Origin of the sequence: Lentzea sp. NPDC003310, from assembly GCF_040610935.1 — a bacterium.
Lineage (GTDB): Bacteria > Actinomycetota > Actinomycetes > Mycobacteriales > Pseudonocardiaceae > Lentzea.
In genome coordinates this window covers 411,790-469,460 of sequence record NZ_JBEXNC010000001.1, presented here as the reverse complement: position 1 = coordinate 469,460, position 57,671 = coordinate 411,790, and the positions used below count along the sequence as shown (strand labels likewise).

Below are 57,671 nucleotides of genomic sequence, written 5' to 3'. Positions count from 1 at the left end.
GAACTGGTCCACGAGGTTGTAGAAGAACGCGCCGAACGCCGCGCCGGTGGCCTTGGTCGCGGCGTCCGTGGAGTCCTGGACCAGGGTGTCGAGGTCGAGCTGCGAGGTGAGCCGGTGCCCGACGACCTGGAGGGTGTCGACCAGCTCGGCCTCCGCCTGCAGGCGGTGGACGGTGCTCTCCAGGTTGCTCGCCTGCTCGTGGGAGGTCTCCTCCAGCACCCGGAGGTGGTCGAGCAACGCGTCGCGCTGCGCCGCGACGTCGACCTCACCGCGGCCGGTCAGCGGGTGGGCCAGCACCGCGCTGCGCACGCTGACCGCGACCGCCCGGAACAGCTCGGCGGCCCGGGAGGTGATCGGCACGCTCGCCGACAGCACCACGCAGAACAGTCCTCCGTCCAGCAGCGGACCGCCGAACGCCAGCGACGACCGGACTCCGCAGGCACGAACGAAGTCCTGGTCCGGGACGTGCTCGCTGCCGTTGGCGTCCGGCACGAGGAAGACACCGCACTGACGTCCGGCGTCGACGGCCGTCCCGTCCGCGTTCGGCACGCCGAGCGAGGTTGCCAGTGCGGAGGCGATCGGTGCGGCGGAGGCGGCTTCGGCCGAGGTCGGCGCGAACACGCCGCCGACACCGCGCACAACCGGCGCGGCTGCCGCACTGGAATCGGCCTCCAGCACCAGGCACCACGTGTCCGGGTCGATCTCGCCCGACGCGAACCGGTGTGCGGCGTGCTGCAGCGTTTCGGGCAGTGCGGCACAACGGTGGGTGCAGAAGAACCGTGCCGACGGCACAACGGACTTCCCGCGCTCGTCGGTGAACCAGCCGCGCAGTCGTTCCACGATCTCCACGGCGCCGGAGGCGAAGTCGCCCGCACCCTCGGCGGCGGCACGGAGTTCCGCGGTCAGCCGCACCATGTCCGACAGGCTGAACGAGGCGAAGTCTCCGCCGTGCCGCTCCGGCGGAGAAGGCGGTTCGCTCACCGCGCCGATCCGCCGAGCGCGTCGGACACCTGCGGGTGGATCGTCAACAGCTGGTCCAGCGAGGTGAGCATGATCGCGGACTTGACCTGGGGCCGCAGCGCGGCCAGGTGCAGCGCACCGCCGGCCGCGTGGGCGACCTTGTGCAACCTGACCAGCGCGCTGAGCGCGCTGGAGTCGCAGAAGTCGAGCTGCGAGAGGTCCAGCACCAACGTCCGGCCCTGGGCGGCGAGCGGCTCCACCACCTGCAGCATCCGCGGGGTCGTGCCGAAGTTGAGCTCTCCGACGATCGCGGCCACCGCGTCGGCACCGTGGTGGCGGACATCGACCTCCACGGACACAGCTTCGCTCATCTTCGCCTCTTCTCGGTCGCGACTGCTCAACCTACCCGCACGCGCATGACCGGAAGCCGTTCAGCCCGGTGCTGCCGAGCACGCTGAGCGGCGTGCTCGGCAGCTGGCCGAGATGGCGTGCCGACGTTCCCGTCAGCGCCCTCGCCGTACGACCTTCCACAGCACCAGCGCGACCGCCACCACGCCGGCCGCGGCCACCACGGGCCGTTGGCGGACCTGGCGGACACCCTGCTCCACGCGCTGCTGCACGGGTTCGGGCAGTGCCTCGACAGCCTCGATGACCTTCACACCGACCTGCGTGGCGACGACACCGGCCGCTTGGCCGACCTGCCCGGCGACGCGGGTCGCGTCCTCGCCCACCTTCTCGGCGACACCGCCGGCCTTCTCACCGACCTGGGTCGCCTTTTCACCCAATCGGGTCACCAGAACCGAAGTGGCGGGAAGGTTCTTGTCGTTCATCGGGTGTGCCCTTTCACTGGCGGTGGCGATTCCTGCAACTCGATCTACCTCTACCCAGGAGGACGGTGTTGTACGCCGGTGTTCGTGGACCTGTCGCAGTGACTCTTCGCCGACGTCCATGATGGGGAGCAACGCCGATGCCGGGAGGTCGTCTTGATGTTCGGGTCACGAACCGAGTTGGGCTTGGACTTCCACGTCGAACAGGACCCAGGACTGCTGTGCGTCGACATCTTCCTCGGCGGTCTGCACGTGAACGCCCGGGACAACGCGTTCTACCCGCCGCTGCTGGTCAAGAAGCTCAAGGACGAGCTCCACCGGTTCCGCACGCCGACCGTTCCGCCGCCTGGCTTCGAAGCCGCGTTCGAGGCAGGGCAGGACTTCGCGAGGTACGAGTTCCTGGAATGGGGCGAGTGCACCGACGACGTGCTCGCGTTCGCTTTCACCGAGGGAGATCAGGTCCATCTCGCCTGCCGAGTGCACGACGAACAGGAGGCGCACGTGCCGACGACGGTGTCGATGAGCCGCGCGTCGCTCGTCGAGACGCTCGAGCAGGGTCTTGTCGTCGCCGAACGGGAGTGGTCGGCTCGGCTCGCGGCCATGAACCGCGCCCGCGCGGCGGAGGCGTGAAGGTCCGGATGTAGACGTGGCCCTCCCGGCTCCGACGTCTCACGCGAGGATGGGCCGACCGGCCGCGTCCGCGCCGAAGACCGAGGAGCCGATGGTGAAGTACGTGATCATGATCCACTCCAACCCGCAGCCGTGGGGGCACCCGACCTCCGACTACCTGCCCGAGTACCAGGTCATGTCGAAGGAGCAGCTGGACCGGTTGAACGCCGACTTCGAGACGATGCTCGGGCAACTGCGGGAGAACGGCGAGCTGCTCGGGGGCGAGGCACTGGGGGCGCCCGAGTCGTCGCGGCTCTACCGCTGGGACGACGGGAAGCCGCTCGTCACCGACGGACCGTACTCGGAGGCCAAGGAGCACCTGGCCGGGTTCTTCCTCATCGACGTGGACGGCCAGGAGCGCGCGGAGGAGATCGCGGCGCGGTTCGCCGGTCCCGGTGAGACCGTCGAGTTGCGTCCCGCGATGTGGCCGGGCGGTTCCGACCAGTGACCGCGCAGGTGGTGGAGGACGTGTGGCGGCGGGAGTCCCCCCACGTCCTCGCCGCCCTGCTGCACCGGTACGGCGACCTGGGCGACTGCGAGGACGCGGCGCAGGAGGCGGCCGAGGCGGCGGCGCGGCAGTGGGACCGCGACGGTGTACCCGACAACCCCCGCGGGTGGCTGATCACGGTCGCGTCCCGGCGGCTGATCGACCGGCTGCGGGCCGACGGGGCGCGGACCGAGCGCGAGAACGTCGTGAGCGCCGCACTTCCCGCCGACGCCCACCTCTCCCCTGCCGCCGACCGGGCACCTCACGACGAAGGGGACGACACCCTGCGGTTGCTGCTGTTGTGCTGCCACCCGAGTTTGAGCCGTTCTTCGCAGGTGGCCCTGACGTTGCACGCCGTCGGCGGACTGAGCACCGCGCAGATCGCCGCGGCCTACCTGGTGCCCGAGCGCACGATGGCGCAACGCCTCACCAGGGCGCGGTCCACCCTGCGCGCGGCGGGCGCGGTGTTCGGGTTCCCGGCGCGGGCCGACCTGCCCGCGCGCATCGCCGCGGTGCTCGACGTCTGCCACCTCATGTTCACCGAGGGGCACACCCGTTCCACCGGTGACGCGCTGGTCGACAGCCCGCTCGCGGAGGAGGCCATCCGCCTCACCCGGCAGCTGCGCGCGGTCGTCCCCGACCACGACGAGGTCGCCGGCGCGCTGGCGTTGATGCTGCTGACGCACGCCCGCGCGGCCGCCCGGACGGAGAACGGCGACCTCGTGCCGCTGGCCGAGCAGGACCGGTCCCGGTGGGACCACGAGCGGATCGCGGAAGGCGTGCGCCTGCTGGAGCAGGTGTTGCCGCGCGGGCACGTCGGCAGGTTCCAGCTGCAGGCCGCGATCGCCGCCGTCCACGCGGAGGCCGAGAGCTGGGAGGCGACCGACTGGCGGCAGATCACCCTGCTCTACGCCATGCTCGCGCGGGTGGCGCCGAGTCCTGTCCTGACGCTCAACCAGGCGGTCGCCCTCGCGATGGCGTTCGGTCCCGAGCACGGGTTGGCGCTCATCGGACCGTTGCTCGACGATCCTGCGATGCGCCGGCACCACCGCACGCACGCCGTGCGCGCGCACTTGCTCGAGATGACCGGGGACCTTCCCGGCGCCCTCGACAGCTACCTCGCGGCCGCCCGGCTCACGGCGAGCCAGCCCGAGCAGCGCTACCTGAACGCCCGGATCCGCCGCCTCGACCCGAAGTGACCTGCCGCGAGGGCAGACACTCCTTTGGCCGCACCACTTCCAGCCCGGCGACTCGCGCTGATCGACCGGGCAGGTTCGCCGGTCTGCGCCATTCGCAGCACTGCGTAACGGACCTGCCGCACACCGCGACCCTGGGACGAAGCGTTGCGCGGTCACAGGAAGCAGGTGCCATGTACGAGAGATTCGCCGAATGGATTCGTGTGCACGGGGAGTTCACCAAGGCGGTGACGAAGCTGCTGCGCGACCCCGACGGCGCGTCCTTCCCCACCGCCTCGACTCCGGCTGACGACGAGCACACCCGGACTTTCCTGAAGCACCGCGCCGAGTACCTCGATCTGGGGCGTGAGTTCCTCGTGGCGGTCGGCGGCGCCGGGGTGGGCGTCGAAGACCGCCGGAAGCTGCTGGTCGCGTCCGAGGCCGACGCGCACCTGTTCCACAACGCGGCGGTGCTCTGGCTCGAGGTGAACCCGGGCAGCGTTCTGCGGGACGTCCTGGACTACGAGGAGTGCCTCAAGGCGCTGTGGTTCGACGAGGTGCTGCGTGCCGACACCACGCGCGGCAAGGTGGCGACCAATCGCGAGAAGGCGTTGCGGCTCTACTGCTTCGGTGCCGACCGCGAGACACCGCTGCCCATGGGCGACCAGCGACTCGCCGCGGCCCGGCTGGCCGCCCACGTCTCGCTCGGCAAGGTCATCGCGCGGGACGAGACCCGGTTCCACCAGGACGGCGCCATTCGCGCGCACCCCGGGTTCTGGGGCCTGTTCCTGTTCTCCCCGGTCAACAAGGACCACCGCGGCACCTTCCCGGTGCAGCCGGGCAGCGCCGAGGAGCGGTGGCTGAACGCGTTGCCCGCGCTCGAGATGAAGCCCGAGCTCGTGCACGACGCGCCGACCGGTCAGTTCCAGATCTACGAACGGGTGCCGCGGCCGTTCCTGGACACCGCGCTCGCCCCGCCCGGTGTGTTCCTGCACCGCTCCCGCGCGCACGGCCGCGACGACTTCCTCGTCCGCGTGACCGGCACGGACAAGGCCACCCGCAAGGTCATGGTCGCCTGCACCAAGGGCGTGGGCCTGCAACCGGACTGCCTTCCCAGGGACATCGCCCTGCGTGTCGCGGGCGTCACCGAGTTCAAGTCAGCCTACGAGAAGAACACCACGAAACTCCCCTTCACCTACCCCGTCTCCGGCCAGAACGCGGGCGACTCCAGCTGGCGCAACATGGGCTTCTGCCTGGTGCGCGGGGACGACAGCGACGAGATCGCCACCGTCGACTTCGCGCACTTCCGCCACCTCTACGAGAAGGCGGCCGTGCACAGGTTGCGCGCCAGCGCAGCGGGTTTCGTCGAGCCGTTCGTGTGCGTCGAGCTGAGTTGCCTGCCGCACAACGTGGAGCGGATGCCCGAGGTCGCCGCCGCCGTGCAGGAGAACGGGATCAGCTGGCCGGCACAAGTGGTCACGGTCTCCGAGCGCGAGACCAGTCTGCGGCTGGCCAAGCAGAACAACGACCAGGACTACGACTACGGCGCTCCCACGCTCGAACTGCTCGAGTGGGAGCGCGCGTACGCCGACTCGGCGATCCCGGCGAAGCTGCGGCAGCTCGTCCTCGCCGACGTCGAGGAGGTCGTCCTGGCGATGACGAAGGCCGTCGACAGGGTGTACCCCGCGGAGCAGGCGCTCACGTGGATGCAGGGGCTGCCCGCCCGGCGAGAGCTGCTGGAGCGGCGGATGGTCCTCGCGGCACGGGTCATCAGCTCGGTGCTGGCCAGCTGGACGGTGTTCGTCGACAACGGCTGGGCGTCGGACACCTACACCGGCTCGTTCTCCGGCCGCAACTTCAACACCGGTCCGCGCGACTCCAACGAGTGGGGTCCGTTCAGCCGCGGTTCGGTCCGCTCCGACCACCAGGCCTCGGCGGGGGAAGGCAAATACTGCGGTCACGTGGACCTCGGCAACCTCGCCGAGACCCTCGGCATGCCCGGCAGCAGGGTGTTCGCCGCCGTCGGCCTCCTCCGGGACACGGCTGCGCCTTCCCTGCGCGCGCTGGAGACGGCCGGCGCGGAGGACGAGGTGTTCAACGACCTGCTGGGCCTGGACACGGTGTGGAAGGAGTCGGTCCTCTGCCGCCTGGGCATGGAGATCGGCCAGTTCCTCCGCCAGGCCAAGGAGAAGCTGGACGAGATCGCGAAGGCCGGCGCCAAGGACGCGTGGGGGCCTCAGCTGCCGGTCGACGACCAGGTCGTCGTGAAGTTCCGCGACGCGCTGGAGAAGCTGCGGACGGCCGCCAGGGAGAAGGTCGTGCAGCCCGCTCCGGTGTTGCCGCTGCTCGACGACCTCCTGCCCCACGTCTGATGCACGGCGGCGGTCCGGCTCCGGGTGGAGCCGGACCGCCCGTGCCGTCAGCCGGGCGTGGCCTCGAACTCGGCCGCTTGGGCGGAGGTGTGGCGTCGCTGTCGCAGCTCGTCGCGTTCGCCCTCGCCCGAGGCTGAGCCACCGTTCGCCGGGTCGCACCGGCTTCGGCCGATCCGCCCGCTGAACACCGCCGCGTTTGAAAACGCCGCTCCCGTGGTATCGAGCAGGACCATTTCTGTCCCGTTCCGGAGGGTGCTCATGCAGATCCAGGTCAACACCGACCACAACGTCCACGGTGGCGAGAGGCTGGCCACCTATGTGACCACCGACCTGGAAGGCAGCCTGGCCCGGTTCAGCGGATGGCTGACCCGCGTGGAAGTGCACCTCAGCGAGGACGCGGGCGGCAAGCCGGAGGACAAGAAGTGCGTCATCGAGGCGCGGCCGGGCGGCAAGCAGCCGGTCGCGGTCACCCACCACGCGACCACTGTGGACGACGCCTACGCCGGGGCGGCGACCAAGTTGGGCAGGGTGCTGGATTCGCGGTACAGCCGCGCCCACGACCACAAGGGCAGTGACAGCATCCGGCACATGCCCGCTCCCGAGGAGCTGGAGCCGGTCGAGGACAAGCCTCAGGGCTGATCGAGGCGACGCGTCGGCGCCGGACCGAGGTCCGGCGCCGCCGCAGGGAACTGCCGCTATTACACCTGCCGTGTCATCCGAGTAGTTCTACCGACGTCGGTCCGGCCTGCCGCATATAACGTGCACCCAGGAGGTGCAGGAGTGGGTACACGGTTGGCCGGTGTCGCAGTGCATCTGCCCGAGACGCGGCTGAGCACGGAGCAGGTGGAGCGGCGGTTGGGGCCGTTCACGCCGCCGCCGGGGCTGATAGGGCGGTTGACCGGCATCCGGTCGCGGCACGTGATGCGCGACGACGAGCAGGCGTCCGATCTGGCTGTTGCGGCGGCGCGCAAGTTGTTGGCGGACACCGGGTTCGAGGCGGCGGACGTCGACCTGCTCCTGTTCGCCTCCGCCAGTCAGGACATGGTGGAGCCGGCGACCGCGCACATCGTCGCGGCGAAGCTCGAGCTGCGCTGTCCCGTGATGGACGTCAAGAACGCGTGCAACAGCGTGCTCAACGCGATCGAGGTCGCCGACGCGTTGATCTCGGCTGGTCGTTACCGGACCGTTCTGGTCGTGAGCGGTGAGTCACCGTCGCGGGCGGTGCGGTGGGAGGTGGCCGACGCGGCGCAGTTCCGGCGTGCCTTTCCCGGGTACACGTTGTCGGACGCGGGCGCGGCGGTGCTGCTCACCGCCGGTGACGACGGGGTGCTGGGCAGTGCGTTCACGGCGGACTCCCAGTGGTGGGACGTCGGCACGCTTCCGGCCGGTGGGTCCCGGCATCCGCGCGATCCGGAGTTCACCTACTTCGACATGGACGGTCCGCGGCTCAAGGACGCGTTCCTGCACCTGGGTCGCGACGTTCTCGACGACACGCTGCGCCGGCTCGATCTGACGTGGGACGACTTCGCGGTGGCCTGTGTGCACCAGGTGTCGTTGCCCTACCTGGACATCTTCGCCGACCGGGCGGGCGTGCCGCGCGACAAGCTGGTGGTGACGCTGGCCGAGCACGGCAACGTGGCGTCCGCGAGCCTGCCCCTGCAACTGGTCACCGCGCAGCGCATGGGCCGGTGCGGCCCCGGCGATCTCGTCGCGCTGGTGGGTCTGGCCGGTGGTGTGAGCCTCGGAATCGTGGTGGTGCGGCTGTGAGCCTGTGGGTGGTCGTGCCGGCCTACAACGAGGAACGCTCCGTCGTCGCTACCCTCGAAGCTCTTGCGGCGCAGGAGGACCAGGACTTCACGCTGGTCGTGGTGGACAACGGCTCGACCGACTCCACAGTGGACCTGGTGCGGCGGTTCCACGGGGAGAACCCCGGGCTGCGGCTGGAAGTCGTGCACGAACCGCAGAAGGGCACCGGCGCGGCGGCGGACACCGGGATGCGCCACGCGATCGCCCGCGGCGCGCGCTGGCTGGCCCGCACGGACGCCGACTGCCTGCCGGCGCCGGACTGGACGGCTCGGATCAAGGCCGCGCTGGGCAGCGGACTGCGACTGGTGTCGGGACAGCTCCTGCCGCGCAAGGACGAAGGGGTCGGAGCGGTCACGCGGTGGGTGCTCGTCGCCGCCGTCGAGGTCGCTTCGGTGTTCGGCAAGATGAGGTCCGGCAACCGGGATCCCCGTTACCTCGGGCCGTACGTGATGACGCCCGGCTGCAACATGGCGATCACGGCCGAGCTGTACGTGCTCGCGGGAGGGTTCCCGCGGTCGAAGATCGAGGACCTGCACGAGGACCGCGCCCTCGTCAACGCGGTTCGCCTGCACACCAAGGCTTACGGGTTGCGGCGGGACGTCGTCGTCCACGGATCGTCGCGGCGGGCGCGGGCGTGGGGGTTGCGCAAGACCCTCGCGTGGTACGCCGACCACCGCTACCGGCCGGACGTCGTGGACATCCGATGAGCTGGGAGTCGAGGCTCCACCTGGCCGCGCACCCGGTCGCCTACCCCCTGGTCCGCGCCGTCGGCCGGATGGCACCGGTGGTCCGCGTGCCGCGGGTGGGGGTCGTGGTCAGCGACGCCGCTCTCGCGAAGGAAGTGCTGAACGACCCGGCGCACTTCACCAAGACCGGACCCGGTTCACCCGCTGACCTGTGGACGCCTGTGGTGGGGCCGACCGTGCTGCTGAACATGGAGGGCGCGGCGCACGGCGAACTGCGGCGCAAGCTGTCCGGGTTGTTCACGCCGCGCAGCGTGTCCGAGCTGTGCGACACGGTCCTCCACGCGCCGGTGGAGGAGCTGCGGGAGGCTCTGAAAGCCGGGCGTCCGGTCGACCTGGTGGCCGTCGTGCGGCGGCTGGTGGGTGCGGTGATCTGCGAGCTGGTCGGGCTGGAGGCATCCGAGGCGGTGGCGGCGCACCTGGCGGGAACCGCGATCACGTCGTCAATCCGCCTGGGCCGCCGGTCGCTGACGCCCGCGCAGGTGCTGCGGTGCCGGGAGTCGCTGGGGGTGCTCACCCGGCCGGCCGCGCGGGCGTGGGCTGACGGCGACCCGGCCACGGTGCCCGGCCGGATGCGGCAGCTCGGGCTGACCGAGGAGGAGGCGCTCGGCGCGGTGGCGGCGTTCGTGCTCACGGGGACCGAGACGCTGGTCTCCTACATCCCGCGGCTCGTGGCGCTGCTGCACGACTTCGGCTGGCTGGACCGGCTGGCCGCGGACAGGAGCCGGGTCGACGACGCGATCGCCGAGGCGCTGCGGGTGACCGTGCCCTCGCCGGTGATGCTGCGCAGCGTCGCCGCGGACACCCGGATCGGCCGGGTGCGGGTCCGGGCCGGTGACCGGGTGGTGATCGCGACGATCTCGGCGGCGAACGCGCTGGGGTCCTTCGACCCGCAGCGCCGGCACCCGCCGGAGGTCAGGCAGCTGTGGTTCGGCGCGGGGCCGCACTTCTGCCTGGGCATGCCGTTGGCCCAGGCAGAGATCCGCGCGGTGCTCGGCGCCGTGCTCGACGCGGCACCGTTGTCCATTGTGGATCGAAGCGCCTCGCGGCGCGTGCTGATCCCCTGTTACTCGAGACTGGTGGTGCGCCGTGGCTGACGACCTGCTGATCGGGGTGTTGCAGGCGGCGCGGCGCCATGGCCCGCGCCCCGCGCTGACCGACGGACGCGGAAGGACGACGACCTACGCCGAGCTGGCCGACGGCGTGCTCGGCACCGCGCACCGGTTGCGGTCCAAGGGCTTCGAGCCGGGCAGCCGGATGCTGTTCTCGGTACGACCGGGGCCGGACGCGATCGTCCTGGCCCTCGGCGCCGTCGCGGCCGGCGGCACGGTGGTGTTCGTCGACCCCGGCGGCGGGCAGGAGCTCTTCTCGCGGCGCACCGAACTGGCCGGACCGGGCTGGGTGGCGGCCGAGTCCCTGCTCTACGCGGCGAGCGCTCCCGGACCAGTGCGCGCCCTGGCCCGTCGCCGGGGCGTGCTCCTGCCGGACTACACGTCGCTCCCGGTGCGGTACATCAGATCCGGGCCGTGGCTGCCCGGCGTGCCGCTGCGCGCGGTGTCCACCCGGAGCCTCGCGAAACCGGTCGCCGGCGCGCCGCTGCCCGACCCACGACCGGACCAGGACGCCGTCGTCGTCTTCACCTCGGGCACCACGGCGGACCCGAAAGCCGTCGTGCACACCAGGGGTTCGCTCGCGGCCGCGCTGACCGTGCTGGCGACGCGGTGCGAACTGAGGCAGGACTCCCGTGTGCACACCGACCAGATGATGCTGGGGCTGCCCGCGCTCATCGCGGGCGCGCACTGGTCCATGCCGCCCTACGGGTTCGCGCCCGCCGCCGAGCCCGCCGCGCTCGCGGCCGGCCTGGAGGGTGCCACCCACACGTTCCTGGTGCCTTCCGACCTGGCCGCGATCCTCGACAGCGGAGTGGCGCTGCCGCGATCGCTGCGCCAGGTGCTGCTGGGGTCCGCACCGGTCCTGCCCCCTCTGCTGCGACGGGCGCGAGCCGCGCTGCCGGGGGTCGAACTGCTCGCCGTGTACGGCATGACGGAGATCCTCCCGGTGGCGGTCGCGACCGCCGAGGAGAAGCTCGCGCACGACGGCGACCTGCTCGGCCGGCCGCTGCCCGGTGTGCGGGCACGCGTCGCCGAGGACGGGGAGCTGATGGTGTCCGGCCCCAACATGTGCCGCGGTTACCTGGGCTCGCCGCCGATGACCGAGCACGCCACCGGCGACCTGGCTCGGCTGGAGGGCGACCTGATCGTGCTCACCGGCCGCAAGAAGGACATGATCCTCCGCAAGGGGACCAACGTGTATCCCGGACTGTACGAACCGGCCATCACCCGCCTGCCGGGAGTCGCGGACGCCGTCATGGTCGGCGTGCCGGACGAGATCGGCGACGAGCGGATCGTGCTGGCGCTCGTGGCCGCCCCCGATGCCGGCCCCGACCTGGCCGCGCGGGTCCGTGCCGCGCTGCCCGACCTGATCGACGTCTACGCGCTGCCCGACGAGGTCGTGGTCCTGCCGGACCTGCCGCGGTCGGGCCGCACCAGGAAGGTCGACCGGTCCGCCCTCCGCGCCGGACTGGCTCGCTGATGCGGCTCGCGGTCACGGGGGCGACCGGCTTCGTCGGCGGGGCGGTGTGCCGTGCCGCCGAAGCGCGGGGGTGGCGGGTGCACGCCTACGGGTCGCGTTCGTGGGACATCGCGGCGGGGCCGCTGACCGATCCGCCGGTCGTCGACGCCGTGGTGCACTGCGCCGCCGCCGTCACCGACTGGGGTTCGGCCGCGGAGATCCGACGGGTGAACGTCGTGGGTACCCGCAACGTCCTGGAGACCTTCCCTGGGGCGCGGTTCGTGCACATGTCGTCGGCGAGCGTGTACGACCCGTTCAGGCCGACCGTCTCGGCGGTCGAGTCCGCAGCACCGGTAGGTCGCTACCTCACTGCCTACGGTGCGACGAAGGCCGAGGCCGAGGGGGTGGCGCTGACACACCCGGACAGCGTCGTCCTGCGCCCCCACGCCGTGTACGGTCCGGGCGATCCGACGCTGCTCCCCCGCGTCCTGAGCGCGATCCGCGGCCGGACCTTGTTCCTCGTGGGCGACGGGCAGGCGCTGCAGTCGCTCACGTCGATCGACAACCTCGCCCACGCCAGTCTGCTGGCGTGCACCGGACGGCCCGGCGTCTACAACGTGGCGGACGCCGCGCCGGTCGTGCTGGAGCAGGCGTTGCGGGACCTCCTGCGGGAACGCGGCCTGGACGTCCGGATCCGCTACCTCCCCCTGCGACTCGCGTGGTCCCTGGCGGCGGTGGCCGAACCGGTCTGGCGGCTGGCACGCCGAGCCGAGCCTCCCCGGCTGACCCGGTACGCGATCAGCCACCTGGCCGAGGAGCGCACTCTCGACATCACGGCCGCCCGGACGCACCTCGGGTACGAGCCCGCGCCGACGTCTTTCGCCGGTGCGGCAACGTGGTGAGCCCGCCGGGCTCTCGCGGCGCGCCTCGTGGCGGTTCATACTGGGTCTCTCTGATCGAGGCTGGTGGACCACATGCGGATTCCGGGACGTCGCCCGCGGCGAGGCGCGGCCGCGGCAGGTGCGACGGACTCCGCCGCCGCGCGTCTGGTCGCGTTGCGGTCGCTGCTGGAGGTGGCCACCCGGGCGGTCGCGCTCCAGCCCGCCGCCGAGCAGGTCATCGACGCCTGCGCGCAGCCCGGTGACGTGCCGGCCCAGGTGGCCCGCCGGGGTGGCCGGGTCGCGTCCGACTTCTGCCGGCTGCACGGGTGGGCGGTGGACCTCGCCGGCGCCGCCGACCGCGCGTCGCTGGAGTTCCGGGTGGCCGAGCTGCTGCACTACCACGCCCAGATGATCGACACGTGCCTCAAGCTCGCGTTCCCGAAGTTCCGGAGCCCCAGGCTCGAACAACGGCGGCTGGCGTTGTGCGGGCTGGGCGAGCCGGCCCGCACCTTGCGGGACGCACAGGCGGCACTTGCCCTGTGGATCGCCGACCTCGAGCGGACCGACGCTCCGTCATCCTGAGCCGCGTGCGCGCCTTGAACCAGTCTTGAGTCGTCGTCACCAGGCCCCAGCCGCAGCGGAGTCCATTGTGGACTCGACTGCGGACGACCCCGAATGGCGGACATCGACCCGCTCAACCCCTTGGCCGGACGGCGGATGCACCGCCGAGGCAGCTTCCACCATTCAGATCCGCCTCGTTCACAGCTCCCAAACCGTGAGATTCAGAGCACTGGAGTGGGCCCGCCAACGTAGGTTAGGCTACCCATATGACTCGAGTTGCTGTGTTGGGCGCCCGCGGGCGGATGGGTGTGGCGTCGGTCCACGCGATTGAGGCCAGTTCCGACATGACGGTGGTCGCCGAGATCGACGTCGACGACGACATCCAGGGCATCGTCGACAACAAGGCCGATGTCGTCCTCGTGTTCTCGCCGCCCGACGTCGCCCACGAGCAGGTCCAGTGGTGCATCAAGCAGGGGATCCACGTCGTGGTGGGGACGTCCGGCTTCGACGAGCCGGCCGTGGAGCAGATCCGCGCCGCGCTGGCCGGCCAGGACGACGTCAACGTGTTCGTCGTGCCGAACTTCTCCATCAGCGCCGTGCTGATGGCCCGGTTCGCCGCGAAGGCCGCGCCGTACTTCGAGTCTGTCGAGATCGTCGAGATGCACCACCCCGACAAGGTGGACGCGCCGTCGGGAACCGCGCTGCACACCGCGGAACTGATCGCCCGCGCCCGCGCCAACGCGGACTGCGCCCCGTCGCCCGACGCCACCTCGCTCGACCCGTACGGCGCTCGCGGCGGCCGGATCGAGGGCGTCTCCGTGCACTCGGTGCGGGTGCGCGGGTTCATGTCGTCGCAGGAGGTGCTCTTCGGTGTCGGCGGCGAGATCCTGAGGCTGCGGTACGACTCCGTGACGCGCGAGTCCCTCATGCCCGGAGTGCTCACCTCGCTGCGCGCCGTCTCCACCCTGCCCGGCGTGGCGGTCGGTCTCGACGCCGCGATGGACCTGGGCTGACGTCCAGCAGAACCAGGCAACACACGGACCTCGCGCCAGGTCCGACGCTGGTCGCCCCCGGACACCGGGTGGCGACCTTCGTGCCTTCAGGACCAGGCCGACACCTCGTCGACAGTGGTGAACCACCGTTAACGCCGACCGGCCCGCGAGCGCGTTGTGTGGCGAATCCGGCACCGCCGATCGCGAGGACGTTAGGGTAGCCTTTCCTTCACGGCTGGGAGCAGCTCCTGAAGGGAAACCAATGAGCATCGAACCGCTGGCGCTGGACGGGGTCGTCCCGTTTCCGCCGGAGACGGCAGCGAAGTACGTCGCCGAGGGACACTGGCGTGATCAGACGCTGCCGGAGCTGCTGTTCGCCACCGCGGAGCGCTTCCCCGACAAGCTCGCCGTCATCGACCGCAAGGCCGAGCTGACCTACGCGCAGCTCACGGACGAGGTCCTGCGCCTCGCGGCCGGCCTGCGGGAGCTGGGGCTGAACCGGGGCGACCGGGTGGTCGTGCACCTGCCCAACATCTACGAGTACATCGCGTTCGTCTTCGCCCTGTGGGAACTCGGAGTGGTTCCCATCGTGGCTCCCGTCGCGCACCGTCGTGCGGAGATCGAGCACTTCATCCAGATCGGCGAGGCCCGTGCCTACATCACGGTCGCCTCGGACGCCGGCACCGACCTCGCCGCGATGGCCGCCGACCTGAAGGAGCGGTGGCCGCACCTGGAGCACACCGTCGTGCTCGACCCCGAGGGCGGCGGAGCCGAGTACAAGGCGTTGCAGTCCAAGGGATCGCTCGAGCACGCGCGGCGGTGCAACCCGCAGGACGTCGCCCTGCTGCAGATGTCCGGTGGCACGACGGGTGTTCCGAAGCTGATGCCGCACACGCACCAGACGTACGGCTACGCCCTGCGTCGCAGCGTCGGGGAACGCGGCATCACCGAGCGCACCGTGCACCTGCTGGTCATCCCGATCTGCCACAGCATGTCGACGCGGTCGCCCGGGTTCCTCGGCGCGTTCAGCGTGGGCGCCACCATCGTGATCGCGCCGAACGGCAGCCCCGACACGGCGTTCCCGCTGATCGAGAAGCACGGCGTGACCCGCGTGTCGCTGGTGCCGCCGATCCTGCTGGCGTGGCTGAACTCCTCGCTGCGCAAGCGGTACGACCTCTCCAGCCTGAAGATCCTCATGTGCGGTGGCGCGAAGCTGACCGAGTCGGTGGCGAGCCGGGTCGAGCCGGAGTTCGGCGTGCAGCTGTCGCAGAGCTTCGGGATGGGCGAGGGCCTCGTCGTCAGCAACCCCGCCGACGTCGATCGCGCCACCAGCGTGCGGTACCAGGGCAAGCCGGCCTCCGAAGCCGACGAGTGCATCGTCATCGACGACGAGGGCAACGACGTGCCGCCCGGCGCGCCCGGTCACCTGCTGACGCGCGGACCGTCGGTGATCCGCGGGTACTACCGCAACCCCGAGCAGAACGCGCTGGCGTTCACCAGCGACGGCTTCTACCGCACCGGTGACATCGTCGAACGGGACGAGCGCGGGTTCATCAGGGTCGTGGGCCGGTCGAAGGACCAGATCAACCGGGGCGGCGAGAAGATCGCGCCGGAGGAGCTGGAGAACGCGCTGCTGACCCACGGTGGCGTCCACAACGTCTCCGTGGTCGGCATCGACGACGACGTTCTCGGCGAACGGATCAAGGCCTACCTGATCCCCCGCACGCCGGAGAGCGCGACCGAACTCACCCTCGGCAAGCTGCGGCAGTTCCTGCGCGACAAGGGTCTTGCGACGTTCAAGCTCCCCGACGTCGTGGAGGTCGTCGACGAGTTCCCGTACACCGCGGTCGGCAAGGTCAGCAAGCGCCTGCAGCGGGAGCTGAGCTAGCCGCATGCCGAACAAGACCACACGTGTCCTCGTCGTGGGCGCGGGTCCCGTCGGGATGGTCTGCGCGCTGGCGCTGAACCGCCTCGGCATCCCGGTGACCGTTCTCGAGTCCGAGGCGGCACCGGTGCGGGACCAGCGCGCGGCGACCATCCACCCGAGCACCCTGGAGATGCTCGACGAGCTGGGCGTCACGGAGAAGATCCGGGAACACAGCCTGCTCTCGAGCACCTACCGCTTCCACGACAGGCCGACCGGGGAGGTCGTGGCGGAGTTCGACCTCGGCCGGCTCAAGGACGAGATCCGGTTTCCCTATGTGCTGCAGTACGAGCAGTACAAGCTGACCGCGGTCATCGCCGAGCGCTACGCCGACGAGTCCGACTTCGACGTGCGGTTCTCCCACACGCTGACGGGTCTGACCGAGACCGCGGACGGTGTCGAGGTGGAGTACTCCTCCCCCGCCGGCCCGGAACGCATGTCGGTGGCGTACGTGGTCGGCTGCGACGGCGGCCGGTCGACGGTGCGCAAGCTCGCCGGGATCGAGTTCGAGGGCTTCACCTACCCCGAGCGGTTCATCAAGATCGCGACGAGCTTCGACCTGCAGACCGTCAAGCCGGATCTGGTGTTCCGCAACTACTTCTCCGATCCGCACGAGTGGGCCAACGTGTTCAAGGTGCGGGGAGAGTCGCCCTCGGGACTGTGGAGGGTGATCCTGCCGATCGGCCACGAGGAGGACGACGCCACCGCGTTGTCCCCGGCGCGCGTCGAGCAGCGGTTGCAGAAGTTCCTGCCGAAGACCGGGTCGTACGACGTGGAGTACCGCAACGTCTACCCGGTCAACCAGCGCGTGGCCGCGACCTTCCGCAAGGGGCGCCTGCTGCTCGCCGGGGACAGCGCGCACGTGAACAACCCGATCGGCGGCATGGGGATGAACGGCGGCATCCACGACGCCGTCAACCTGACGGAGAAGCTCGCGAAGGTGATCGCCGGTGAGGCCGACGACGCCCTGCTCGACCTGTACAGCCGTCAGCGTCGCCACGCCGCGGTGAACTACGTGCAGGCCCAGACGATCGCCAACAAGCGGTTGCTGGAGGAACGCGATCCCGAGGTGCGCCGGCAGAAGCTCGACGACATGCGCCGCACCGCGGAGAAGTTCGAGACCGCGCGCGCCTACATGCGGCGCGCGGCCCTGTTCGACAGCCTGCAGGACGCTGCCGCCATCACCTGACCGACGCGGGTGGTGGTGCCCGGGGTCTGGTGCGGTTCTCCGCACCAGACCCCGTTTCCGTTCAGCCGTCCAGCAGGTTCGTCAGCAGCGGTCCCCACTTCGGCAGACCCGAGTCGGGTTCGAGGATCGACTGGTGGTCCTCGTCCTCGGCGACGAAGAAGGCGAAGTCGGTCAGGTGACCACTCCACCCCAGCGCGTCTTCACGGCCCAGCTCCGCCACTCGGGGCGTGTGCGTCGCGGACGATGCGATCACCAGAGCCTTGACGTCGAGAACCCCGCGCGTCGGCGTGGAAGTCAGGACGTCGCAACGCCGGCCGGCCGTCTCGACGGCCTTCAGCTGCTTCGCGTCGGCGAGCAGCTCGGTGAACGCCTCCTCGCCGAACGCCTTCCGCATCTCGTCCCGCATCGACTCGGCGCCTCCCGGTCGTTCGAGGAGCTCCGTCGAGTTCTCCGAACCGGCGGGCATGGCGTCCACGATCACCAGGGGGCGGACGCGTTCGCCGCGCGACAGCAGGTGCCGCGCCACGGCGAACATGATGTGCGCGCCGTACGACCAGCCCAGCAGTTCGTACGGCCCGGCCGGCTGCAGCCCTTGGACGACGTCGGCGTAGGTCGAGGCGAGGTCGTCGATGTCGTCGAACTCGACGTCCAGGCCGATGATCGCCGGATCGTCGAGCCCGACCAGCCCGACCCCGGCCGGCAGGTACGCCGCCAGTTCCGAGTACATGGACGAGGCGCCGAACTTGGGGTGCGCGCAGAACAGCGTGCGCCCGTTGCGCGACGGGACGAACCGGGTCGCGATCGCGGCGATGCCGACCTCGGGATCGGCGTCCGGATGCATCTTCCCGTCCACCACCGCGCTCAGCTCGCCGATCGTCGACGCGGTGATCACGTCGCGCATCGCGATGGTCACGGGGAACGCGCGGTTCATCTGCGACGCGAGCCGCATCGCCGCGAGCGAGTGCCCGCCGAGCCGGAAGAAGTCGTCCGCGGCGCCCAGTGCCAGTCCCTCGTCGAGGTCGAGCACGGCGCGGAAGATCGCGGCCACCGCGAGCTCCGTCTCCGACTCGAGCGGCCTGCCCGACCCGGCTCCGGACGCGGCCACGTCCGCCGCGGGCAACGCCCGGCGGTCGAGCTTCCCGGTCGGGGTCAGGGGGAACGACTCCACCGGGACGAGCGCTGCCGGAACCATGTAGTCGGGCAGGAACTTGGCCAGGTGGGTGCGCAACGACTCGCTGATGTCGTGGTCCGCGGTCGTGCTGTAGTAGGCGGCCAGCTGCAGCCCGGTGGCGTGCTCGAAGGCGACCACCTCGGCGCGCGTCACCTCCGGGAACTCCTGCACGACGTCCCGGATCTCGTCCGGTTCGATGCGGTAGCCCCGGATCTTGATCTGCTCGTCGGCGCGCCCGAGGTAGTCGATCATGCCGGCGTCGTTCCACCGGGCGAGGTCTCCGGTGCGGTACATGCGTTCCGCGGGTTCCCACGGGCAGGCGACGAACCGTTCGGCGGTCAGCGCGGACTGGCCCCAGTACCCGCGCGCGGTTCCTTCCCCCGCCAGGTAGAGCTCGCCCGCGACACCGGGGAGCGCCGGCTGCAGGTTCTCGTCGAGGATGTACGCCCTGGTGTTGAAGATCGGCGTCCCGACACTGGAGTCGGTGCTGTCGGCCAGGTCGGCGCCGAGGGCGTTGATCGTGTATTCCGTTGGCCCGTAGAGGTTGTACGACTCGACGCCGGGGGCGCCGCGCAGCTGTTGCCACAGCCGGTCCGGCACGGCTTCACCGCCGAGGGACACGAAGACGACACCCGGTGCGTCGGAGGCGACGGACCGGCCGGCCGGGCGGTCTCGTTCGAGCAGGCCTTCCTCGACGAGCAGCTGCCCGTACGACGGGGTCACGTCGAATCCGTCCATGCAGACCTCGTCGTAGTGGGCCAGCAGCCGCTGGTGGTCGCGGCGCATCTCCTCGTCGATGACGTGCACCTCGTGCCCGTTCAGCAGCCAGAACAGCTGCTCCCACGAGGCGTCGAACGAGAACGACGTGGTGTGCGCGATCTTCATCCGGCGTCCGCGCTGGTGGTCCACCACCCGGTCGAAGATCTTCTCGACGTGGTTGAAGTACATGTTCGTCAGGCCGCGGTAGCCGACGGCGACGCCCTTGGGCCGCCCGGTGGTCCCCGACGTGAAGATGATGTACGCGAGGTTGTCGAGCGAGACCGGCGCGCCGCGGTCCGCGTCCGTGACCGGCTCTGCGGAGATCCGCGCCAGGCGGTCCAGCGTCGCCGCGGCGTCCAGGTTGACCACCTTGCCGGCGGGGCCGGTCAGCCGGTGCGCGTCGCGGTCGGTCACCAGCGTGACGGTCGGGTCGGCGACCTCGACCATGTAGCCGATCCGTTCGTCCGGCAGTTCGCAGTCCACCGGGACGTACGCGGCGCCGACGGCGAACACCGCGAACATCGCGATGACCATGCGCTCGTCGCGCGGCAGCGGCAACGCCACGCGGTGCTCCGGACGCACCCCCTCCTCGAGGAGCAGGTGCGCGTAGCGGTTCACCTCGGCGGAGAACTCCGCGAACGTGTACACCCGATCCCCGGCGACCAGCGCGGTCTCCGCCGCGGACAGCCGCACCTGCCGGTCCAGCAGCTCGGCGACCGTGACCGGTTCGACGGCGCGGACGAGGTCGGCGGCGACACCCGTGTGCGGGTCGGTCTCGTGCGGCAGCAAAGCGGACAGCATCCCGACGGGCTCGTCGAGCCGGCGGGTGAGGGCGACGAGCACCTGCACGTAGCGCTGGAGCAGTTGCTCCGCGGCCTGGGCCGCGAAGACGTCCTGGCGGTAGGAGAGGCGCACGTGCACGGTCGCCGAACCGTCGCGTTCCTCCGGGTCGACCGCGAACGTCACCGGGTAGTGCGTCGCGTCGTCGACCTTGGCGCCGACGACCCGCAGCCCACCCAGGTCCTCGCCGTCGGTCGTGCCCAGCGGCATGTTCTGCACCACGAACAAGGTGTCGAACAGGACGGGGACGCCCGCGTTGGTCTGGATCTGCGTGAGAGTGGCCTGCGGGTGGTCGATGACGAGCAGCAGGTCGGACTGGACCTGGGCGAGCAGCTCCCGGTTCGTGGCGAACGGCGGGAGGTTCACCCGCATCGGAACGGTGTTGAACAGCAGACCGATGATCCGGTCGGCGTCGGGCAACGCGGGCGGGCGGCCGGAGACCGTGTTGCCGAACACGACGTCGTTGCTGCCGACGAGCCGGCTGAGCGTGATCCCCCAGGCGGTCTGCAGCAGGGTGCCCGCGGTGACCTTCGCCTCGCGCGCGGCGCGGAACACCTGCTTGGCTTCCTCCGGGCTGAGATCGACGGCGAGCTCACCGGTCTCGCCCTGCGCGTCGCCGCGGTCGACGAAGTCGGGGCACAGCAACGTCGGGCCGGTCAGTTCCGCGAGGTAGTGGTCCCAGGCGCGGTAGGCGGCGCCGGGGTCCTGCTCGTCGACCCAGTCCAGGTAGGAGCGGAACGACGCCGGGCGCACCCGGTCGACGTAGCCGGCGTCGGCGTAGATGCCGAGGATCTCGGCCAGCACCGAGTTGATGGACCAGCCGTCCAGCAGGATGTGCTCGAAGCTCATGACCAGCGTCCACGTCTCGTGGCCGTGTTCGAGCAACGTGAACCGGATCAGCGGCGGGACCTCGAAGTCGAACGGCTCGCCCCGCTCGGCGTTCAGGAACTGCTCGACGTCGACCCCGAGGCCGTCCCACTCGTCGCGCCGGACGACCCGCACCGGGACCTCGACGCCGGACGGGATCACCTGCACGTCGCCGGGTGGCACGAACGCCGCCCGGAGGTTGGGGTACCGCTCCATCGCACTGGCGATGGCCGCCGTCATCCGCCCGGGATCGAGATCTCCCCTGAGCTGCCGGGTGATCTGCGAGACGTAGGTGTTGTGGTCGTCGGACTCCTGGGACCGCAGCAGGTGGTAGAACAACCCGCGTTGCAACGGGGCGAGCGGGAGGATCTGGGCGTCGCGCCCGTAGCGGGCCCGGATGGACTCCTCTTCGCCGGGTGTCAGCACGACGCGGTCGGCGCGGCGCAGGGTGAACGCGTCGCCGCCTTCGCGGCCGGCGGCGGGAACGCGCGCCCCGGAGAGCTCCTCGGTGATGGCGGCGGCCAGCGCCTCCGTGTCGACGTCGACGGTGTCCGCCGACTCGACCAGGACGGCGTGGCTATCGGACTCCCGGCCTCCGACGAGCACGAGGACGTCGAGTCCGTCCTCCGGCACTCCGGCGGGTGCGCCGATCGACTCCGCGCGGGTGCGGAACACGCCCACCCGGATCCGCGGAAGCGGGACGTCGTCGAAGAACCGGCTGAACCGGGGGTGCGTGGACAGTGCGGCGTACTGGGCCGCGCGCTCCGGGCTCAGTCCGACGACGTCGCCGTCGTCGAGCAGCACGGGGAACTGACGAGTCCTCAATGGACCGTCGGACTCGACCAGCTCCACGACCTGGTCGTCCTCGCCGGCCGCGGCCAACGCCTTGGCCACGACCGCCAGCACGACCGACCGCAGGGAGGTCTCGTCCTCGGCCGCTCGCCCAGGTTCAGCGGTGCCGTCGGCGAGCTGGTCCACCCAGTCCTCCCAGAACGGGTCGTCGAGGGCGGCCGTCAGCTCCTCGTCGTCGTACACGGTCGCGGCCCCGGCGGGCGTGACGACCATCGGGATGTTCGCCCGGTAGGCGGCGACCAGCTCGGTGAGCTTCTCCCCCACCGCGTCCAGCAGCTCGGGGTTGCCGGTGTCGGCGACCAGCTCGCCGGTGCCGTCGTCGCGGACCGCCAGTCGCAGGCCGAGTGCCGCGCCCGGCAGCGCGTGACCGACGTGGTCGATCGCCACCCGCCAGGACGGAGCCTCACCGATGTCGAAGTCGTCGAGCGGCAACCGGAAGCGGCGGACGTCGCCGGTGGGCTCCGTGCGGCCCTCCTCGCCGGCGCGGACGACCTGGGCGAGCTGCCTGACCGTCACCTCCGGGTGCCGGGAGCCGAGCACGAGGAAGCGCGCCGTGTTCCGCAGCACCCGTGCCGTGGTGTCGGCCGAGAACAGCTCGCGGGCCGCGTTCAGGTTCAGCCCGAACGCGCCGTCGCCCAGCCTTTCGATGCTCGACACGAGGTCGAACAGCGCGGGCTGGGCTGCCAGCGGACCGTCCGCCGTGGTCGAGACGTAGTTGGTGAGCGGTGCCGCCGAGTCCCCGCCGCGGTCCACGTACGCGGCCATGACCTGGAAGAGCGGGCTGATCCCGAACTGCCGCGGCGGGTTCACCGCCTCGACCACGTTCTCGAACGGCACGAGCTTGTGGTCGGCGGCTTCGAGCATGCGGTCGCGGCACCGGAGCAACGTCCGGGCGAAGCCCGCGTCGGCGTCGACGTCGGCGCGCACCACGACGGTGTTCACGAAGTAGCCGATCAGGTCCTGCAGGTCGGGGTGGTCGCGCAGGCTGGCCGGGGTGCCGACCGGCACCACGTCGCCCGCGCCTTCGGCCCACAGCGCCAGGGAGAACGCCGCGATCAGCGCCTGCAGCGGCGTTGCCCTGTGTTCGAACAGCAGCTCGTCGACCGCGGCTGTCTCCGCGCTCGTGAGGGACGTCGTCGCCGGTCGGATGGTGCGTTCCTCGGACGCGTCGCGCGGGTGGTCGAGGGGCAGGACCGTCTCGGCCGGGAGCCCGGACAGCACGTCCTGCCAGTACCGCAGGTCCTGCTGGTAGCGGGACTCGGGGTCCGTGCGGTTGCCGAGCACGTGCCGTTGCCAGACCGCGAAGTCGGCGTACTGGGTCGGCAGGGGCGCGACCTCGGCGGGGGTGCCGGTCGTCGCTTCGAGGTAGAACTCGTTCAGCTCGCGGACGAGCGTGCCGAAGGAGTCGGCGTCGGTGACGATGTGGTGCCCGTAGGCGACGAGCACGTCGCCGTCGGAATGGCGCAGCAGGTGGAACTTCAGCCCGAACTCGGAGGTGAAGTCCAGCGGCAGTGCCGCGACCTCGGCGATCTTGTCGCCGAGCGGCTCGGTGCCGAGTTCCTCGACCTCCAGGACCACGGCGTCCGCGGCGGGCTCCGGGCGGATGACCTGGCGCAGCGAGGAGGACTCCTCGTCCGGCACGAGGATCGTGCGCAGGATCTCGTGCCGGGCGACGACCCGGCGCACCGCCGTCGTCACCGCGTCCAGGTCGAGCCGGTCACGCGCCTGCAGCACGATCTCGGTCCGGTAGATGGACCGTCCGGCGATCTGCTCCGTGAACCAGAGCGCCTGCTGGCCGTAGGAGACCGGCAGGACGTCCGGGCGGGGCAGCTCGCCGACTCGCGGGCCGGCCGTCCCGGTGGTGCCGGTGGCGGTGTCGGCGACGCGGGCGAGGTCGCTGATGCGGGGGTGGTCGAAGACGTCGCGGAGGGTGAGTGCGGTGCCGAGCAGCGCGTTGGCGCGGGCGACGACCCGTGCCGCCAGCAACGAGTGCCCGCCGAGGCGGAAGAAGTCGTTGTCCACGCTCAAATCGGCGTCGAGCTGCAGCACATCGCGGAAGATGCCGGCGAGGGCGATCTCGGTGGCGGTCTCCGGCGTCCGGCCGTCGGCCGCACCGGCGGCGAGGTCCGGCTGCGGCAACGCGCGGCGATCGAGCTTTCCGTTGGGGGTCAACGGGAAGCGGTCGAGCAGGGTGAACGTGGCGGGGACCATGTACTCCGGCAGCGACCGCGCCAGGTGTTCGCGCAGCGCGTCGAACGGCACCTCGCCCGTCGTCGTGATGTAGGCGGCGAGGTACTTCCCGCCCGCCGGGTGGTCGAGCGCGACGACGGCCGCACCGGACACCACCGGGTGCTGTTCGAGCGCCGCGCGGACCTCGCCGGGTTCGACCCGGAATCCGCGGATCTTCACCTGGTCGTCACTTCGACCGAGATACTCCAACTGTCCCAAGGAGTTCCACCGCACGACATCGCCGGTGCGGTACAGCCGTGCGCCGTCGTCACCGAACGGATCGGCCACGAACCTGCTCGCTGTCAGGCCGGGCTGACCGACGTAGCCGTCGGCGAGTTGCACCCCGCCCAGGTAGAGCTCCCCCGCCACGCCCACCGGCACCGGGCGCAACCAGGCGTCGAGGACACGGGCCGTCGTGTTCGCGACCGGCACTCCGATCGGGACGGTCTCGGCGTCGGTCGCGGTGGCCGTCGTGCCGTCGCCGGTGACCTCGGTCGAGCCGTAGAAGTTGTGCAGAACCGCCTGCGGCGCAACGGTGCGCATGATGGTCGCGGTGCCCGCGGTGAGTGCTTCACCGGACGACACCCATGACCGGAGCGAGGCCAGCGCCGCGGGGGCGTCGTCTTGGCGCACGAGGACGTCGGCCAGGCTCGGCACGGTGAGCAGGTGCGTGACGCCGTGCCGGGCGATCGTGCCGAGCAGGCCGGCCGGGTCCTGCGCGGTCTCCGCCGGGACCACCACGATCCGGGCACCGGCGATCAGCGGCCCGAACAACTCGGTCACCGCGTCGACGAAACCCAAGCCGCTCTTCGACAACGCCACGTCGCCCGGCTCGTAGCCCAGCACCCGCTGCCCCCACGCGAGCCGGTTGACGAGCGCGCGGTGCGACAGAGCCACGCCCTTCGGCTTGCCCGTCGTGCCCGACGTGAAGATCATCACGGCGGCATCGTGCCCGGCCACCGGCCGCACGAGGTCAGGAGCGGTTTCCCGGCCGGTGGCCAGGTGCCGCCGCACTTCCTGGTCGTCGATCTGCAGGACAGGAGCGGCACTCAGCACGTCGTGATGCGTGCCCGCGGTGTGCCGGTCCGTGATGACCAGTGCGGGTGCGGAGTTGTCGAGGACGTGTCCGACGCGTTCGGCGGGATAGCCCGGATCGATCGGCACGTAAGCCGCTCCCGCGCGCAGCACCGCGGTGAGTGCCACGACGAGGTCCACCGACCGCGTCATCGCGACCGCGACGCGGTCCCCGACCCGCACGCCCTGGTCGACCAGGAGCTGGGCGAGGGCGTTGACCTGTGCGTCAAGCGCGCCGCGGGTGAGGTCGACGCCGTCGGCGACGATCGCCACCGCGTCCGGGTCGGCCGCGATCCGGTTGCGCACCAACGCGTCCACGGTCGTCGGGGCGACGTCGAGGCTCTCGCCGCGCGCCCACGACGGGTCCGGAACGTCGGCCTCGGACGTGAAGCCGGCGCTCAGGTCGTGCAGGGTCCGGTCCGGCGCCCCGTCGAGGACGGCGCCGAGGAAGCGGCCGAACCGCTCGACGTGGACGAGCGGGTCGCTCGTGGCGGCGCCCGTGGACAGCTCCAGCCGGATCCCGGTGTCGGGACTGCGGTAGATCGCGAGGTCGAGCGACCCGACCGGGCCGGTGCTGATCGTCTCGGAGACCGCCTCGGCGGCGCCCAGCCGGGGCGTCGCGTCGAAGAGCCTGATGTTGATCGTCGGCAGCGACAGGTACGAGGCCTGACCGCCCGGCCACAGGCGAGCGATCTGGTGGTCCTCGACCCCGGTGTGCCGCCGGGAGGTCCTCAGCTGGTCCGCGACGACACCGACGAGCCGGTCGAACGTCTGATGTGGACCGATCTCGGCCACGACCGGGACCGCCCGCGAGATCGCGCCCGGCGTCCTCAGCGACGCGCGGTCGTCCCGCAGCATCAGCGGAACCCGGACCGCCACGCAGTCCCGACCCTCGGCCAGAGCCGTGTAGACGCCCCACAACGCGATGAGGGCATCGGTCCACGACACCCGCGCCGCACGGGCGAACGCCTGCACCTTCGCGTCGGTGTCGTCGGGAACCGGCACGACGACCGGCCGGCTCGAGGACACGAAGACCCCGGTCAGGTCCTCCACGTCCGCGCGGCCGCCCTGCTCGACGCCGAGGACGCCACCCCAGTACGCGACACCCTCCTCGAGGCCGGAGCCACCGGCATCCCCGGCGTCCACGACGTTCTTCAGGGCGCCGAACCAGCGGTCCGGGACCGCGTCACCGGACTGGAGCGCGGAGTAGACCTCGGCCACGCGGCGGACGAACAGGGAGATGCTGTAGCCGTCGACCAGCAGGATGTTGGTGACCAGGATCCACGCCCACGTGCCGTTCTCGCGGCGGATCAGGGTCGAGGTCGTCATCGGTTCGCCGCCGGCGGTGGCCGGTGCCGCGGTGAGCTGGTCGCGGGCCCGCGCCCGAATCCGGTCATCGTCGTGCCCGGCGTCGACGATCTCCGTTGGGAGCGCCGTGGCGTCGTCGACGTACTGGAAGGGGACGCCGTCCTCGTCGCCGAACCGCACCCGCAACGCGTCGGTCTCCGCGAACACGGCACCGACCGACGACGCGAACACGGCCGGGTCGACCGGTCCGTCCAGCCAGATCAGCTGACCCGCGCAGAACACCGAGGACTCGGGAGCGAGCCTCCTGGCCACCCAGTTGCCCCGCTGACTCGCAGTCAACTCCACACGATCAAAAGCCGTCAACGGAAGCACACCCACTTCTCTTGATGCCAGTTCGAGCCGACCGAGGCGACGATCACTACTCCGCCAAAGAAGGCTAGGCTAACCTTGCGCCGTGCCACCACCCTTCCCGCCGTCCGACCGGACCGCGACGACGATCCGCCGGTGTTCGGTCCCGGACCGGTCGTTCCCGGACGACGCGCACTTCGCAGCCCTGCAACGGGTGCGGGTGACCGCGGCGCACGTCCTGCCGCGGCACGCGGACGGGGGCCGGTCATGAGGAACGCCTCACACTCCGACCCGTCGGGGCTGGAGCGCGGGCCGTTGACCCGCCGGTTGCCCGTGCTGTGGCAGGCACCCTCCGACCCGCCCGAGGTCCGGCCGTTCGAGGCCGGCGCGGAGACCACGGCCGGCCGGTTCCTGGTGCGCGTGATCCTGTCCGTGAGGCGGATCACGGTTCCCGCGACGCTGGCGGCGATCGTGTGGCAGGTCGGCGAAGCGGCCGTGCCGGTGGTGATGGGACTCGCGATCGACCGGGCGCTCGCCACCGGGAACGCGGCGCAACTGCTGCTGTGGCTCGGTGTTCTCGTGGCGTTGTACGTCGTGTTGACGGTGGCGGCGAAGTTCGCCGTGCAGCTGACCGCGTACGCGATCCAGCTGCTGCAGCACCGCCTGCGGAGCACCCTCTCGACCGGCGTGCTGCACCCGGCCGCCGGCGGCGCCCACGCGCCGGACGGTGGCGTGGTCTCGTTGATGACCAACGACGTCGCCCGCATGGCCAACGGCGTCCAGCTCGTGATCATGCCGATCGCGCGGGTCATGACCATCGGGTTCATCGCCGTGTCGCTGCTGGGGACGCACTGGGTGCTCGGGCTCGCGGTGCTGGTGGGCGCGCCGGTGGCGGTGTGGCTGATGGGCGTGCTCAGCGAGCGGCTCTCCCGCGACACCCGCGAGTACCAGGGACTGCTGGCCACCACGGTCGGACTGGCCACGGACGTCGTGGCGGGCTACCGCGTCGTCAAGGGGATGCGCGCCGAGACCGAGGCGACCAGGCGGTACCGGCGGGCGAGCCAGGAGACGCTCGTCGGCGCCAAGCGCAACGCGGGACTGCTGGGGCGGTTCCTGATGGGCTCCGGTGTGGTCACCGGCGTGTTCGTCGCGGCCGTGATGGGGCTCGCGGGCTGGTTCGCCGTGGACGGGCAGCTGAGCGTCGGCGAGCTGATCGCCGCCGTCGGCCTCGCCCAGGCGCTGCTGCCGCAGATCCAGTCGATCGCGAACGACTCCATCCCCAACCTCGCCGGGTCCCGCGCCTCGGCCGCGCGCATCCTCGACGTGCTGAAGGCCGACACCCCGTCGCAGGAGTCCGACGACGACGCACGGCCGGTCGTCGGCCCGCTGCCGGTGCTGGAGGTGTCGACGCCCGCCGCGACGGTCCGGGTGGAGCCCGGCGAGCTCGTGGGGGTGCGCGCCGACGACCTGACCGCCGCCCGCGTCGCGGAAGCGTTGCTGGATCCCCGTGATCCCGGCAGCGAGATGGCGGTGCGGCTCGACGGGATCTCCGCGCGGGAGCTGACCGCGGCCGAGTACCGCTCGCGGGTCGCGTTCACGCCGCACCGGGTCACGTTGTTCAGCGGGACGATCCGCGACAACCTCGCCGCCACCGCGGCCGCGCCCGAGCGGGTGGCAGCCGCGGTGAGCGCCGCCGCGTGCGGTGACTTCGCCGCCGATCTCGACCTCCCGGTCGGCGAGGACGGCAACCGCTTCTCCGGCGGCCAACTCCAGCGACTCGCACTCGCCCGCGCTCTCGCGGGCGACGCGCCGGTGCTCGTGCTGCACGACCCGACCACCGCGGTCGACCCGGTCACCGAGCACACGATCGCGCAGCGGCTGCGCGAGGTGCGCGCGGGCCGCTCGACCCTGCTGATCACCTCCTCCCCCGCGTTGCTGGGCAGCTGCGACCGCGTCGTCGAGCTGCTCGCGGACGCGCCGACGACCACGAGGACGACGTCATGAGCGGGGCAACCGGGCACGCGCTGCCGGTCGCGGGCGGCAGGGAGACGGCGAGGCAGGTGTGGCGGCTCAGCCGCGGGCACCGGCTCCGGCTCGTCACCGTCGCGGCGCTGGGGATCGTCAGCACCGGCGTCAACCTGATCCCGCCCGTGGTCATCGGGTTCCTCGTCGACCGGGTGCGGGCCGGCACCGCCGACCTCGGCACCGTGCTGACGGTCACGGCCGTCATGGCGCTCTCGGCCGTGCTCGGCGCGATCGGCACGGCGGTGACGGTCGTGCTCGCCACCCGCGTCTACCACACCGTTCTCGCCGCGCTGCGCGAACAGCTCGTGGCCCGCGCCATGACGCTCCCCCAGCACCTCGTCGAACGCGCCGGGACCGGCGACCTGATCTCCCGCACCAGTGACGACGTCACCGCCGTCGCCGACGCCGCCCCCGCCGTGATCCCCGCGCTCACCGTCAGCGGGTTCACGATCGTCGTGTCACTGGGCGGGCTCGCGGCACTGGAGTGGCCGTACGCCGCCGCGTTCGCCGTCGTGCTGCCCGTCTATGTGCTCGTCATGCGCTGGTACCTCCGGGTCGGCCCCAGGGTGTACGGCGCCGAGCGCGCGGCGATGAGCGCGCGGGCGCAGCAGATCCTCGAGTCCCAGCGCGGCTACGCCACCGTGCTCGGCCTCGGGCTCACCGAACGACGGCACGACACCGTGATGGCCGCGTCCTGGGGCGTCGCCGTGCACACGCTGCGCGCGCGGACCGTGATGGCCATGCTCAGCCTCCGCCTGAACCTCGGCGAGTGCCTGAGCCTCGCCACCGTCCTCGTCGTCGGCTTCGTCCTGATCGAGGCGGACATGTCCACCGTCGGTGGCGCCACCGCCGCGACGCTGATCGTGCTGCGCGTGCTCGGACCGATCAACGAGCTGCTGTACGTCGTCGACGACGTGCAGTCGGCGCTCGCCTCGCTCAGCCGCATGATCGGGGTCGCCACCATCCCGGAGGAGGCGGACGAGCGGCCGGCTCCGGCGGACGCGGGCATCGCCGTGCGGCTGCACGAGGTCGCGTTCGGCTACGGCGACGGCCCCCGCCTGTTCGACGACCTCACCCTCGACATCCCCAGCGGTCAGCGCGTCGCCGTGGTCGGCGCCTCCGGGGCGGGCAAGACGACGCTCGCCGCCGTCATCGCGGGCATCCACCTGCCCGACGCGGGAACGGTGGCGCAGCCCGGCCGGACCACGTTGATCACCCAGGAGACGCACGTGTTCGCCGGCACCGTGCGGGACAACCTCACGCTGGCCGCCCCCGGCGCGACCGACCACGACATCCACGCGGCGCTCGACGCCACCGGCGCGGCCGGCCTGCTCGACCTGCTGCCGGACGGTCTCGACACCGTGATCGGCACCGGCGGGCACCCGCTCACCGACGCGCAGGCCCAGCAGGTCGCCCTCGCCCGGCTGCTGCTCGCCGACCCGGATCTCGCGATCCTCGACGAGGCGACCGCCGAGGCCGGTTCCACCCACGCGGGGTTGCTGGACCGCGCCGCCGACGCGGCACTGCGCGGGCGCACCGGGCTGGTGATCGCGCACCGCCTCTCCCAGGCCGCGACCTGCGACCGCATCGTCGTCATGGAGCACGGCCGCATCATCGAGACCGGAACCCACGAAGAGCTGGTCGCCGCCGGTGGCGTGTACGGCGGGCTGTGGAGCGCGTGGGAAGCCGGACGAAGCACGAACACCGAGTTGGGAAGGAATGGCTCATGACGGGAAACGCTGTCGGCACGCCGGACAACACGGCGGTACGGACCGCGTTGTGGCGCGCCCTGCACACCCAGGTGGACGAGCAGCCGCACGTCCTCGACGACGTGCTGGGCGCCCGGCTGGCGCAGGACGACGACGGGTGGCGTGAGCGCGGGGACATGGTTCCCGAAGCCTCACGGGGCAAGCGCGCCACGATCGTCGGCCGGGCGCGGCTGACCGAGGACCTGGTGGCGCAGGCCGCGAGCCGCGGTGTCGACCAGTACGTGATCCTCGGCGCGGGCCTCGACACGTACGCGCAGCGTCATCCCGACGCGGGCTCGTCCATGACCGTCTTCGAGATCGACCAGCCGGAGACGCAGAACTGGAAGCGCGCCCGGCTGGTCGAGCTCGGCTACGGCATCCCCGAGTGGTTGCGCCTGGTGCCGGTCGACTTCGAGGACAACGACGACTGGTGGGAACGCCTGCAGGCGGCCGGGTTCGACCCCTCGCGCCCCGCGGTGGTGTCCTGGCTGGGCGTCACGATGTACCTGACCGAGCAGGCCACGTCGGCGACGCTCGAGCGGGTGGCGAGCCTGCCGTCCGGCTCCTCGCTGATCGTCACGTACTTCCGCCACCTCGAGGACCTCCTGCCCGAGGACGTGCAGATCCGGCGCGCTTCCCGGGAAGGCGCCCGGCGCTCCGGCACGCCGTTCATCGGTTTCTACACCCCCGACCAGATCGCCGAACTGGCGCGCAAGGCCGGTTTCACCGGCACCGAGCACGTCTCGGCGGCCGGTCTGGCCGAGCGCTACTTCGCGGGCCGCACCGACGGCCTGCGTCCGTACAGCGGCGAAGAAGTGCTGATCGCCACCGTGTGACACGGCTCGAACCGTCAAGAATTTCCGGGCAAGCATTGTGAACGAGGAGTACTGATGAGCCTGACCACCGAGCAGTTGATCGCCGACGTCGCCGACGTGTTGTTCATCGAGCCGGCGGAGATCGACTACGAGCTGAGCCTCCGCGACCAGGGGATGGACTCGGTGCGTCTCATGGACCTGGTGGAGCGCTGGCGGACCGCGGGGGTGGACCGGATCGACTTCATCACCCTGGCCGAGGACTCGCGCCTGGGCCACTGGATCGAGGTCATCGAGAAGCTCCAGGCGGGCGAGGAAGTGGCTTCCTGACCCAGCGGTGCGGCCGTGGCCGGGTTCGTCGTGGACGACCCGGCCCGCCCGGCGGCTCAGCTCACGGTGCCAGCACCCGAAGGGTGTTGCCCCACCCCACGAGCGACGTCTCGACCACCTTCAGACCGGCGGAGGCGATGACCGCCTCGAGCTCGTCCTCGGTGCGGTAGCCGGACCCGTGCAGCGTCAACTGCAGGAGGTCGCGCTCCGCGTCGTGCTCGTCCAGCTCGTCGAGGTCGAACGTGTCCTCCACCAGCAACACCCGGCCACCGGGCTTCAGGCTCGCCGCGGCCCGCTGGAGGATCAGCCTCGCCTCCGCGTCCCGGTGCTGCCCGAGCGTGTAGACGACCAGCACGGCGTCCGCGGGGTCGGTCTTCTCGAACACCGACTGCTCGACGATCCGGATGCGGTCGCGGCGCGCCGCGTCCTCGATGCTCGTGGGGATGTCCCCGCGGAACCAGTCCGCCGCGGTGGGGAGCGCCACGATGGTCACCGTCGCCTCCGGAAGCCCCGCGGTGAGGTGGTCGGCGTGCACCACCGCACCGGCCGCGTGGACGACCACGGTGCGCGCGCCCGCGAGCACGGGTGACTTCGCGAGCGGTTCGGCGAGCACCTGCGCGAACCGCGACCTCTCCTCCAGCAGCGGGTGCTCGAAGGACGCGTCGCCGCGAAGGGCGTCCCAGTCCTGGCCCGTCACCGACTCCAGCACCGGGCGGTCGTCGCGAACCGCTGCCTCCAGGCCGAAGAAGGCTTGCGTCATGCGGGACTCGACCCCGCCGGAGACCAGGTGGTCGAGCACGGACTCGTTGGTCAGGAACTCGCCGGTCTCCGTGAGCCGGTACTCGTCGCCGTCGCGTGCCAGGAGCTCGATCGCCTGCAGGTAGCGCAGGAACTTCGCCAGGGAGCGTTCGCTCGCGCCGGTGTGCCGCGCGAGCGCCGGGACGGTGCGCGCTCCGCGGCTGATGCCGTCGGCGACGCCGAGGTTCGCGGCCACCCGGATCGCCAGCGGCGGCAACAGCTCGGACATCTCGTGGAACTTCTCGAACGCCTCGTCGTTGCGCTCGGGGTCCGGCAGCGAAGGGTCCTCCTCCAGCGCCACGACCTCCGTGCGCCGCCAGTAGCCGGTGAAGTCGATGTCGGCCTTGTCGACACCGCGCTCCTCCACGAGGTACCGCCGCAGGTCGCGCACCACGGACTGCTCCCCGGCGAGCCAGGCGAACATCGACCCCTCGCGCCGGCCGGCGTCGTGGATCGCCTGCAGCAGCAGGGACTTGGTGCCCGACGGTGCCCCGTCGCGCACGACCCAGGTCACCTCGACGCCGGGGCGTTGCGGGAAGTCGACGCGGTGCGAGTCCTCGGCCACCTCGACGTAGACCTCGGCCTGGACGCCGTCGGGCAGTTCCCGGAGCATCCGGTCGATCGCCGGGACGGCCGTGTCGTCCCCGACGACGAGGAACCAGTCGTACCCCTCGGGCCAGCCGCTCGAGGCCGACGGTCCCCCGACGTGCAGCCGGTCGCCCGGCTTCGCCCGGTACGCCCACGTCGTGGCGACGCCCACCCCGTGCTTCACGAAGTCGATGTCGAGCTCACGCGCCTGCTCGTCGTAGCGCCGGACCGTGTAGACCCGCCACAGCGCGGGCGGGTCGGCCGGCCAGCGGAACTTGCCGTCCTTGTAGACCGGGACCACCGGCTCGCTCTCGCCGGGGTACGGGAAGATCAGCCGGACGCTGTCGTCGAAACCGTCGCCGGCGAACGCGGGGAACGTCGTGCCGTCGGCGCCGACGAACGACCCCAGCTGATCACCGGTCAGCGTCACCCGGCGCAGTCCCGGGGTGACGTCGACGACCCGCGCCACCTCCAGCTCCCGCAGGGCGATGGTGTGGACGGAGGTGGGACGGGCACGACGCGGCACAGGGGCTCCTCATAGTTCGTCGGCGAGAGCTGCGCGGAGAACGGTGACCGCTTTCTCCGCGAAGCCAAGGAAGGTGATGGTCGTCGTGTCCGGTGCGAGGTGGTACCGGATCACCGCGCGGTACAGCTTCTCGGTGCCCTCCACGGCCGGTGACCCGCCGTCCGGCCCGTAGACCCGGGTCAGGAGCACCGCCGGGGAGGGGGCACGTCGCAACGCCCGGCGACCGGCCTTGTTGTGGTGGCGCAACAGGGCCAGCTCCGGGGTCCTGGCCGGCTCGGCCTCGTCGAGAGCGACGGTGACGGCCGCGGTGAACGGGCCGACCGTCGCGTCGGGGGTCAGCGGGACCTCTTCGTCGACCACGCCACCGATCGACGAAGCGACTCCTGTCGTGTGGAGCGCGGTGCGGATCGCTTTGAGGACAACGTCTTCGCTCGGCGAGCCGTCCAGCCGGACGCGGGAGACCGTGCCGGGTGCGAAGGTCGACTCGTCGATCGTCCCGGCTCGGGCGAGGAGGTCCTTCCAGCGGTCGAGGCCGTCTGTGGCGACCGCGTCTCCTGCTGCCTCGACGGCTTCGAGAGCGGGGACGAGCGCTGCCGGGCGGGACTCCGCTTGCCGCAGTGCCTCCGCGAGACGGTGCAGCGAGGCCCGGTCGACGATCGCCGCGTGGACGGCGAGCACCGCGACCGTCGGAGTGCAGGCGAGAGCGGCCGGGCGGCCGTTCGAGATGTCGACGAGGGCAGCGGCCGCGGCCCTGAGCTCCTCGACGGTCGAGTCCTCGGCCAGCTCCGCGACCTGGGGCTCGACGGACCCCGGTGGCAGGAGGTGGGTGAACCACAGCCGCCGGCCGGAAGCGTCCACGGACAGGCGCAGCGCGTCCGTGACGGCGACGAGTGAGCGGAAGGACGAGGCGACCGGTTCGCCCGTCTCGACGAGCTCGGTGAACACGTACTCGTCGGGTGCGGGGTCCGTCTCACGCAGCCGCTCGAGAGCGGCAGAGGTCGGCACCAGGACCGGCTCGGCTGGCACGGCCTCGGGCGTCGGCGGCTCGACCAGCGCGGCGAGAGCGCCGATCGTGCGTCCCACGAACACCTCGGACAGCTTGAACGTCAGGCCGTGCTCGCGCGCCGCCGCGACGAGCCGTGCCGCGGAGATGCTGTCGCCGCCCAGGCGGAAGAAGTCGTTGTCCACGCCCAGGTCGACGTCGTCGCCGAGGTGCAGGACGGCGCGGAAGACGCGCGCGAGAGCGATCTCCGCCGCGGTCTCCGGCGCCCGGCCGTCGCCCGCGCCCGCCGCAAGGTCCGGTCGCGGCAACGCGCGGCGGTCCAGCTTCCCGTTCGCGGTGACCGGGAACGCGTCCAGGCGCACGAACGCCGCGGGCACCATGTAGTCCGGCAACGACCGCGCGAGGTGCTCGCGCAGCGCCTCGTCGTCGGCGGTGCCGGTCACGTAGGCCGCGAGGTACTTCCCGCCGGCCGGGTGCTCCAGAGCGACGACCGCCGCACCCGACACGGCCGGGTGCTGTTCGAGGACCGCGCTGATCTCGCCGAGCTCGATCCGGTAGCCGCGGATCTTCACCTGGTCGTCGCCGCGGCCGAGGTACTCCAGCTGCCCCGAGGAGTTCCACTGCACCACGTCGCCGGTGCGGTACAACCGCGCGCCGTCGTCGCTGAACGGGTCGGCCACGAACCGGCCGGCGGTCAGGCCCGCGCGCGCGACGTACCCGTCCGCGAGCTGCACCCCGCCCAGGTAGAGCTCTCCCGCCACCCCAACGGGTACCGGCCGAAGCCACTCGTCGAGAACACGCGTCGTCGTGTTCGCCACCGGAACGCCGATCGGCACGCCCACCGCGTCGGCGAGCCCGGCCCGGACCACCGGGTGGGCGGTCACGTCCACGGCCGCCTCGGTCGGACCGTAGAGGTTGTGCAGCTCCGCGTTCTCGAACAGTGCGACGGCATCGGCCGCGGGCGCCACGGGCAGTGCCTCGCCGGAGCAGAACACCCGTCGTACCGAGGCCACCGGCTTGCTGTCCGGGGCCGAGGCGAGGAACGCCTGCAGCATCGACGGCACGAAGTGGGTGACCGTGACCGCGTGACGTTCGACCACGTCGAGCAGGTGCTGCGGATCCTTGTGCCCGCCGTCCTGCGCCACGACCACCGCCGCGCCGGTCACCAGCGGCAGGAAGAACTCCCACACCGACACGTCGAACGTGAACGGGGTCTTCAGCAGCACCCGGTCCGACGCGTCGATCCCGTAGTCGTCCCGCATCCACCACAACCGGTTGACGATCGCCTCGTGCGTGACCTGAACGCCCTTGGGGCGGCCGGTGGTGCCGGAGGTGAAGATCACGTACGCGGCGTCCGACGGGAGCAGCTCACGCGAGAGCCGCGGTGCGTCGGTCACGCCGGCGTCGAGGCGTTGCCGCACCAGTTCGACGTGCCGGTCCGTGATCACTACCCGTGGTTCGGCGTCGGCGAGGATGTGCTCGACGCGTTCGGCGGGGTACTCGGGGTCGATCGGCACGTACGCCGCCCCGGCACGGATCACCCCGGCCAGCGCGACCACCAGATCGGCCGAGCGCGGCAGTTGGACCGCGACCCGGTCCCCGACCCGCACGCCCTCCTCGACGAGGAGACCGGCGAGTGCGTTGACCCGCGCGTCGAAGTCGCTGTAGGTGAGCTCGGTGCCGTCGTCGGCGATGACCGCGACCGCGTCCGGGCTCGCCACGACCTGCCCGCGCACCAGCTCGTCCAGAGTCGTCCCGGGCACGTCGACCGCCGCACCGCGCGACCACGCGTCGAGCTGCCGTGTTTCCTCTGCGGGCAACAGGTCCAGCTCACCGACCCGCGACTCCGGTGCGGTGGCGATCGTCGCCAGCACCGACTCGAGGACGGCGACGAACCGCTCGGCGGTGGCCCCGTCGAACAGGTCGGTCGCGTAGGCGAGCTTCCCGCTCACCCCGTCGGGCGAGTCGAAGACGTCGAGGTCGAGATCCGTCTTGACCGCGCCCACCGCCACCGGGCTCGGCTTCGTCAAGGTGTTCCCGATGCGGAAACCGTTGGCGGGGCGGCGATCCGCAACGCGGTGGGTGAGCATGACCTGGAAGAGCGGGTTGCGGCCGGCGGAGCGCTCGGTGCCCAGCGCACGCGTGATCTCCACGAACGGCGCGGCCTGGTGCTCGAACCCGTCGAGCACCGCGCGCCGGGTGTTCCGCAGGACCTCGGCGACCGTGTCACCGGGCTGGAACCGGTGGCGGATCGGCAGGGTGTTCACGAAGTACCCGACCAGGTCCTCCAGGCCGTCCTCGGTGCGTCCGCCGACCGGTGAGCCGATCACCACGTCCGCACCGGCGCCCAGCGCCGACACGGTCAGCGCGACCGCGGCCTGGAGCGTCATGAACATGCTCACGCCCTGCTCGTCCGCGACCCGGCGCAGGCCCGTCACGACCTGGGGGTCGAGGGTGAACCGCAGATCCGCGCCGAGGTGGGTCGGTGCCACCGGCCGGGGCCGGTCCGGCGTGACCGCGGACTCGTCGGGCGCGTCCGCGAGGACGTCACGCCAGTAGTCGAGGTGCCGGGAGAGCGGCGAACCCGGGTCCGACGCCTCCCCCAGGACCTCGCGTTGCCAGATCGCGTAGTCCGCGTACTGGGCCCGCAGCGGCGTCCACCCCGGCTCCTCCCCCGCGGCCCGCGCCTCGTAGGCGGTCGAGAGGTCGCTCAGCAGCGACGGGAACGACCACTCGTCCACCGCGTGGTGGTGCACCGCGACGACGACCATCCAGTCGTCGGCGCCGGCGTGGAGCAGTGCGACGCGGATCGGGAGGTCGGCCGCGAGGTCGAACCTCTTCTGCACCAACGCTTCCACTCGCACATCCACGTCGGCGGCGTCCAGCCCCGTGACGTCCTCGACGAGCGGAGCGAGCCTGCCGGCTGCTTCCTCTGCGGGCACGACGACCTGGCGCAGCGTGCCGTTCTCCTCCACCAGGAGCGTGCGCAGCGCCTCGTGGCGGGACACCACGTCCCGCACCGCCGTGATCAGGACGTCAGGATCCAGGTCACCGCCCAGGCGCAGCACCACCGGCACCACGTACCGCCCACCCGGTCCGCCCAGCTGGTCGATGAGCCAAAGTGCTTGCTGTCCGTGGGAAACCGGCAGGACGTCCGGGCGTGGCAGGTCGCCGATGCGCGTGCCGGAGGTCTCGGTGGTGTCGGCGACGCGGGCGAGGTCGCCGATGCGGGGGTGGTCGAAGACGTCGCGGAGGGTGAGCCCGGTGCCGAGCAGCGCGTTGGCGCGGGCGACGACCCTGGTGGCGAGCAGCGAGTGCCCGCCGAGGCGGAAGAAGTCGTCGTCCACACCGAGGTCGGCGTCGAGCCGCAGGACGTCGCGGAAGATCCCGGCGAGGGCGATCTCGGCGGCGGTCTCGGGTGCCCGGCCGCCGTCCGCACCCGCGGCGAGGTCCGGTTGCGGCAACGCGCGGCGATCGAGCTTTCCGTTGGGGGTCAACGGGAAGCGGGCCAGGAGCGTGAACGTCGTCGGGACCATGTAGTCCGGCACAGACCGTGCCAGGTGCTCGCGGAGCGACTTGACCGGTACCTCGTCGGCGGTCGTGGTGACGTAGGCGGCGAGGTACTTGCCGCCCGCCGGGTGGTCCAGGGCGACGACGGCCGCACCGGACACCGCGTCGTGCTGTTCGAGGACCGCGCGGACCTCGCCGGGTTCGACCCGGAACCCGCGGATCTTCACCTGGTCGTCACTGCGACCGAGGTACTCCAACTGCCCCAGGGAGTTCCACCGCACGACATCGCCCGTGCGGTACAACCGCGCGCCGTCCTCGCCGAACGGATCGGCCACGAACCGGTCGGCGGTCAGACCAGGGCGACCGACGTACCCGTCCGCGAGCTGCACCCCACCCAGGTAGAGCTCACCGGTCAGCGCCGGACGCAGCCACGCGTCTAGAACGTGTGCCGTCGTGTTCGCGACCGGCACACCGATCGAGGTGGTGTCGGTGATGATGACTGCTGTGCCGTCACCGGTGACCTCGGTCGAACCGTAGAAGTTGTGCAATGTTGCTTGTGGCGCAGCGATTCGCATGGACTCCGCGGTACCCGCGGTGAGCGCCTCACCCGAAGAGATCCACGACCGGACGGAGGTCAGCGCCGCGGGTGCGTCGTCGTGCCGAACCAGGACGTCGGCCAGGCTCGGCACGGTCAGCAGGTGCGTGACCCGGTGCCGGGCGATCGTGCCGAGCAGGCCGGCCGGGTCCTGCGCGACCTCGGCAGGCACGACGACGATCCGGGCGCCGGCGACCAACGGCCCGAACAACTCCGTCACCGCGTCGACGAAACCCAAGCCGCTCTTCGACATTGCCACGCTGTCCGGCGTGTAGCCCAGCACGCGCTGACCCCACGCGAGCCGGTTGACGAGCGCACGGTGCGAAACGGCGACACCCTTGGGGTTTCCGGTCGTGCCGGACGTGAAGATCACCACGGCGGCGTCGAGCTCGTCCAGCGGCCGGTCGAGTTCAGGAGCAGCGGCCAGGTCGTGCACGTCGTGGTCGGTGATCACGACGGTGGGCGCGGCGTTGTCGAGGATGTACTTGACGCGTTCCTCGGGATAGCCCGGATCGATCGGCACGTACGCCGCTCCCGCACGCAGAACCCCGGCGAGCGCCACGAGCAGGTCCACCGAACGCGTCATGGCGATCGCGACCCGGTCCCCCACCCGCACACCGCGCTCGACCAGGAGGCGCGCGAACGCGTTGACCCGTCCGTCGAACTGGCCGTAGGTCAGCTCGACACCGCCGGCCACGACGGCGATCGCGTCGGGATCGGCCGCGACCCGCTGACGCACCAACGCGTCCACTGTGGTCGGAGCGACGTCGAGCGCCTCACCCCGCGCCCACGAGGCGTCCGGGCCGTCGAACCCGGTGCTCAGGTCGTGCAGAGTCCGGTCCGGAGCCCCGTCGAGAGCAGCACCGAGGAAACGACCGAACTGTTCGGCGTGCCGAAGCGGGTCGCCATCGACGGAACCTGTGGACAGCTCCAGCCGTATTCCGGTGTCCGGGTCGCGGTAGATCGCGAGGTCGAGCGATCCAACCGGACCGGTGCTGATCGTCTCGGAGACCGCGTCGACATCACCCAGGCGCGACATCGGCTCGAAGAGCCTGATGTTGATCGTCGGGAGCGCGAGGTACGAGGCCTGGCCACCCGGCCACGAACGGGCGATCTGGTGATCTTCGACAGCCGCGTGCCGCCGCGACGTCTTCAGCTGGCTCGCGACGACCTTCAGGACATCCGCGAAGACGTGGTGCGGACCGATCTCGGTGACGACCGGGATCGCCCTCGAAATCGCACTCGGCGTCCTCAGGGATTCACGATCGTCGCGCAACATCAAGGGAACCCGGACCGCGATGCGGTCACGCCCCTCGGCCACGGCGGTGTAGACGCCCCACAACGCGATCAGCGCGTCGGTCCAGGAAACCCTTGCCGCGCGGGCGAACTGCTGGACCTTCGCGTAGGTGCCGTCCAGCATCGGGACGATCACCGGCCGACTCGATGAAGAGAAAACCCCGGACAGGTCCTCCGCGTGGCCGATGCTCTCGATCCCGAGAACGCCGCTCCAGTAGGTGACGTCTTCAGCCCTGGAATCGTTGTGCTCGAGACCTTTCAGGGTGCCGAACCAGCAGTCGGGAACCGGGTCGCCTGCGCGGAGCGCGGAGTAGACCTCGGCGACCCGGCGGATGAACAACGAGATGCTGTAGCCGTCGACGAGCAGGATGTCGGTGACGAGGATCCACGCCCAGGTGCCGTTCTCGCGGCGGACGAGCGTCGAGCTCGTCGCCGGTTCTCCCGTCGCGGTGAGCCGGTCGCGAGCCAGCACCCGCACCCGGTCATCGCCATGAACCTCGTCGACGATCTCCGTCGAGAGCGTCTTGGACGAGTCGACGTAAGCGAACGGCTCACCGTCGTCGTCACCGAAACGCACCCGCATCGCGTCGGTCTCGGCGAACGCAGCGCTGACCGAGGACGCGAACACGGCCGGGTCGACCGGTCCGTCCAGCCAGATCAGCTGACCCGCGCAGAACACCGAGGACTCCGGAGCGAGCTTCCGCGCCACCCAGTTGCCCCGCTGGCTCGCGGTCAACCCCACACGAACAAAAGCCGTCAACGGAAGCACACCTACTTCTCTCGAACCACGGGCGGGCGCTCACGGCCCAAGGGCACGACCGACGGGGTACCGGCGACCGGGTCGGGCACGACGAGGCAGCGGAGTCCGAAGACCTCGTGCACCAGGTCGGCGGTCACGATCTCGGCCGGCGGGCCTTCGGCGACGACCCGGCCGTCCTTCATCGCGATCAGGTGCGTGGCGTAGCGGGCGGCGTGGTTCAGGTCGTGCAGCACGGCGACCAGGGTGTGGCCGACGTGGTGCAGGTCCGTGAACAGCTCCATCAGCTCGATCTGGTGGGTGATGTCGAGGAACGTGGTCGGCTCGTCGAGCAGCATGATGCTGGTGTGCTGCGCGAGCGCCATGGCCACCCACACCCGCTGGCGCTGACCACCCGACAGCTCGTCCACCAGCCGGCCGGACAGCTCCGTGACGGAGGTCTGGTCCATCGCCCGCAGCACGGCCTGCTCGTCGGCCTCGGTCCACTGCCGCGCGAACCCCTGGTGCGGGTACCGGCCCCTGGCCACCAGATCCCCCACGGTGATGCCCTCGGGGGCGATGGAGGACTGCGGCAGCAGCCCGACCCGCCGCGCCACCTCCTTCGTCTTGAAGGAGTGGATGTCGGCACCGTCGAGGACGACCCGCCCGGCCGACGGCTTCAACAACCGGGACAGGCCGCGCAGCAGGGTCGACTTGCCGCACGCGTTCGGCCCCACGATCACCGTGAACGACTCGTCCGGGATCTCCACGGACAGCTCTCGGGAGATGACGCGCTTGTCGTAGCCGATCGTCGCCGACTCCACGTGCAGGCGTGAGCCGCCCGGCGGTGGAGCGGACGCTCCTCCCGCTGCCGCAAGGCCGTCGACGGCGCTGGTGTTGGTGCTCAAAGGCGTCTCCTGGCCTCGATGATCAGCAGCCAGCCGAGGTAGCCACCGCCGAGCACGACGGTGACGATGCCGACCGGCAACGGGGTGGGGGCGACGTGCTGGGCGAGGTAGTCCGCCGCCAGGCAGAGCAGTGCGCCGACCAGGGCGGCGGGAGCGAGCACGATTCCCGCGCTGCGGACCAGCCTGCGGCCGATCTGCGGCGCGAGCAGCGAGATGAACGCGATCGGGCCCGACGCGGCGGTCACCGCCGCCGTCAACGCCACCCCCAGCACGATCAGCCCGAGACGGGTCGCCGTGACCCGCACTCCCTGGGCCGCGGCGGCGTCGTCGCCCAGCTCGAGCTGCCGCATCGGCCGGCTCGCCAGCGCCGCCAGCACCAGGAGCACGGCGATGCAGACGCCGCCGAAGGCGACCTGGCCGGAGGAGACGCCGTTCAGCGACCCGGCTCCCCAGGTGGCGGCGGCCATGGCCTCGTCCAGGTCGGCCTTGAGGATCAGCCAGGTGTTGAGCGAGGCGAGCATCGCCGAGATGCCGATGCCCACGACGATCAGCCGGAACCCCTGCACGCCCCGCCGGTACGCGAGCACGTAGACGGCGATGGCCGTCACGGTGCCGCCGAGCAGCGCCCCGCCCGACAACTGCCAGTACGTGCCGTTGACGAGGAGGATCACGACCAGCGCCCCGGTGTAGGCGCCCTGGGAGAACCCAATGATGTACGGGTCGGCGAGCGGGTTGCGCATCGTCGACTGGAAGAGCGCGCCGCTCACCCCCAGCGCGGCGCCGAACACCAGTGCCGCGAGGACGCGGGGCAGTCGCCACTCGACCACGATGTCGCGGACGAGCCCGCCCGTCCCCCCGGTCAGCGCGGAGACCACCTCCGCCGGACTGAGCTGGTACGAGCCCGTCATCAGCGCGAGCACGGCCAGGCCGGCGACCGCCAGCACGAGGACCGAGCACACGACGAGCGAGCGCCAGTCGAGCCTGATCGCGATCCCCCGGTGCCGCACCACCAGCACCCGCCGCCCGAAGTCGATCCGGCGCGTCCCCGTCCGGGACGAGCCGGCCTGCGGATCGAGTCCGCCGCGCACGCTCACAGTCCGCTCGCTTTCTTCTGCCGCACCAACGCGATGAGCACCGGGGCGCCGACGAACGCGGTGACGATGCCGACGGGGATTTCGGCGGGCCGCATGACGACCCGCCCGAGGATGTCGGAGGCCAGCAGCAGGATCGGGGCTAGCAGCGCGCTGTAGGCGAAGATCCACCGCTGGTCCGGGCCCACGATCCAGCGCGCGACGTGCGGCACCATCAGCCCGACGAAGCCGATCGGCCCGGCGATCGCGGTGGCGCCGCCGGCCAGCAGGGTCAGCGCGAGGATCGCGAGGATGCGGGTGCGCACCAGCCGGACGCCTTGGGAGGCGGCCAGGTCGTCACCGAGGGCCATGGCGTTGAGCGGCCCCGCCACCAGGAAGACCAGCACGAACGCGATGGCGAAGAACGGCAGGGTCGGCCACAACAGCTCGAGCGGACGACTCACGATCGTGCCGGCGTTCCAGGACCGCATCGCGTCGAAGGCGTCCGGGTTGGTCAGCTCGAGAGCCGAACCGGCACCGTGCAGCACCGATCCGACGCAGAGCCCGGCCAGCACCATCATCACCGGAGACTGGCCGCGCCGGGTCGATCCGAGGACGAGCACCACGAGTGTGACGAGCAGCGTTCCGGCGAAGGCGAACCACATGTAGCCCTGGATCTCGCGGATGCCGAGCAGCCCCACGGCGACCGTCACCGCGAAGGTGGCGCCCGCGTCCAGTCCGAGGATGCCGGGATCGGCCAGCGGGTTGCGGGTCAGCGCCTGGATCAACGCCCCCGAGAGACCCAGCGCCACCCCCACGACCAGTCCGACGACGGTGCGCGGCAACCGGAAGTCCCGGATCGCGAAGTGGTCGATGTCGTTCGCCGGGTGGAACAGCGCGTCCCACACGACGGTGGGCGCGATGGCCGTCGATCCGATCATCATGCTCGCCACCAGCAACGCGGCGAGCACGACGAGCGCGACGGTCAGGCCGATCAGACGACGACGCGGCCCGGACACCTTCCTGGTGCCCGGACCGGCGGGTCGTCGCAGCGCGAGATCGGTCACTTCTTGGCGGGGAGGGTCGCCAGTGCCTTGTCGAGCGACTCCAGGTACCGCAGCACGGCGCCGTAGGAGTTGTTGCCGGGGCAGAAGACACCGAGCGACTTGCCGGCCTGCACCGACGGCAGCGCCTTCCAGGTGTTGGTCTCCACCACCGGCGCGAAGACCTCGGTCGCCTTGCCCTGGGCGTCGGCCGGGTAGGTGATCACGTCGTACTTGGACAGCTCGGCGAGCTGCTCGAACGGCAGGTTCGTGTACGCCAGCGGGTCGGCGCCGGCGGCGGCCTTCGGGAAGTTGAAGCCGATGTCGTCCTGGGCGATCTCGACGCAGCCGATGTCCCCGATCACGTACGTGCCGGGGTCGGAGCTCGCGTAGCGGTCGAGGTTGACGAACTTGGTGTTCGCGATGGCGTCCGCGTACGTCTGCTTCATCTTGGCGACGCGGCCCTCGAAGTCCGACTTCTGCTTGGTGAGCGCGTCCTTGACGTTGCCGGCGTCGGCGAGCGCCTCGGCGAGCGCCTTCCACTCGGTGTCGAGGCCCCAGTAGGCCGTCGGGGCGATCTTCCCGAGCTGCTGCTCGATCTTCTTGAACTCGTCGTCGGGGATCTGCACCAGGATCAGGTCCGGCTTGAGGCTGGCGACCTTCTCGAGGTCCACCTCCTGGCCGAGCTTCGTGGCCTGCTGGAACGTCGCGCGCTGGTCCTCCGGCAGCAGCGCGAGGTCGGACTCGGCCACCTCGGTGACGCCCACCGGCTTGCCACCCATGTCGATGAACGGCAGGTCCGTGTTGCCGATCGTGACGACCCGCTGCGGGGAGGCGGGGACCTTGATGTCGCCGTTGCCGGCCTTGATGGTCCGGGTCTCGGCGGCCTTGTCGCCGGTGGTGCCGGCGCCGTTGTCGGCGCTGCCGCAGGCGGTGAGGACGAGCGCGACGCTCAGGATCGCGGCGGTCAGGGCCGCACCGCGCCTTCTCTGGGGAGTCGTGTTCATGGGTGTGCTCATCCTTTTCTTCTTCTTTTGGGGCACGGCGGGGTCAGTGGGTGCCGGCGGGCACGAGTTCGTGGACGGTGGTGCCCCACCCGACGGTGTGCGCGGTCGCGCGGACCAGTCCGGCGCGGGTGATCACCGCGTCGAGCTCGGCCGCGGTGCGCAGGCCGGAGCCGTGCGCGGTGAGCCCGACGAGGTCCGCCTCGCAGTCGTGCTCGTCGGGGGCGCCGGAGTCGAGGACCTCCTCGATCAACAGCACCCGGCCGCCGGGGTGGAGGTTCTCGGCCGCCCGCCGCAGGGCGTGGGCGGCGTCGGGGTCGGGAAGTGCTTTGAGGGCACGGCTGACGAACACGACGTCGGCGGCCGGGCTGGGTTCGAAGACGGACTGCTCGGCGACGCCGACCCGCGCGCGGTGCCGCTCGTCGGGGATGGTGTCGGGCAGGTCGCGCCGCAGCCAGTCGGCCTGGGCGGGCAGCGCGCAGATCGTCACGCGCAGGTCCACGTGGACTGCGACGAACTCACGGGCCTGGGCGGCCGCGCCACCGGAGTGGATCACCAGGTGCCGGACCCCGGCGAGGAGCTCGGACTCGGCGATCGACAGGGCCAGCGCGGACTGGAACTTCGCCAGGCGTTCGAGGTAGCGGTCCTCGTACCCCTGTTCGGCGCGCACGTCGGCGAAGGTCTGCCCGGTCACCGAGGCGTAGGCGGCACGGCCGGTGCGGATCGACTCGGTGAGCCCGTGCAGGCCGAGCTTCTCCCGGCCCACCACCCCGGCGGGGTGCAGGGCGTCGACCATGAAGTCGTTGGTCAGCACCTCGCCGACCGCCGTCAGCTCGTAGCGGCTTTCGGTCCCGGTCACGATGCCGATCGCGTGCAGGTAGCGCAGCAGCTTGCCCAGCGCGCGCTCGTCGCTGCCGGTCTTGCGCGCCAGGTCCGCGACATCGGTGACACCGCGGGAGATCAGGTCGGGCACGCCGAGCTCGACGGCGCTGCGGATCGCGAGCGGCCGGACCAGTTCGGTCAGGTCGTGGAGCTTCTCGAACGGCGTGCGCGTCTTCTCGGGGTCGGGCACCGAGCCGTCGGTCTCCGAGAGGACGACCTCGCCGCGGCGCCAGTAGCCGGTGAACTCGATGTCCTCTTTGGACATCGATCGGTCCTCGACGAGGTGGCGGCGCAGGTCCCGCACCGCCGTGTGTTCCCCGGCGACCCAGGCGAACGGACGGCCGTCCCACCACTCGGCGTTGCGGACCGCGTCCCGCAGGAGGGTGGTCGTCCCGGCCTCGGCGCCGTCGCGCACCAGCCACGTCACCTCGACGTGCGGCAGCGCCCGCAGTTCCGCCCGGTGAGCGTCCTCGGCGACCTCGACGAACACCTGCGCTCGCGCGTCGGCGGGGAGCTCGTCGAGCAGACGGCCGATCGCGGGGATCGCGGTGTCGTCACCGGCGACGAGGAACCAGTCCGCGTCGTGCGGGAGCGCACGGGACGCGCCGGGGCCGTAAAGATGAATGCTGTCACCGACTTCGGCGCGGTACGCCCAGGTGGTGCCCACGCCGACGCCGTGCCGGACGAAGTCCACGTCGAGCTCGCCGGCCGAGGGGTCCCAGCGGCGCACGGTGTAGACCTTGGTCAGCGGCCGCGGGTTCCTGGGCAGCTCCACGCCCTTCTCCTGCTGCACCGGCAGGACCGGTTCGGCATGGCCGGGGTGGCGGAACACGAGCCGGACGTCGTCGTCGAAGCCGAGGGAGTCGAAGGCGGGCCGCGGGAAGCCGTTCGCCGACGTGAACTCGCGGAGTTGCTTGCCGCCCAGCGTGATCCGCCGCATTCCCGGTGTCAGGTCGACCACCCGCACGACCTCGACCTCCCGCAGGGTCAAGGGGTGCACCGTGAGACGGCGTGAGGTCTTCGGCATGCTGGGGGCGGGCCTTTCCGATCTTCTTCCGGGCTGACGGGATCGCGCTCCATCGGCGCGAGCCGTCGGCCATATTAGGTAACCCTTACCTTAAAAGCCAGCTCGGAACAGCAACGACCAGCAGTCGATTCCTGTTGCGAGGTCGTGCGTTTCCGCACCGGTCGAGCCGGGTGCTGGTGGCACGCCGCCCACGAGCACCCGTTCACGACGTCACCGGCGCGGACTCAGCTCATCGGCTGGAGAGCTGGTCGACCGCTCCCGGGACCGGCTCCGCGAGGTCGTTGCCCAGCGCGATGATCCGGTTGTCGGCGTCGACGTGCACGACCTTGGGCTCGTAGTCGGCCAGTTCGGACTTCTCGGCCAGCACGAACGACATGATGATCACCAGGTCACCGGGGTGCACGAGGTGCGCCGCCGCGCCGTTGATGCAGATCTCGCCGGTTCCGGGGGCCCCGATGATGATGTAGGTCTCGAGCCGGGCGCCGTTGGTGATGTCGACGACCTGGACCTTTTCGCCTTCGGAGAAGCCCGCGGCACGAGCGAGGTCTCCGTCGATCGTCAGCGAACCCACGTAGTGCAGGTCGGCCTGGGTGACCGTGGCGCGGTGGACTTTTCCGCCCAGGACTTCGTGAAACATTCCGGCTCCTAGTTCAGATCGTGCGGGGGTGGGTGGTGCGGGATCAGTCGGAAGTGTTCGCGAGGGCGGCGTCCGGGGTGCCGGCCGCGTTGTCCGCGTCGTGCGTCTCGTGCCGGGAAATGTGCTCGCGCAGGGACTTCGGGCGGATGTCGGTCCAGTGCGCGTCGATCCAGTCGAGCACTTCCTGGCGCGGCCTGCCGCCGGCTTCGCCGTACGCGATGCTCCAGCCGGCCGGCACCGGCTTGAACGTCGGCCACAACGAGTGCTGCTCCTCGCGGTTGATCAGCGCGTAGAAGGAACCGTTGTCGTCGTCGAACGGGTTCTGGGCCATGGGGTGCAGCTCCTCGTTGTCCCTATCGGGGGTCGATGCGGATCGCGGCGGGCAATCGCTGGTCGTCAGAGCGGTCGGGCTGGTCGTCGGTGATCGCGCGCAGGATGTCGGCGGCGCGGACCGCGACGTTGGACAGCAGGGACGACGTCAGCCCGTGGCTGTGCTGGACCCCGCCGTTGAGGAAGATCCGCTCGGGCACGCCGCGCAGCCGCAACCGGTAGTCGCGCTCGACGATCGGGAGCTCCCCCTCGAACGAGGACGACCCGTCGATGCTCGGCCCGAGCATGCCGCGGGTGTCCGCGGCGCGGAACCCGGTGGCGAAGACGACGGCGTCGACGTCGAGCGTGGTGGCGCCGCGGTTGCCGAGGTCGCGGATCGTCACCTCGACCCCGTCGGGACCCTCGCCCAGCCGCTCGATGCCGGTGACCCGGTGCACGATCAGCCGGCGCACACCACGCGTGTTCTCGTCGTACTCACGCCGGTACAGGTCCTCGATGAGCTCCGCGTCGACGGCGGAGTAGTTGGTCGCCCAGTGGTAGTCCAGCAGCTGCCGCTTGACCTCCGGCGGTGCCGTGTAGAACTCGTCGACCGCCTCCGGGTCGAAGATGCGGTTGGCGTAGGGCGTGTTGTCGGACGGGGCGTAGCCGAACCGGCGGAACGACGCGTGCACCTCCGCGTCGGGGTACGAGTCGTGCAGGTACGCGGCGACCTCCGCCGCGCTCTGCCCGGATCCCACGACGAGGAAGCGGCCGTGCGGCCGCGAGGGCAGCTCGGCGAGCCGGTGCAGCAGCTGGTGGTTGTGGAACACCCTGGCGCCCGGCACGACCCCCTCCGGCAGCACCGGCCGGATCCCGGCGCCGATCACGACGTGCCGTGCCGCGACGGTCGTCTCCGAGCCGTCGGCCTCGAGCGCGACCTCGAACCTCTCGCCGCTCCAGTCGACGCGGGTCGCCCTCGTGCCGTAGGAGACCGGGAAGTCGATCCGGCCCGCGGCCCAGCCCAGGTAGCCGTGGAACTCCTGCCGCGTCGGGAAGAACGTCTTGAGGTTGATGAAGTCGGACAGCCGCCCCTGCTCGTGCAGGTAGTTCAGGAACGTGAACGGACTGGCCGGGTTCCGGAGCGAGACCAGGTCCTTCAGGAAACTGATCTGCATGGTCGTGCCGGGCAACAACATGCCGTCGTGCCACCCGAACCGCGGCCGGACGTCGACGAATCTCGCCGTCAGCCGCCGGTCGGCGCGACGCCCGCTGTTGAATTCTTTGACCGCGATCGCCAGGGCCAGGTTCGACGGACCGAAACCGATACCGAGAATGTCCACCTCACCGCCGTCGTGATCTCCCGATCCGAGACGACGATCACCGAACTCGACCAACTCATCCATCGTCATCCGGCAACTGGCCCCTTTTGTCACAGGTCGCGAACGAACGGCGCGATGGTCCGACATCCCTCATCGAGGGCCAACCCTAGCACATTGACTTAGGCAAGCCTAAGCTCATTCGGAGCAGGCGCTCACCCCCGGACACGCGGTCCGCGCGGCCGCTTCCGACCGCAGGTGCGCCCACTCCGCGCGAACTCAGGCGAGCGAACCGGCCCGTCGGCCGATCACCATTCCCGCGATCAGGCCGGCGCCGGTCGGATAGTTCGCGCTGAAGAGCCCGCCGAGCGTTTCACCGCACGCGAACAGCCCGGGAACGGGTTCGCCCGACGGATCGAGCACCCGGCCGTCACCGTCACCTCGTAATCCGCCGAAGGTGAAACTGATGCCGCAGGTCACCGGATACGCGTAGAACGGCGGCTCTTCGAGCGCCGACGCCCAATTGCTCTTGACCGGTTCGACGGCCGCACTGCGACCGTCCTTGACCGTCGGGTCGAGCGGACGACTGGAATCGATGGAGGAGTTGAACTCTTTCACCGTGTGCACGAATCCGTCGACGTCGACGTCCATTGCCGCGGCGAGTTCTTCGACACTCCCCGCCACCACCGGGATGATGCCGGGCATTTCGTACTCGTACGCCGCGACCATCGCCCGCGACTTCGCGTCGAACACCTGGAAAGCCACCGATCCCGGCTGTTCGAGAATCACCTTGCCGTACTTCGCATAGGTGTAGTTGCGGAAGTCCGCGCCCTCGTCGAAGAACCGTTCACCCCGGCGGTTCACCACGATTCCGAACGGATAGCCGTAGCGGCTGAGCCGGTGCGTCAGAGCGCGGTTGCTCTCGTTGTCGGGGAACGAGGCGTCCCACGGCACGCTGTGGCACGTCGACCAGTCGCCGCCACGGTCCGCGCCGATCTCCAGCGCGGCGCCGATCAGGTCCCCGGTGTTGTAGGGCGTGCCGCGCAGCTTCGCGTGCTGCCAGCCGTCCCCGAGATAGCGCTGACGCCACTCCGCGTTCGCCTGGAAACCACCGCTGGCGATCACCACCGACTCCGCGCGGAGCTCCTGCTCCCCCATCCGGACGCCGACGACCGAACCCCCCTCGGTCAGCAACCCCGTGACCGCGCAGTCGTAGCGCACCTCGACCCCGAGCCGTTCCGCGATGCGCTCGTGGCCCGACACCAGCCCGGGTCCGCCGCCGACGTTGCGCACGTGCGACCCACCCCAGAACACCAGGGTCCCGTCGGGCCGCAAGTTGGCCTGCCGCTCGTACATCAGCTCGAACCGCATCCCCAGCGAGTGCAACCAGCGCACCGCGTCACGAGACCCCTCGGCGACGACCTCGGCGAGCTCCTTGTCCCCCCGCCCGCCGGTGACCCGTTCCAGGTCGTCCAGGAACTCCGCCACCGAGTACGGCGGGACCTCGGTGCGCGCGTGCCGCTCGTCGGGCTCGAGCACCTCGAGCAGGTCACCGAGCCCGTCGTGCACCATCCGGGTCGAACCGAGGGTGTAGTAGCTGTTCCCGCCGGCATGCGCCCGCGGCGCCTTCTCCAGCAGCACCACGCGCCGCCCACGCCCGGCCGCCGCGTGGGCCGCGCAGTAACCGGCGTTCCCGCCGCCCACCACGACAACCTCGGGGTCGCGCACGTCCAACTCCCCCACCGACAACCACACTCCTCCGGCACCGTCGCCGCCTGGTTCCTGATGACCACCGTCAGTCCGACCGGCCGTTGTCGACCTCGGCCGGACCTGGGTGGCGGCGCCGTCCGCTCGTGCTCTGGACGACGCCTGCAGCTGGTGCAGCTTAGCCTTACCTAAATTGAAACTCCGTGTGTTCTGGCCCACTGACGTGACGGGCCGAAGGGAGATCAATGTCTCGGAGGTGATCAACAGCACGGGCGTCGCCCAGACCGCCCGTGTCCACAAAGGACTCATGCTCGGCGAGCGCCGCGGTGGCGACCACCGTTTCCCGGCGCCGTGACATGAACTCCAGCGACGACAACGGTGTGCTCGACCGAGCGCCGAACGACAACCGCGGCGTGCGCGAGGAGCGCACGCCGCGGCGAAGTCAGCCGCCCGTCACCCGCACCTGCCCGGTGGCCTCGACCAGATTGGTCAGGGTGGCCCGCACCTCCGGGTAGCCGCGCGCCTCGAGCCCGCAGTCCAGGTTGACCCACAGCCGCTCGGCCGACACCGCAGCGGGTTCCTGCTGGCCATCGCTTCCCAGGCCCTGCACGGGCTCAGGGCTCGCCTCTCGAGGAGACAGACGGCGGTCGTTCCCCCTCACCGCTGCGGGGCAGTCCCGGACTCTCACCGGGTTCCCTCTTGTCTCGGCCACCGCCGTGCTGCTCACGGAGGCCGAACCAGCTGCACACCCACTGCAGCGGTGGCCGAGCGCGCTCGACGCTCACGCCCGCGCCGACTGCCAGGCGGCCCAGAGCCGGGCGTAGTGCCCGCCCGCGGCGACCAGCTCGTCGTGGGTGCCCGACTCGACGATCCGGCCGTGCTCCAGGACGAGGATGCGGTCGGCCGCGGCGGCCTGCCGCAACCGGTGTGCCACCACGAGTCCGGTCCGTCCGGTGAGGACCGCGGCCGCCCCGTCCTCGAGGCGGGTCGCGTCGCGGCTGTCGGCCTCGGCCGTGGCCTCGTCCAGCAGCACCACGGCCGGGTCGGCGAGCAACGCGCGCGCGAGAGCGACCTGGGCGGTCTGGGCGGGGTCCAGCTCTCGCCCCAGTTCGCCGACCACGGTCCGGACTCCGTCGGGCAGCTCGTCGATCCAGTGCGCGCCGACCGCGCGCAGCGCGCGTTCGGTGTCGGCGTCGGTCGCCGACGGCGCGGCCAGCCGGAGGTCCTCCGCCAGCGGGCCCGCGAAGACGTGCGTCTCCTGGGGCACCAGGACCAGCGGTGCAGCCCCGTCCGGGATCTCGCCGGCCCAGCTCACGCGGCCCTCGCTCGGCGAGGCGAGGCCGGCGAGAAGGACGGCCAGCGTGGACTTCCCGGCGCCGCTCGCGCCGACGAGCGCGACCGTCTCCCCCTGCCGCAGCCGCAGGGACACCTCGTGCAGGACCGGTTCGGTCGTGCCGGGATAGCGGTGCGTCACGGCGTCCGCGCGGAGCTCCCCGGTGCGCGCCGGTGCCGACACAGCCGTGCTCGGTTCGGAGGTCCCGATCACGCCCACGATGCGCTGCAGGCTCGCCATCGCGGACTGCACCTGGTCGAAGCTGAACACCAGCAGGCCCAAGGGGTTGAACAGCCGGTGGAAGTACAGCGCCGCCGCGGTCACCGCGCCCACTGACGCCGAGCCCGTGCGCACGAGGACGAACCCGGTGATCACGATGGCGACGAGACCGGTCAGCTCGGCGATGTTGATCCACTTGCCCCAGGCGGTGGAGAACCACAGGATCGCGCGGGAGACGTCCCGCGCCCGGCCCGACGACTCGTCGATCAACCCGACGTGGCGCTCCTCGGCACCGTAGGCGCGCAGCGTCGGAAGCCCTTCGAGTGCGGACACGAGCGTTTCGGCACGGTCGCCGAACGCCGCGCGCTCCTGCGCGTACCGGTCCGCCGCGCGGGGCAGGTACCAGCGCAGCGCGAACCCGTAGACCGGGATCGCGAGCAGGCCGGCCACGGCGAGCCAGGGGTCGAGGGCGAACAGGCCCGCCATCGTCAAGCCGACGGTCAGCGCCGCCCCGACCCACTGCGCGAGCAGCGTGGCCACGACCTCGCTGATCACGGCGACGTCGTCGCCAACCCGGCTGAGCAGGTCTCCGCGCCCGGTCTCCTCGACCTCGGCCGCGGGCATGCGCAGCGCGGCGGCGACGGTGTCCTCCCGCATCCGCGCGAGCACCCGCTGACCGATCCGCGACACGAGCGCGCCGCTGAGCGCCGTCAGCAGTGCCGCACCCAAGCCGGCCGCGCCGACCAGGGCCGTGAGGCCGACGACGGTCGAAGCCTGCGCACCGCCGATCACCTCGTCGACCATCCGGCCGACGACCCACGGGGCGACCAGTCCCGCCAGCGCCGCCGCGACCGCCAGCACCAGCGTCGCGGCGGCGAGGCCGCGCTGGTCCCGCACGTACCCGCCGACCGCGCGGCGGACCTCACGCGCCGTGGCCAGGGGAAGACGCCGGCTCATCCGAGAACCCTCCTGCGGTAGTCGGGCTCGCTGTCGAGGAGCCCGTGGTGGGTGCCGATCACCACGTCCCCGGCGGAACGCGCGAACACCACCTGGTCGGTCCGGTCGAGCAGGATCGGGCTCGTGGTCGCCACGACCGTCGCCCGCCGCTCGGTGCCGGGACCGTGCCGGTACCGGCGCACCCCGTCCGCGACGGCCTGTTCGGTCACCGGGTCCAGCGCGGTCGTGGGCTCCGTCAGCACCAGCGCGGGCGGATCGGTGTGCAACGCGCGCGCCAGGACGATCCGCTGCCGCTGCCCGCCGGACAGGCTCAGCCCCCGGTCCCGCACGGCCGCGAGCAGACCGCCGGGCCGGGCGTCCACGACCTCGTCGGCCCCCGCCGCGACCAGGGCCGGCCGCAGCTGCTCCGGCGAGTGCGCCGGTCGTCCCAGCGTGAGGTTGTCCTCGAACGTCCCCGCGAACAGGTGGGCCCGCACCGGTTCGACGTGCACCCGCGACGGTGGCTCGCCCTGCCACTCGACGCGCACCCGGCCCGGTTCCCCGCCCCGCAGCGCTTCGAGCAGGTCGTCCACCACCCCGGGGTCGGCGACGATCCCGGTGCACCCGTCCGCCAGCAGCGGGATCCTGACGGACGGCGCCTCGGCGCGTGCCGCACGGGCGGGCTCCTGCTCGTCGTCCAGGACGGCCCCGACACGGCCCGAGCTGGCCAGCGCCGCCGCCCCGAAGCGCAGGTACATCCCGACGCCGGACAGCGGTTCGGCGATGAACTGGGCCGCGCCGATCGCGGCGACGAACGCGCCGATCCCGATCGCCCCGTCCACCGCGAGCAGACCGGCCGAGAGCACGGCCACGACCAGCACGATCGTGCTCGCCAGCACCGTCACCCCGAGCTGCAGCGACGCCGCCGTGCCGGCCCGGACGCCGGCCGCCTCGGCGGCCCGGCTCACCGCCCGGTACCGCCGCACCGCGGTCTCCTCCGCCCGCAGGCCGTGCACCACCCGCAGGCCCGTCACCAGGTCGGTCGCCAGCGTGGAGGCGGCCGCCAGCGCCTCCTGCTGCCCGGCCACCCTCCTGGCCAGCAACGGCGACAGCAGGTTCAGCCCGAAGGTCGTCACCACCGCGGTCACGATCAGCAGGACCCCGAGCCGCACGTCGATGCCGACCAGCACCACGCAGCTGACCCCCAGGGCGGCGACCGCGCCGGCGAGACCGGCGATCCACACCACCGCCCGCGAGACCTGGTCGGCGTCCGACGACGCGATCGTCAGCAACTCGCCCCGGTGCCGCGCGGCCGCCGTACCGCCGATGCGCAGCAACCGGGCCCCGAGCTCGGCCCGCAGTGCGTGGGCCTCGTCGATGACGGCCAGCTGGGCCGACCGCGCGAACCAGCGGTAGCACGTGTTCAGGACGGCGAACAGCACCACCAGTCCCGCGACGCACAGCACCAGTGCGGTGAGCTCACCGCTGGCCACCGCCTCGTCGATCGCGACGCCCAGGGCGACCGGGACCAACGCCTCGCACGTCTGGTGTCCCATGAGCAGCAGCGATGCGCCTGCCACCCGGCCGCGCTGCCGCCGCAGCACCCTCCGGCGGACCCGTGCCGCGTCCCCAACGCTGTTGATGCCAACCTCCCCAGTCGACCACCGTGCCGAACGAGAACATCCTCGACGGTGCCGAGGTGCGGGACGTCGCCGCCCCGTTGATCACGCGCGGGTGCGCCAGAGCACCACGACGAAGTAGGGCGTGCCGACCAGTGCGATGACGAGCCCCGCGGGGATCTGCGCCGGGGCGATCACCGTGCGCCCCAGGGTGTCCGCGGCGCTGACCAGGATCGCGCCGATCGCCGCGGCCACCGGGACGACTCGGGCGTGCCGGCCGCCGACCAGGGAGCGCGCGAGGTGCGGTGCGACCAGGCCGACGAAGGCCACGACACCGATGGCGGCGACCGCGGTGGCCGCCAGGACTCCGCACGCGGCGAGGATCACGACGCGCGACCGTTCCAGGCGCAGGCCGAGGATGCGCGGGGTGTCGTCGTCGATGCTGTGCAGGTCGAGCTCGCGGTGCCGCGACCACAGCAACGGCAGCAGCAGCGCCAGTGCGAGCAGCCCGGGCACCACCTGGTCCAGGGTGCGGCCGTAGGTGGAGCCGGACAGCCAGGTGAGCGCCTTGGCCATGTTCCACGGGTCCGAGGTGACGATCAGCAGCGTGATCAGCGCCATCCCGCCGGACCACAGGCCGATGCCGATGATCACCAGCCGGTCGGAGTCCAGGCCCGACCGCCAGGCCAGGCCGTAGACCAGGGCGAACGCGATCGCCGCGCCCGCTCCGGCGGCCCCGGCGATCTCCCACGCGGCCGCCAGCGGCACGAAGGTGATCAGGCCGATGGCGCCCAGGCCCGCGCCGGCGGTGATGCCGAGCAGGCCGGGTTCGGCGAGCGGGTTGCGGCTCACCGACTGGATCCCGCACCCGGACAGCGCCAGTGCCGCGCCCGCGGTCAGAGCGGCGAGCACTCGGGGCAGGCGTTGGTCGAGCACGAACGTCAGGGCCGTGCCCGTGCGGCCGGACAGCCAGTTGACGAGGTCGCCGAGCAGGACCAGCCGGTCGCCGAGCAGCATGCCGGCGATCGGGGCGATCACCAGCAGCGCCAGGACCGCGGCACCGGTGACGAGGAACCGGCGGCGCGACCCCGCGACGCTCACCCGGCCCGACGGCGGTTGCCGGCGCGAGCCGCCGGGACGGCTGCGACGGGCCAGCCACACCAGGACCACCGCGCCGACGACCGTGGTGATCACGCCGGTCGGCACCCGCAGCGCGCCCGCCGAGCCCATGGCGGCGCGCAGCAGCACGTCGGCGCCCAGCACCAGCACGACACCCACGAGTCCGGACAGGGGCAGGAGAACGCGGTGGCGGCCTTCGGCGGACATCAGCAGCCGGGTGATCACCGGCGCGCAGAGGCCGACGAACCCGACCGGCCCGGCGACCGTGACCGCCGCGGCCGTCAACGCCACCGTGAGCAGCACCGCGCCGATGCGGGTGCGGCGCACGTTCAGGCCGACGACGGTCGCGTTGTCGTCGCCCAGCGCCAGGACGTCCAGCGAACGACCCATCGCGATCAGAGCGGCGATCGCGACCAGCACGACCGGTGTCATCTGGGCGGTGGCGTCCAGGTTCGCCACGCTGAGCGATCCACTCCCCCAGGCGAACAGCCCCGAGGTCTCCTGCTCGTAGAACAGCAGCAGGAGAATGGTGATCGACTGCAACGCGAGTGTGACGGCCGAGCCGATCAGGACCAGCCGGGGTGTCGCCGACGCGGCGCCGGACAGCCCCAGCACCACGACGGCGGCCGCGAGCGCTCCCACGAACGCCGTCGCGCCGGCGGGCAGGGCCGGCAGGGTCACGCCGAACGCGGACACCGCGACGACCGCCAGGTAGGCACCGGCGTTGACGGCGAGGGTGTCCGGTGCCGCGAGCGGGTTGCGCGCCACGGACTGCATGCCCGCGCCCGCGACGCCGAGGGCGACCCCGAGCAGCAGGGCCGTGAGCAGCCGCGGCATCCGCGACCCGGACAGCACGGCGTGGGTCTGGTCATCGCCCGCCCCGAAGACGGCGCGCAGGACGTCGAGCACCCCGGTGTCGGCGGTGCCCTGGGTGAGGTGGACGGCGGCGAGCAGTGCGATGAGCACCAGGCTCGCCGCCGTGACGACGGCGTTGCGCACGATCAGGCGAGTGCTTTCACGAACTGGTCGGCGATGTGCACCACGGACTTCGGGCCGCCGAACGTCCACGTGCCCGCTTCGAGCTTGTGGACCTTCTTGGACGACACGAACGGCAGCCGCTGCCACACCGGGTTCTGGGCGAGCCCGGTCGTGAAGACGTCCTCCTCGGAGGCGCTGTAGAACAGCACGGTGTTCGGGTCGGTGAGCGCGGTCAGGCCCTCGACGTCGGTCTGGCCCAGGGCCCACTGCGGGTCGACCTGCCCGGTCCACGCGTTCTTCAGCCCCAGCGCCTCGGCCGTGTCGGACACGAGCGAGCCCTTGCCGAACGGGCGGATGCTGACGGTGCTGCCCTCGAGGTAGCCGTCGGCCATGAAGAACGGAGTGCCCGCCTTGGCGGCCAACGCCTTCTTGCCGTCGGCCAGCTTCGTGTCCATTTCGGACAGCAGCTTGTCGGCCTCCGCCGTCTTGCCGATCGCCTGCGCGATCATCTTCACGTCCTCGCGCAACCGGTCGAAGTTGCGCGCGGCGTCACTGGACTTCGTGACGACGACCGGCACGTACTTCTCCAGCTGCGGCACCAGCGCCGAGTCCCGCTCCGCCGCCATGATCACGACGTCCGGGTTCAGCGCCACGATCGAGTCGACGCTCGGCTCGCCGCGCTTGCCGACGTCCTTGACCGAGGCGTCCAGCGGCGCCACCGCGTCCCACGTCTTGTAGCCCGCCGTGTCGGCCACACCCACCGGCATCACGCCGAGCGACGCGACGACCTCGGCCTCGCCCCACTCGAGTGCGACGACGCGTTGGGCCGCGCCCTTGAGCTCGACGGACTTGCCGCGGGAGTCGGTCACCTTGACCGGGCCGCTCGCGGCTCCGTTCGGCTGCTCGGCCTGTGGTGTTTCCGTGGTACCGCAGGCGGACAGGAGGATCGCGGTGACCGCGACCAGGACTGGGACGCGCATGACAGACAGGCC

The 57,671-nt window shown here is 71.4% G+C and carries 38 protein-coding genes, 1 pseudogene and 1 riboswitch (1 of these 40 running past the window's edge); of the genes and pseudogenes, 19 read left to right on the top strand and 20 right to left on the bottom strand.

What is annotated here, in order from left to right:
- The 3 genes from ABZX02_RS02195 to ABZX02_RS02185 form a co-directional block, all read right to left on the bottom strand.
- Nucleotides 1–981: the start of a SpoIIE family protein phosphatase gene (locus tag ABZX02_RS02195; RefSeq protein WP_355294264.1), read on the bottom strand. 1,473 nt of this gene lie to the left of the window's left edge; only the first 981 of its 2,454 coding nucleotides appear in the window; it begins with the start codon at nt 979–981; its stop codon lies off the left edge, out of view.
- Complete coding sequence (locus tag ABZX02_RS02190) at nt 978–1,331, bottom strand: STAS domain-containing protein (RefSeq protein ID WP_355294263.1); 354 nt, start codon at nt 1,329–1,331, stop codon at nt 978–980. The genes ABZX02_RS02195 and ABZX02_RS02190 overlap by 4 nt, the downstream gene beginning before the upstream one ends.
- Nucleotides 1,332–1,463: 132 nt before the next feature.
- Entirely contained in the window at nt 1,464–1,790 is a 327-nt protein-coding gene (locus ABZX02_RS02185; protein WP_355294262.1) for a hypothetical protein, read from the bottom strand.
- A 156-nt stretch (nt 1,791–1,946) separates the two neighbouring features.
- Here ABZX02_RS02185 and ABZX02_RS02180 point away from each other — a divergent pair, with 156 nt between their 5' ends.
- The 14 genes from ABZX02_RS02180 to ABZX02_RS02115 all read left to right on the top strand — a co-directional run bounded on the left by ABZX02_RS02180 (nt 1,947) and on the right by ABZX02_RS02115 (nt 17,157).
- On the top strand, nt 1,947–2,417 hold the full coding sequence (locus ABZX02_RS02180; RefSeq protein WP_355294261.1) for a hypothetical protein: 471 nt from the start codon (nt 1,947–1,949) through the stop codon (nt 2,415–2,417).
- A 49-nt stretch (nt 2,418–2,466) separates the two neighbouring features.
- Nucleotides 2,467–2,904 carry a YciI family protein gene (locus ABZX02_RS02175; protein ID WP_355294260.1) on the top strand — a complete coding sequence of 146 codons (438 nt, stop codon included), beginning with the start codon at nt 2,467–2,469 and terminating at the stop codon, nt 2,902–2,904.
- On the top strand, nt 2,901–4,142 hold the full coding sequence (locus ABZX02_RS02170; RefSeq protein WP_355294259.1) for a sigma-70 family RNA polymerase sigma factor: 1,242 nt from the start codon (nt 2,901–2,903) through the stop codon (nt 4,140–4,142). The genes ABZX02_RS02175 and ABZX02_RS02170 overlap by 4 nt, the downstream gene beginning before the upstream one ends.
- Before the next feature lie 170 nt (nt 4,143–4,312).
- The gene (locus tag ABZX02_RS02165; protein ID WP_355294258.1) at nt 4,313–6,490 is read left to right on the top strand and encodes a hypothetical protein; all 2,178 of its coding nucleotides are present in this window, start codon (nt 4,313–4,315) and stop codon (nt 6,488–6,490) included.
- A 258-nt stretch (nt 6,491–6,748) separates the two neighbouring features.
- On the top strand, nt 6,749–7,129 hold the full coding sequence (locus ABZX02_RS02160) for an HPF/RaiA family ribosome-associated protein (RefSeq protein ID WP_355294257.1): 381 nt from the start codon (nt 6,749–6,751) through the stop codon (nt 7,127–7,129).
- Nucleotides 7,130–7,270: 141 nt separating this feature from the next.
- Nucleotides 7,271–8,257 carry a ketoacyl-ACP synthase III gene (locus ABZX02_RS02155; RefSeq protein WP_355294256.1) on the top strand — a complete coding sequence of 329 codons (987 nt, stop codon included), beginning with the start codon at nt 7,271–7,273 and terminating at the stop codon, nt 8,255–8,257.
- Nucleotides 8,254–9,003, top strand: coding sequence for a glycosyltransferase family A protein (locus tag ABZX02_RS02150; protein WP_355294255.1), 750 nt, complete (start codon nt 8,254–8,256; stop codon nt 9,001–9,003). The genes ABZX02_RS02155 and ABZX02_RS02150 overlap by 4 nt, the downstream gene beginning before the upstream one ends.
- Nucleotides 9,000–10,136: a cytochrome P450 gene (locus ABZX02_RS02145; protein WP_355294254.1), complete on the top strand. Its 1,137-nt coding sequence runs from the start codon at nt 9,000–9,002 to the stop codon at nt 10,134–10,136. Before ABZX02_RS02150 ends, ABZX02_RS02145 begins: the two co-directional genes overlap by 4 nt.
- Nucleotides 10,129–11,631 carry a class I adenylate-forming enzyme family protein gene (locus tag ABZX02_RS02140; RefSeq protein ID WP_355294253.1) on the top strand — a complete coding sequence of 501 codons (1,503 nt, stop codon included), beginning with the start codon at nt 10,129–10,131 and terminating at the stop codon, nt 11,629–11,631. The genes ABZX02_RS02145 and ABZX02_RS02140 overlap by 8 nt, the downstream gene beginning before the upstream one ends.
- The gene (locus ABZX02_RS02135; protein WP_355294252.1) at nt 11,631–12,512 is read left to right on the top strand and encodes an NAD-dependent epimerase/dehydratase family protein; all 882 of its coding nucleotides are present in this window, start codon (nt 11,631–11,633) and stop codon (nt 12,510–12,512) included. The genes ABZX02_RS02140 and ABZX02_RS02135 overlap by 1 nt, the downstream gene beginning before the upstream one ends.
- Nucleotides 12,513–12,584: 72 nt before the next feature.
- Nucleotides 12,585–13,073 carry a hypothetical protein gene (locus tag ABZX02_RS02130; protein ID WP_355294251.1) on the top strand — a complete coding sequence of 163 codons (489 nt, stop codon included), beginning with the start codon at nt 12,585–12,587 and terminating at the stop codon, nt 13,071–13,073.
- 245 nt (nt 13,074–13,318) lie between these two features.
- Complete coding sequence (gene dapB, locus ABZX02_RS02125) at nt 13,319–14,065, top strand: 4-hydroxy-tetrahydrodipicolinate reductase (RefSeq protein WP_355294250.1); 747 nt, start codon at nt 13,319–13,321, stop codon at nt 14,063–14,065.
- Nucleotides 14,066–14,306: 241 nt separating this feature from the next.
- Entirely contained in the window at nt 14,307–15,932 is a 1,626-nt protein-coding gene (locus tag ABZX02_RS02120) for an AMP-binding protein (RefSeq protein WP_355294249.1), read from the top strand.
- A 4-nt stretch (nt 15,933–15,936) separates the two neighbouring features.
- Nucleotides 15,937–17,157 carry an FAD-dependent monooxygenase gene (locus ABZX02_RS02115; protein ID WP_355294248.1) on the top strand — a complete coding sequence of 407 codons (1,221 nt, stop codon included), beginning with the start codon at nt 15,937–15,939 and terminating at the stop codon, nt 17,155–17,157.
- Nucleotides 17,158–17,218: 61 nt separating this feature from the next.
- Here ABZX02_RS02115 and ABZX02_RS02110 read toward each other — a convergent pair whose 3' ends face one another.
- The gene (locus ABZX02_RS02110) at nt 17,219–26,596 is read right to left on the bottom strand and encodes an amino acid adenylation domain-containing protein (protein WP_355294247.1); all 9,378 of its coding nucleotides are present in this window, start codon (nt 26,594–26,596) and stop codon (nt 17,219–17,221) included.
- Nucleotides 26,597–26,711: 115 nt separating this feature from the next.
- Here ABZX02_RS02110 and ABZX02_RS02105 point away from each other — a divergent pair, with 115 nt between their 5' ends.
- From ABZX02_RS02105 to ABZX02_RS02085, 5 genes are read left to right on the top strand one after another with little or no spacing between them, the layout of a single operon-like run.
- On the top strand, nt 26,712–26,876 hold the full coding sequence (locus ABZX02_RS02105) for a hypothetical protein (RefSeq protein ID WP_355294246.1): 165 nt from the start codon (nt 26,712–26,714) through the stop codon (nt 26,874–26,876).
- Complete coding sequence (locus ABZX02_RS02100) at nt 26,873–28,609, top strand: ABC transporter ATP-binding protein (protein WP_355294245.1); 1,737 nt, start codon at nt 26,873–26,875, stop codon at nt 28,607–28,609. Before ABZX02_RS02105 ends, ABZX02_RS02100 begins: the two co-directional genes overlap by 4 nt.
- A complete protein-coding gene (locus tag ABZX02_RS02095) occupies nt 28,606–30,360 on the top strand; it encodes an ABC transporter ATP-binding protein (protein WP_355294244.1) in 1,755 nt (584 codons plus the stop codon). Before ABZX02_RS02100 ends, ABZX02_RS02095 begins: the two co-directional genes overlap by 4 nt.
- The gene (locus ABZX02_RS02090; protein ID WP_355294243.1) at nt 30,357–31,214 is read left to right on the top strand and encodes an SAM-dependent methyltransferase; all 858 of its coding nucleotides are present in this window, start codon (nt 30,357–30,359) and stop codon (nt 31,212–31,214) included. Before ABZX02_RS02095 ends, ABZX02_RS02090 begins: the two co-directional genes overlap by 4 nt.
- Before the next feature lie 54 nt (nt 31,215–31,268).
- Nucleotides 31,269–31,520: a phosphopantetheine-binding protein gene (locus ABZX02_RS02085; RefSeq protein WP_355294242.1), complete on the top strand. Its 252-nt coding sequence runs from the start codon at nt 31,269–31,271 to the stop codon at nt 31,518–31,520.
- Between the two features lie 61 nt (nt 31,521–31,581).
- Here ABZX02_RS02085 and ABZX02_RS02080 read toward each other — a convergent pair whose 3' ends face one another.
- From ABZX02_RS02080 to ABZX02_RS02005, 16 genes and pseudogenes are all read right to left on the bottom strand, one after another.
- Nucleotides 31,582–33,432 (bottom strand): siderophore-interacting protein, encoded by a 1,851-nt coding sequence (locus ABZX02_RS02080; protein ID WP_355294241.1) that lies wholly within the window; start codon nt 33,430–33,432, stop codon nt 31,582–31,584.
- A 9-nt stretch (nt 33,433–33,441) separates the two neighbouring features.
- The gene (locus ABZX02_RS02075) at nt 33,442–40,572 is read right to left on the bottom strand and encodes an amino acid adenylation domain-containing protein (RefSeq protein WP_355294240.1); all 7,131 of its coding nucleotides are present in this window, start codon (nt 40,570–40,572) and stop codon (nt 33,442–33,444) included.
- A 35-nt stretch (nt 40,573–40,607) separates the two neighbouring features.
- A complete protein-coding gene (locus tag ABZX02_RS02070; RefSeq protein WP_355294359.1) occupies nt 40,608–41,402 on the bottom strand; it encodes an ABC transporter ATP-binding protein in 795 nt (264 codons plus the stop codon).
- Nucleotides 41,403–41,476: 74 nt separating this feature from the next.
- Nucleotides 41,477–42,574 carry an iron chelate uptake ABC transporter family permease subunit gene (locus ABZX02_RS02065; RefSeq protein ID WP_355294239.1) on the bottom strand — a complete coding sequence of 366 codons (1,098 nt, stop codon included), beginning with the start codon at nt 42,572–42,574 and terminating at the stop codon, nt 41,477–41,479.
- On the bottom strand, nt 42,571–43,617 hold the full coding sequence (locus ABZX02_RS02060; RefSeq protein WP_355294238.1) for an iron chelate uptake ABC transporter family permease subunit: 1,047 nt from the start codon (nt 43,615–43,617) through the stop codon (nt 42,571–42,573). The genes ABZX02_RS02065 and ABZX02_RS02060 overlap by 4 nt, the downstream gene beginning before the upstream one ends.
- Nucleotides 43,614–44,612 (bottom strand): ABC transporter substrate-binding protein, encoded by a 999-nt coding sequence (locus ABZX02_RS02055; RefSeq protein ID WP_355294237.1) that lies wholly within the window; start codon nt 44,610–44,612, stop codon nt 43,614–43,616. Before ABZX02_RS02055 ends, ABZX02_RS02060 begins: the two co-directional genes overlap by 4 nt.
- Nucleotides 44,613–44,643: 31 nt before the next feature.
- Nucleotides 44,644–46,470, bottom strand: a complete 1,827-nt coding sequence (locus tag ABZX02_RS02050; protein ID WP_355294236.1) for a siderophore-interacting protein — start codon at nt 46,468–46,470, stop codon at nt 44,644–44,646.
- Nucleotides 46,471–46,735: 265 nt separating this feature from the next.
- A complete protein-coding gene (panD, locus tag ABZX02_RS02045) occupies nt 46,736–47,143 on the bottom strand; it encodes an aspartate 1-decarboxylase (RefSeq protein ID WP_355294235.1) in 408 nt (135 codons plus the stop codon).
- 43 nt (nt 47,144–47,186) lie between these two features.
- Entirely contained in the window at nt 47,187–47,474 is a 288-nt protein-coding gene (locus ABZX02_RS02040) for an MbtH family protein (protein WP_355294234.1), read from the bottom strand.
- A 22-nt stretch (nt 47,475–47,496) separates the two neighbouring features.
- Entirely contained in the window at nt 47,497–48,861 is a 1,365-nt protein-coding gene (locus ABZX02_RS02035) for a SidA/IucD/PvdA family monooxygenase (protein ID WP_355294233.1), read from the bottom strand.
- A 186-nt stretch (nt 48,862–49,047) separates the two neighbouring features.
- The gene (gene tcuA, locus ABZX02_RS02030; RefSeq protein ID WP_355294232.1) at nt 49,048–50,511 is read right to left on the bottom strand and encodes an FAD-dependent tricarballylate dehydrogenase TcuA; all 1,464 of its coding nucleotides are present in this window, start codon (nt 50,509–50,511) and stop codon (nt 49,048–49,050) included.
- A gap of 406 nt (nt 50,512–50,917) precedes the next feature.
- A pseudogene (locus ABZX02_RS02025) lies at nt 50,918–51,046 on the bottom strand (hypothetical protein); the annotation flags it as partial.
- Between the two features lie 28 nt (nt 51,047–51,074).
- Nucleotides 51,075–51,176: riboswitch (cobalamin riboswitch) on the bottom strand.
- Nucleotides 51,177–51,256: 80 nt separating this feature from the next.
- Nucleotides 51,257–52,984 carry an ABC transporter ATP-binding protein gene (locus ABZX02_RS02020; protein WP_355294231.1) on the bottom strand — a complete coding sequence of 576 codons (1,728 nt, stop codon included), beginning with the start codon at nt 52,982–52,984 and terminating at the stop codon, nt 51,257–51,259.
- Complete coding sequence (locus tag ABZX02_RS02015) at nt 52,981–54,543, bottom strand: ABC transporter ATP-binding protein (RefSeq protein ID WP_355294230.1); 1,563 nt, start codon at nt 54,541–54,543, stop codon at nt 52,981–52,983. The genes ABZX02_RS02020 and ABZX02_RS02015 overlap by 4 nt, the downstream gene beginning before the upstream one ends.
- Before the next feature lie 144 nt (nt 54,544–54,687).
- Nucleotides 54,688–56,703, bottom strand: coding sequence for an iron ABC transporter permease (locus tag ABZX02_RS02010; protein WP_355294358.1), 2,016 nt, complete (start codon nt 56,701–56,703; stop codon nt 54,688–54,690).
- Nucleotides 56,703–57,659: an iron-siderophore ABC transporter substrate-binding protein gene (locus ABZX02_RS02005; protein ID WP_355294229.1), complete on the bottom strand. Its 957-nt coding sequence runs from the start codon at nt 57,657–57,659 to the stop codon at nt 56,703–56,705. Before ABZX02_RS02005 ends, ABZX02_RS02010 begins: the two co-directional genes overlap by 1 nt.
- Between the last annotated feature and the right edge of the window lie 12 nt (nt 57,660–57,671).

Coding starts and splice junctions, on each gene's coding strand:
- ABZX02_RS02190 (WP_355294263.1), bottom strand. CDS start 1,331: ATGAGCGAAGCTGTGTCCGTGGAGGTCGATGTCCGCCACCACGGTGCC.
- ABZX02_RS02185 (WP_355294262.1), bottom strand. CDS start 1,790: ATGAACGACAAGAACCTTCCCGCCACTTCGGTTCTGGTGACCCGATTG.
- ABZX02_RS02180 (WP_355294261.1), top strand. CDS start 1,947: ATGTTCGGGTCACGAACCGAGTTGGGCTTGGACTTCCACGTCGAACAG.
- ABZX02_RS02175 (WP_355294260.1), top strand. CDS start 2,467: ATGGGCCGACCGGCCGCGTCCGCGCCGAAGACCGAGGAGCCGATGGTG.
- ABZX02_RS02165 (WP_355294258.1), top strand. CDS start 4,313: ATGTACGAGAGATTCGCCGAATGGATTCGTGTGCACGGGGAGTTCACC.
- ABZX02_RS02160 (WP_355294257.1), top strand. CDS start 6,749: ATGCAGATCCAGGTCAACACCGACCACAACGTCCACGGTGGCGAGAGG.
- ABZX02_RS02145 (WP_355294254.1), top strand. CDS start 9,000: ATGAGCTGGGAGTCGAGGCTCCACCTGGCCGCGCACCCGGTCGCCTAC.
- ABZX02_RS02135 (WP_355294252.1), top strand. CDS start 11,631: ATGCGGCTCGCGGTCACGGGGGCGACCGGCTTCGTCGGCGGGGCGGTG.
- ABZX02_RS02130 (WP_355294251.1), top strand. CDS start 12,585: ATGCGGATTCCGGGACGTCGCCCGCGGCGAGGCGCGGCCGCGGCAGGT.
- dapB (WP_355294250.1), top strand. CDS start 13,319: ATGACTCGAGTTGCTGTGTTGGGCGCCCGCGGGCGGATGGGTGTGGCG.
- ABZX02_RS02120 (WP_355294249.1), top strand. CDS start 14,307: ATGAGCATCGAACCGCTGGCGCTGGACGGGGTCGTCCCGTTTCCGCCG.
- ABZX02_RS02115 (WP_355294248.1), top strand. CDS start 15,937: ATGCCGAACAAGACCACACGTGTCCTCGTCGTGGGCGCGGGTCCCGTC.
- ABZX02_RS02100 (WP_355294245.1), top strand. CDS start 26,873: ATGAGGAACGCCTCACACTCCGACCCGTCGGGGCTGGAGCGCGGGCCG.
- ABZX02_RS02095 (WP_355294244.1), top strand. CDS start 28,606: ATGAGCGGGGCAACCGGGCACGCGCTGCCGGTCGCGGGCGGCAGGGAG.
- ABZX02_RS02090 (WP_355294243.1), top strand. CDS start 30,357: ATGACGGGAAACGCTGTCGGCACGCCGGACAACACGGCGGTACGGACC.
- ABZX02_RS02085 (WP_355294242.1), top strand. CDS start 31,269: ATGAGCCTGACCACCGAGCAGTTGATCGCCGACGTCGCCGACGTGTTG.
- ABZX02_RS02055 (WP_355294237.1), bottom strand. CDS start 44,612: ATGAGCACACCCATGAACACGACTCCCCAGAGAAGGCGCGGTGCGGCC.
- panD (WP_355294235.1), bottom strand. CDS start 47,143: ATGTTTCACGAAGTCCTGGGCGGAAAAGTCCACCGCGCCACGGTCACC.
- ABZX02_RS02040 (WP_355294234.1), bottom strand. CDS start 47,474: ATGGCCCAGAACCCGTTCGACGACGACAACGGTTCCTTCTACGCGCTG.
- ABZX02_RS02035 (WP_355294233.1), bottom strand. CDS start 48,861: ATGACGATGGATGAGTTGGTCGAGTTCGGTGATCGTCGTCTCGGATCG.
- ABZX02_RS02020 (WP_355294231.1), bottom strand. CDS start 52,984: ATGAGCCGGCGTCTTCCCCTGGCCACGGCGCGTGAGGTCCGCCGCGCG.
- ABZX02_RS02005 (WP_355294229.1), bottom strand. CDS start 57,659: ATGCGCGTCCCAGTCCTGGTCGCGGTCACCGCGATCCTCCTGTCCGCC.